The sequence below is a fragment of the Solwaraspora sp. WMMB335 genome, assembly GCF_049179075.1.
Taxonomy (GTDB): domain Bacteria; phylum Actinomycetota; class Actinomycetes; order Mycobacteriales; family Micromonosporaceae; genus Micromonospora_E.
On record NZ_JBMHMF010000001.1, the window covers coordinates 1,837,939 to 1,894,706 of the forward strand.

The 56,768-nt window shown below is 70.5% G+C and carries 49 protein-coding genes and 6 pseudogenes (1 of these 55 running past the window's edge); 22 read left to right on the forward strand and 33 right to left on the reverse strand.

Annotated features, from left to right (window positions below):
* Positions 1-23: 23 nt before the first annotated feature.
* Positions 24-989 carry a helix-turn-helix domain-containing protein gene (locus tag ACN27F_RS07625; protein WP_421431930.1) on the reverse strand — a complete coding sequence of 322 codons (966 nt, stop codon included), beginning with the start codon at positions 987-989 and terminating at the stop codon, positions 24-26.
* 67 nt (positions 990-1,056) lie between these two features.
* On the opposite strand from ACN27F_RS07625, the gene ACN27F_RS07630 reads away from it, so the two are divergent.
* The 4 genes from ACN27F_RS07630 (at position 1,057) to ACN27F_RS07645 (ending at position 3,642) form a co-directional block, all read left to right on the forward strand.
* Positions 1,057-1,305: a hypothetical protein gene (locus tag ACN27F_RS07630; protein ID WP_421431931.1), complete on the forward strand. Its 249-nt coding sequence runs from the start codon at positions 1,057-1,059 to the stop codon at positions 1,303-1,305.
* Complete coding sequence (locus tag ACN27F_RS07635; protein ID WP_421431932.1) at positions 1,302-1,616, forward strand: type II toxin-antitoxin system PemK/MazF family toxin; 315 nt, start codon at positions 1,302-1,304, stop codon at positions 1,614-1,616. The genes ACN27F_RS07630 and ACN27F_RS07635 overlap by 4 nt, the downstream gene beginning before the upstream one ends.
* 1 nt (position 1,617) lies before the next feature.
* A complete protein-coding gene (locus tag ACN27F_RS07640; RefSeq protein WP_421431933.1) occupies positions 1,618-2,319 on the forward strand; it encodes a hypothetical protein in 702 nt (233 codons plus the stop codon).
* A gap of 99 nt (positions 2,320-2,418) precedes the next feature.
* Positions 2,419-3,642, forward strand: a complete 1,224-nt coding sequence (locus ACN27F_RS07645; protein WP_421431934.1) for an MFS transporter — start codon at positions 2,419-2,421, stop codon at positions 3,640-3,642.
* Between the two features lie 75 nt (positions 3,643-3,717).
* On the opposite strand, the gene ACN27F_RS07650 is transcribed toward ACN27F_RS07645, so the two are convergent.
* The gene (locus tag ACN27F_RS07650; RefSeq protein ID WP_421431936.1) at positions 3,718-4,317 is read right to left on the reverse strand and encodes an erythromycin esterase family protein; all 600 of its coding nucleotides are present in this window, start codon (positions 4,315-4,317) and stop codon (positions 3,718-3,720) included.
* Positions 4,318-4,427: 110 nt separating this feature from the next.
* On the opposite strand from ACN27F_RS07650, the pseudogene ACN27F_RS07655 reads away from it, so the two are divergent.
* Together ACN27F_RS07655 and ACN27F_RS07660 are read left to right on the forward strand one after the other, a co-directional pair.
* Positions 4,428-4,574: pseudogene (locus ACN27F_RS07655) on the forward strand (MerR family DNA-binding transcriptional regulator); the annotation flags it as partial.
* A 211-nt stretch (positions 4,575-4,785) separates the two neighbouring features.
* Positions 4,786-5,610 carry a class I SAM-dependent methyltransferase gene (locus ACN27F_RS07660; protein ID WP_421431938.1) on the forward strand — a complete coding sequence of 275 codons (825 nt, stop codon included), beginning with the start codon at positions 4,786-4,788 and terminating at the stop codon, positions 5,608-5,610.
* Between the two features lie 62 nt (positions 5,611-5,672).
* On the opposite strand, the gene ACN27F_RS07665 is transcribed toward ACN27F_RS07660, so the two are convergent.
* Complete coding sequence (locus ACN27F_RS07665; RefSeq protein ID WP_421431939.1) at positions 5,673-6,158, reverse strand: SRPBCC family protein; 486 nt, start codon at positions 6,156-6,158, stop codon at positions 5,673-5,675.
* Positions 6,159-6,161: 3 nt separating this feature from the next.
* A complete protein-coding gene (locus ACN27F_RS07670) occupies positions 6,162-6,509 on the reverse strand; it encodes an ArsR/SmtB family transcription factor (RefSeq protein WP_421431941.1) in 348 nt (115 codons plus the stop codon).
* Between the two features lie 161 nt (positions 6,510-6,670).
* Between ACN27F_RS07670 and ACN27F_RS07675 the strand changes: the two genes are divergently transcribed.
* Positions 6,671-7,216 (forward strand): hypothetical protein, encoded by a 546-nt coding sequence (locus tag ACN27F_RS07675; protein WP_421431942.1) that lies wholly within the window; start codon positions 6,671-6,673, stop codon positions 7,214-7,216.
* Positions 7,217-7,413: 197 nt separating this feature from the next.
* On the forward strand, positions 7,414-7,782 hold the full coding sequence (locus ACN27F_RS07680) for a hypothetical protein (RefSeq protein WP_421431944.1): 369 nt from the start codon (positions 7,414-7,416) through the stop codon (positions 7,780-7,782).
* Here the strand turns inward: ACN27F_RS07680 and ACN27F_RS07685 are convergent.
* The 5 genes and pseudogenes from ACN27F_RS07685 to nrdR form a co-directional block, all read right to left on the reverse strand.
* Positions 7,783-8,010 (reverse strand): annotated as a pseudogene (locus tag ACN27F_RS07685) (SDR family oxidoreductase); the annotation flags it as partial.
* A gap of 391 nt (positions 8,011-8,401) precedes the next feature.
* A pseudogene (locus tag ACN27F_RS07690) lies at positions 8,402-9,655 on the reverse strand (vitamin B12-dependent ribonucleotide reductase); the annotation flags it as partial.
* 3 nt (positions 9,656-9,658) lie between these two features.
* Positions 9,659-10,819, reverse strand: a pseudogene (locus tag ACN27F_RS07695) (LAGLIDADG family homing endonuclease); the annotation flags it as partial.
* Positions 10,820-10,831: 12 nt separating this feature from the next.
* Positions 10,832-12,571 (reverse strand): annotated as a pseudogene (locus tag ACN27F_RS07700) (vitamin B12-dependent ribonucleotide reductase); the annotation flags it as partial.
* Positions 12,572-12,707: 136 nt separating this feature from the next.
* A complete protein-coding gene (gene nrdR / locus ACN27F_RS07705) occupies positions 12,708-13,244 on the reverse strand; it encodes a transcriptional regulator NrdR (RefSeq protein ID WP_421431946.1) in 537 nt (178 codons plus the stop codon).
* 477 nt (positions 13,245-13,721) lie between these two features.
* Here nrdR and lexA point away from each other — a divergent pair, with 477 nt between their 5' ends.
* The gene (gene lexA, locus ACN27F_RS07710; protein ID WP_421431947.1) at positions 13,722-14,516 is read left to right on the forward strand and encodes a transcriptional repressor LexA; all 795 of its coding nucleotides are present in this window, start codon (positions 13,722-13,724) and stop codon (positions 14,514-14,516) included.
* Here lexA and ACN27F_RS07715 read toward each other — a convergent pair whose 3' ends face one another.
* Both ACN27F_RS07715 and hflX read right to left on the reverse strand, forming a co-directional pair.
* Positions 14,517-16,169 carry a hypothetical protein gene (locus ACN27F_RS07715; protein WP_421431948.1) on the reverse strand — a complete coding sequence of 551 codons (1,653 nt, stop codon included), beginning with the start codon at positions 16,167-16,169 and terminating at the stop codon, positions 14,517-14,519.
* Positions 16,170-16,243: 74 nt separating this feature from the next.
* Positions 16,244-17,674, reverse strand: coding sequence for a GTPase HflX (hflX, locus tag ACN27F_RS07720; protein ID WP_421440039.1), 1,431 nt, complete (start codon positions 17,672-17,674; stop codon positions 16,244-16,246).
* Between the two features lie 240 nt (positions 17,675-17,914).
* On the opposite strand from hflX, the gene ACN27F_RS07725 reads away from it, so the two are divergent.
* Positions 17,915-19,393, forward strand: coding sequence for an NAD-dependent malic enzyme (locus ACN27F_RS07725; RefSeq protein ID WP_421431949.1), 1,479 nt, complete (start codon positions 17,915-17,917; stop codon positions 19,391-19,393).
* Between the two features lie 44 nt (positions 19,394-19,437).
* Here the strand turns inward: ACN27F_RS07725 and miaA are convergent, their stop codons facing one another.
* Entirely contained in the window at positions 19,438-20,406 is a 969-nt protein-coding gene (gene miaA, locus ACN27F_RS07730) for a tRNA (adenosine(37)-N6)-dimethylallyltransferase MiaA (protein WP_421431951.1), read from the reverse strand.
* A 38-nt stretch (positions 20,407-20,444) separates the two neighbouring features.
* On the reverse strand, positions 20,445-21,200 hold the full coding sequence (locus ACN27F_RS07735; protein WP_421431953.1) for a hypothetical protein: 756 nt from the start codon (positions 21,198-21,200) through the stop codon (positions 20,445-20,447).
* 266 nt (positions 21,201-21,466) lie between these two features.
* Between ACN27F_RS07735 and ACN27F_RS07740 the strand changes: the two genes are divergently transcribed.
* Positions 21,467-22,675, forward strand: coding sequence for a DUF349 domain-containing protein (locus ACN27F_RS07740; RefSeq protein ID WP_421431955.1), 1,209 nt, complete (start codon positions 21,467-21,469; stop codon positions 22,673-22,675).
* Between the two features lie 91 nt (positions 22,676-22,766).
* Here ACN27F_RS07740 and miaB read toward each other — a convergent pair whose 3' ends face one another.
* Together miaB and ACN27F_RS07750 are read right to left on the reverse strand one after the other, a co-directional pair.
* Positions 22,767-24,266, reverse strand: a complete 1,500-nt coding sequence (gene miaB, locus ACN27F_RS07745; RefSeq protein WP_421431957.1) for a tRNA (N6-isopentenyl adenosine(37)-C2)-methylthiotransferase MiaB — start codon at positions 24,264-24,266, stop codon at positions 22,767-22,769.
* Positions 24,267-24,357: 91 nt separating this feature from the next.
* Positions 24,358-24,858, reverse strand: a complete 501-nt coding sequence (locus tag ACN27F_RS07750; protein ID WP_421431958.1) for a hypothetical protein — start codon at positions 24,856-24,858, stop codon at positions 24,358-24,360.
* A gap of 162 nt (positions 24,859-25,020) precedes the next feature.
* On the opposite strand from ACN27F_RS07750, the gene ACN27F_RS07755 reads away from it, so the two are divergent.
* From ACN27F_RS07755 to ACN27F_RS07770, 4 genes are all read left to right on the forward strand, one after another.
* The gene (locus tag ACN27F_RS07755) at positions 25,021-25,773 is read left to right on the forward strand and encodes an amino acid ABC transporter ATP-binding protein (protein WP_421431960.1); all 753 of its coding nucleotides are present in this window, start codon (positions 25,021-25,023) and stop codon (positions 25,771-25,773) included.
* An 87-nt stretch (positions 25,774-25,860) separates the two neighbouring features.
* Positions 25,861-26,751 carry a glutamate ABC transporter substrate-binding protein gene (locus ACN27F_RS07760; RefSeq protein WP_421431961.1) on the forward strand — a complete coding sequence of 297 codons (891 nt, stop codon included), beginning with the start codon at positions 25,861-25,863 and terminating at the stop codon, positions 26,749-26,751.
* A gap of 127 nt (positions 26,752-26,878) precedes the next feature.
* Positions 26,879-27,580, forward strand: a complete 702-nt coding sequence (locus ACN27F_RS07765) for an amino acid ABC transporter permease (RefSeq protein WP_421440040.1) — start codon at positions 26,879-26,881, stop codon at positions 27,578-27,580.
* On the forward strand, positions 27,577-28,599 hold the full coding sequence (locus tag ACN27F_RS07770; RefSeq protein WP_421431963.1) for an amino acid ABC transporter permease: 1,023 nt from the start codon (positions 27,577-27,579) through the stop codon (positions 28,597-28,599). Before ACN27F_RS07765 ends, ACN27F_RS07770 begins: the two co-directional genes overlap by 4 nt.
* A gap of 90 nt (positions 28,600-28,689) precedes the next feature.
* Here ACN27F_RS07770 and rny read toward each other — a convergent pair whose 3' ends face one another.
* The 7 genes from rny to ACN27F_RS07805 form a co-directional block, all read right to left on the reverse strand.
* The gene (gene rny / locus ACN27F_RS07775; protein WP_421431965.1) at positions 28,690-30,471 is read right to left on the reverse strand and encodes a ribonuclease Y; all 1,782 of its coding nucleotides are present in this window, start codon (positions 30,469-30,471) and stop codon (positions 28,690-28,692) included.
* A gap of 495 nt (positions 30,472-30,966) precedes the next feature.
* Positions 30,967-31,698, reverse strand: a complete 732-nt coding sequence (locus tag ACN27F_RS07780; protein ID WP_421431967.1) for a regulatory protein RecX — start codon at positions 31,696-31,698, stop codon at positions 30,967-30,969.
* A 17-nt stretch (positions 31,699-31,715) separates the two neighbouring features.
* A complete protein-coding gene (gene recA / locus ACN27F_RS07785; protein WP_421431968.1) occupies positions 31,716-32,762 on the reverse strand; it encodes a recombinase RecA in 1,047 nt (348 codons plus the stop codon).
* Between the two features lie 296 nt (positions 32,763-33,058).
* On the reverse strand, positions 33,059-33,259 hold the full coding sequence (locus ACN27F_RS07790) for a DUF3046 domain-containing protein (protein ID WP_421431970.1): 201 nt from the start codon (positions 33,257-33,259) through the stop codon (positions 33,059-33,061).
* A gap of 34 nt (positions 33,260-33,293) precedes the next feature.
* The gene (locus tag ACN27F_RS07795; protein WP_421431972.1) at positions 33,294-34,676 is read right to left on the reverse strand and encodes an MFS transporter; all 1,383 of its coding nucleotides are present in this window, start codon (positions 34,674-34,676) and stop codon (positions 33,294-33,296) included.
* A 34-nt stretch (positions 34,677-34,710) separates the two neighbouring features.
* Positions 34,711-35,370: a UdgX family uracil-DNA binding protein gene (locus tag ACN27F_RS07800; RefSeq protein ID WP_421431974.1), complete on the reverse strand. Its 660-nt coding sequence runs from the start codon at positions 35,368-35,370 to the stop codon at positions 34,711-34,713.
* 68 nt (positions 35,371-35,438) lie between these two features.
* Entirely contained in the window at positions 35,439-36,788 is a 1,350-nt protein-coding gene (locus ACN27F_RS07805; protein ID WP_421431976.1) for an aminotransferase class I/II-fold pyridoxal phosphate-dependent enzyme, read from the reverse strand.
* 38 nt (positions 36,789-36,826) lie between these two features.
* Between ACN27F_RS07805 and ACN27F_RS07810 the strand changes: the two genes are divergently transcribed.
* Positions 36,827-37,534, forward strand: coding sequence for a pyridoxamine 5'-phosphate oxidase family protein (locus ACN27F_RS07810; protein ID WP_421431978.1), 708 nt, complete (start codon positions 36,827-36,829; stop codon positions 37,532-37,534).
* Positions 37,535-37,589: 55 nt separating this feature from the next.
* Complete coding sequence (gene leuE, locus ACN27F_RS07815; protein WP_421431980.1) at positions 37,590-38,264, forward strand: leucine efflux protein LeuE; 675 nt, start codon at positions 37,590-37,592, stop codon at positions 38,262-38,264.
* Positions 38,265-38,324: 60 nt separating this feature from the next.
* Here the strand turns inward: leuE and ACN27F_RS07820 are convergent, their stop codons facing one another.
* The 10 genes from ACN27F_RS07820 to ACN27F_RS07865 all read right to left on the reverse strand — a co-directional run bounded on the left by ACN27F_RS07820 (position 38,325) and on the right by ACN27F_RS07865 (position 48,301).
* Positions 38,325-39,425 carry a hemolysin family protein gene (locus ACN27F_RS07820; protein ID WP_421431982.1) on the reverse strand — a complete coding sequence of 367 codons (1,101 nt, stop codon included), beginning with the start codon at positions 39,423-39,425 and terminating at the stop codon, positions 38,325-38,327.
* Positions 39,422-40,762, reverse strand: coding sequence for a hemolysin family protein (locus ACN27F_RS07825; protein ID WP_421431983.1), 1,341 nt, complete (start codon positions 40,760-40,762; stop codon positions 39,422-39,424). Before ACN27F_RS07825 ends, ACN27F_RS07820 begins: the two co-directional genes overlap by 4 nt.
* Positions 40,763-40,944: 182 nt before the next feature.
* On the reverse strand, positions 40,945-41,301 hold the full coding sequence (gene mnhG / locus ACN27F_RS07830; protein WP_421431985.1) for a monovalent cation/H(+) antiporter subunit G: 357 nt from the start codon (positions 41,299-41,301) through the stop codon (positions 40,945-40,947).
* Complete coding sequence (locus tag ACN27F_RS07835) at positions 41,298-41,600, reverse strand: monovalent cation/H+ antiporter complex subunit F (protein WP_421431987.1); 303 nt, start codon at positions 41,598-41,600, stop codon at positions 41,298-41,300. The genes mnhG and ACN27F_RS07835 overlap by 4 nt, the downstream gene beginning before the upstream one ends.
* Positions 41,597-42,178 (reverse strand): Na+/H+ antiporter subunit E, encoded by a 582-nt coding sequence (locus ACN27F_RS07840; RefSeq protein WP_421431989.1) that lies wholly within the window; start codon positions 42,176-42,178, stop codon positions 41,597-41,599. Before ACN27F_RS07840 ends, ACN27F_RS07835 begins: the two co-directional genes overlap by 4 nt.
* Positions 42,175-43,839 carry a Na+/H+ antiporter subunit D gene (locus ACN27F_RS07845; RefSeq protein WP_421431991.1) on the reverse strand — a complete coding sequence of 555 codons (1,665 nt, stop codon included), beginning with the start codon at positions 43,837-43,839 and terminating at the stop codon, positions 42,175-42,177. Before ACN27F_RS07845 ends, ACN27F_RS07840 begins: the two co-directional genes overlap by 4 nt.
* A complete protein-coding gene (locus ACN27F_RS07850; protein WP_421431992.1) occupies positions 43,836-44,267 on the reverse strand; it encodes a Na(+)/H(+) antiporter subunit C in 432 nt (143 codons plus the stop codon). Before ACN27F_RS07850 ends, ACN27F_RS07845 begins: the two co-directional genes overlap by 4 nt.
* Before the next feature lies 1 nt (position 44,268).
* Positions 44,269-47,268, reverse strand: coding sequence for a Na+/H+ antiporter subunit A (locus ACN27F_RS07855; protein ID WP_421440042.1), 3,000 nt, complete (start codon positions 47,266-47,268; stop codon positions 44,269-44,271).
* A 209-nt stretch (positions 47,269-47,477) separates the two neighbouring features.
* Positions 47,478-47,900: a hypothetical protein gene (locus ACN27F_RS07860; protein ID WP_421431994.1), complete on the reverse strand. Its 423-nt coding sequence runs from the start codon at positions 47,898-47,900 to the stop codon at positions 47,478-47,480.
* Between the two features lie 71 nt (positions 47,901-47,971).
* Positions 47,972-48,301, reverse strand: a complete 330-nt coding sequence (locus ACN27F_RS07865; RefSeq protein ID WP_421431996.1) for a hypothetical protein — start codon at positions 48,299-48,301, stop codon at positions 47,972-47,974.
* 183 nt (positions 48,302-48,484) lie between these two features.
* Here ACN27F_RS07865 and ACN27F_RS07870 point away from each other — a divergent pair, with 183 nt between their 5' ends.
* The 5 genes and pseudogenes from ACN27F_RS07870 to ACN27F_RS07890 all read left to right on the forward strand — a co-directional run.
* Entirely contained in the window at positions 48,485-53,125 is a 4,641-nt protein-coding gene (locus ACN27F_RS07870) for an ATP-dependent helicase (RefSeq protein ID WP_421431998.1), read from the forward strand.
* Positions 53,126-53,166: 41 nt separating this feature from the next.
* Positions 53,167-53,964 (forward strand): SAM hydrolase/SAM-dependent halogenase family protein, encoded by a 798-nt coding sequence (locus ACN27F_RS07875; RefSeq protein WP_421431999.1) that lies wholly within the window; start codon positions 53,167-53,169, stop codon positions 53,962-53,964.
* Between the two features lie 23 nt (positions 53,965-53,987).
* Complete coding sequence (locus ACN27F_RS07880) at positions 53,988-54,251, forward strand: CPCC family cysteine-rich protein (protein WP_421432001.1); 264 nt, start codon at positions 53,988-53,990, stop codon at positions 54,249-54,251.
* A 390-nt stretch (positions 54,252-54,641) separates the two neighbouring features.
* Positions 54,642-55,373: a DUF4142 domain-containing protein gene (locus ACN27F_RS07885; RefSeq protein WP_421432003.1), complete on the forward strand. Its 732-nt coding sequence runs from the start codon at positions 54,642-54,644 to the stop codon at positions 55,371-55,373.
* An 84-nt stretch (positions 55,374-55,457) separates the two neighbouring features.
* Positions 55,458-56,243 (forward strand): annotated as a pseudogene (locus tag ACN27F_RS07890) (DNA-formamidopyrimidine glycosylase family protein); the annotation flags it as partial.
* On the opposite strand, the gene pspM reads toward ACN27F_RS07890, so the two are convergent.
* Positions 56,203-56,768: the 3' portion of a phage shock envelope stress response protein PspM gene (gene pspM / locus ACN27F_RS07895; protein ID WP_421432004.1), read on the reverse strand. 220 nt of this gene lie beyond the right edge of the window; only the last 566 of its 786 coding nucleotides appear in the window; the start codon falls outside the window, past its right edge; it ends in the stop codon at positions 56,203-56,205. The pseudogene ACN27F_RS07890 and the gene pspM sit on opposite strands and share 41 nt — an antisense overlap.

Consider the following 56,768-nt stretch of genomic DNA (forward strand, 5'->3'; position numbering starts at 1 on the left):
CCGGTGTTGCCCACAGTGCACGATCAGGGCGGGGCCGTCTCCTCGGCGGAGCGGCGCCACTCCCCTGGCGAGATGCCGTAGCGTGCCTTGAACCTGCGGGCGAAGTGGGTCGGGTCCCGGAACCCCCAGCGGTGGGCGATCACCGCGACCGGCCGGTGCCGGTTCTCCGGGCGGCGCAGGTCGTGCCACGCGTTCTGCAGCCGTTCGCTGATGATCCACTGTTCGAGGCTGATGTCGGCCTGCGCGCACACCTTGTACAGGTGCCGTAGCGAGACGTTGTGCTCGGCGGCGATGCGCCGGGCGGTGAGGTCCGGGTCGGCCAGGTGCTGCCGGACGTACGTGCGGACGCGGGTGAGCAGCGTCTCGGCGAGCACCTGGCTGGTCAGCCGGTCGGCGTGGGCAGCCGAGGCGAGCAGCGCCCGGGCCAGTTCGATGCTGGCCGTGGTGACCGACGCCGCCGCCGGATCCGCCGTTATCCGTGCCGGATCCCGGACGAGGTTCGCGATGTGGTCGGTGACCATGTCGTACAGCGGGCTGGCCCGCAGCCGGTGGATGGCCCGCCGGATGATGTCGATCGGCAGGCCGAGCTGGTCACTCGGGATCTGGATGCAGCCGGCCGCGCCGTCACCGGACCACGAATAGTCGTACGGGCCGGACAGGTCGACGGCGAGCAACTCGCCCGGCGGCACGATCTGCAGATGCCGGTGCTGCTCAAGGTGGCCGTGGGCCTGCCGCTGGACGGACAGCGCGACGACCGGCATCGCGTCCTGCCTGGCCTGTTTGGCGGTACGCAGCAGCCGAATCCCGGAGGATCGGCTGATGAAGATGTTGGCGCCGCCCAGGTCCCACAGCTCCATCCGGCAGTGGATGTCTCCGTCGGGGTCCTCGTGGATGACGTGGCACGGTGCCGAGGCGTACATCATCGCCAGGTAGACGGCTTCGATGCGGTCCGGGGGCGAAACATCCGTGGTGTCGAGAACGTACGGCATCGAAGTCCGCTTCTACTGTCTGCGTGCCTGCCCCGAATATAGGCCGACGGGCGAGTAGGATGAAAGTATGACCGTCAAGCTGAGTATCAGCGTCCCAGACGAGGTGGCCGCCTATCTTCAGCAGCAGGGCAACGTGTCCGCCGCCGTGACCGAGGCCGTCCGCCGGGTGCTGCCCGAGGCCCGACGTGCCCGTCAGCGCGCGGCCGCCCAGGCGTACGGCGAGTACCTACGGCAACGGACCGCCCCGCAGGTCGCCGACGAGCGGAGCCTGATCGAGGCCAGCAACGACGTCGCACTCCGCGACTCGCAGTGGTGAAACGCGGACAGATCTGGACACTTCTGCGCGGCGGCAGCCAGCATCGCGTACTGGTCATCAGCAACGACGAGTACAACGCCGTCGAGGAGCTGGCGGTCTGGGCACTCGTCGTCGTGCGCGACGTGCCACACCCCAACCACCTGGCGGTACGCCTGGACGACGGTGACCCCCTCAGTGGCGCGTTCGTCCGGATCCACAGTGTCGTACAGATCCTCGACCGCAGCGCGTTGCGCGACAACCACGGGTTCGTGTCGCACGCCACGATGCTCGCCGTGGAGGATGCGGTCCGGGAGTTCCTGGAGCTGCCCTGACGTGGCAGAGATCGAGCAGTCAGCGATGCGGGGCGCGGCGGCCCGCGACAACGCCGCCTGGTGCAGTGCCCGCCGGACACCGCCGTACTGCCCCGACGCGGTCACGCTACGCCCCGACGCGACACCCGCCGACATCCTCGCCCGGATCGACACCACGTCGCCGGGGTGCTCGGTCAAGGACAGCTTCGCCTCGCTCGACCTCGGCCCGCACGGCTTCGTCGAGCTGTTCACCGCCGAATGGATCCACCGGCCGGCGGGACTCCCCGCACCGGCAGCGCAAGCTCTGACGGTCCTGACGGTCCGGCAGGTCGCCACCGCCGCCGAGCTGTACGAGTGGCAGGCCGCCTGGCACGGCGAGGACACACCGGTCGACGTTTTCCGACCGGCGCTCCTGCGCGAGCCGTCGGTACGGATCCTCACGGTGCACGCCGACGGCGACACCGTTGTCGGCGGTGTCGTCCTGACCTGCGACAGCGATGTCGTCGGCCTGTCCAACGTGTTCGCCACCGACAGCCGCCACCGGTTCGGTGTCTGGGCAGCCGCCATCGACGAGGCAGCCGCCCACTTCCCAGGGCTGCCCATGGTCGGCTACGAGCAGGGCGACGACCTCGCCCTCGCCCGCGCACACGGCTTCGTCCCGATCGGCGCCCTGCGGGTCTGGCTGCACCAGTCGCGACCACCGTCGCACGGCGATCAGCCATGATCACTTGACGAAAAACCGGCCGACACGCCGATGTGGTCCCAGCAGAGCGTTAAATGATCTTGTTTGTGCCTTGCGTCGGGTGATTGCCAGACTGGTCCCGTGCCGGTCCCCCTCTGGCGAAACCGTGACTTCCTCCTGCTGTGGAGTGGCCAGGTCGTATCGACGCTCGGCACCCGGATCAGCGGCCTCGCGTACCCGCTGCTGGTGCTGGCCGTCACCGGCTCACCGGCGCAGGCCGGCCTGGTGGCAGCCGCGCAGGCCACCCCGTTCCTGATCTGGTTCCTGCCGGCGGGCGCCCTGGTCGACCGGTGGCCCCGCAAACGGATCATGCTCGTCGCCGACGCCGGCCGGGCGGTGGCCCTGGCATCGGTCGCAGTGGCCGTCGCGCTCGGACGGATCACGATCGGTCACCTCATGATCGTGGCCTTCGTCGAAGGGACGCTGTACGTCTTCTTCCTGCTCGCCGAGACCGCCGCCCTGCCGCACGTGGTGCCGAAACCCCAACTGCCGGCGGCGATCGCCCAGAACCAGGCCCGCGACCAGGGTGCCGACCTGGCCGGCCAGCCGCTGGGCGGCTTCCTGTTCGGGCTGGGCCACGCGGTGCCGTTCGCCGCCGACGCGGTGTCGTACCTGATCGGCCTCGCCCTGGTCGCCCCGATCCGGCGGACCCTGGAGGAGAAGCGGACAGCGCAGCGTCGCCACCTGCTGGCGGAAATCGCCGAGGGCGTCCGCTGGCTGTGGCGCCAGCACCTCCTGCGTGCCCTCGTGGCGATCGCGTCGGCCGGCAACCTGGCCTTCAGCGCCCTCAGCCTGGCCGTCATCGTGCGCGCCACCGACCTCGGCGCGTCCTCGACCGGCGTCGGTGTCCTCCTCGGACTCTTCGGTGTGGGTGCGATCGCCGGTGCCCTGGTGGCCCCGCCGGTACAACGCCTCGTCTCCCCGAACGTGATCATGATCGGCGCGCTGTGGTGGTGGGTCGCGCAAATGGCGGCGTTGGCCCTGGTCCCGACCGTGTTCGCGCTGGGGGCGGTCTACACGGTCGGCGCGCTGATGGGCCCGATCTTCAACACCACCAACGCCGCCTACCGCTACGCCCTGACCCCCGACCGTCTCCAGGGCCGGGTCAACGGCGCCTCCCGGATGATCGGCTGGGGTGCCCGCCCCGTCGGCGCCCTCCTCGGCGGCATCGCGCTGGAGACCCTGGGGGCGGTGCCGACCTTCGCCGCCCTGGCGACGTGGCTGGCCATCGTCGCGGCGGCATCGACGTCGAGCCGGCAGATCAGGCGGGCCCCGAGGCCGGAGAGCCTCACCGAACGACCCTGAGGGCGTCGCCAGGTGGATCATCCCTTGCCCGAGCGTCGGGTCGGGGCGGAACGGCACAATCCGCAGTGGAGCGGGCTACCAGTACTGCTGACGTTTCCCGTCGGTGTCGGCGACGAAGATGACCGCGTCGGCTCCGTCCAGGTCGGCCGGGTTGACCGGAATGTGACCGGGCACGATCGGTCCACCGGTGCCGATGGCCGCGGGCAGCGCGGCGCGCAGGGCCGGTGCCGGAAACAACGTCCGCCGGCTCGTCGCCTCGGCCAGTACGCGTTGAAGCGTGTCCGGTTCGCTGTCCGGGCTCGCGTCGGTCGCCACGAACACATACCGCTCACCGAGGGTGAGCCCGACGAGGGCACCCGCGCTCGCCCAGCTCGCTTCGCCGTCGTCGCCGCCGATGGACATGTGGGATCGCGTCCGCTGCAGGTGCACGTTGTGCGCGAAGACCAGACTCGGGCCGCGCCGCTGCTCGTCGGCCAGGATCGCGAGGAGATTCTCGGCCATCATGTCCGCGCGCAGGCTGAGCATGGTCGCGATCCGGTCGGGTGCGGGGCTGGCCATGGCCGCGTGGTAGCGCAGCAGACCCAGGGCCGTGCGCGCGTACGCGAGGGCCTGGTCGTAGCCGGTCGGATCGTCGGCACGGCGGCCGATGGCCCGCACCGTTGCGGCAGTGGACATGAGAACACCTCTTTACGGACGGCGACACCTTTGACCGTATCGTTGAAGAATCGAGTGAAACTCTGCGTGACTCCTGCCTCGGCACCGGTGGGTCAAAGCCTCGATCGAAGATGTCAGTACGACCCATCGATCTCGCCCGGGAACACGGGTTGTCCGCACAGGCGGTCCGGAACTCCGACGCCGGTGGTGTCCTCCCGCCGACCGACCGCAGCCCGACCGGCTACCGGCGCTACACCCCGCTGCCCGCGCAGGCGCTGCGCGGGGCGGGCGGGGCGGACGCGTTGACCGTTTTCCTCGATTCCTGGCAGGACAGGCTGACCACCCGCAGCCGCAATCTCCTTGCCGGCACGGCTCAGCTCGACACCTATCCAGCGGTCCTGTCGACGAAATGTTCGTCCGGATCCGCCGGGCCTTGACCGTGCGCAGTTCGAGTTGCGGGACGCGCCGGGCGTTCGGCACGCTGGCCGAATGCCCGCTCACGATACCGACGAATCGCCCCATCACTGTGGCTGGTCCTGGGATCCGTCGCTGTATGCCGGAAGCGCCGCTCACTACGTCGCCGGCCGGATGGCCTACCCGTCGGAGCTCGCCACCGTCCTGATCACGGAGCTCGGCCTTGCTGGCACGAGCACGTTGCTCGACGTCGGCTGCGGGCCCGGATCGCTGACTCTCCTCCTCGCGCCGAGCTTCGCGCGGGTGATCGGCGTCGACGCCGACCAGGAGATGGTCGACCAAGCCACCAGACAGGCGGCCGCACATCACGTGGACAACGCGTCCTGGCGGTGTATGCGTGCCGAGGACCTACCGGCCGACCTGCCATCTGTCGACGTCATCACATTCGCGCAGTCGTTCCACTGGATGGACCGACCACGGGTCGCCGCTGCGGCACGCCGTCTCCTGGCGCTCGGCGGCGCGCTGGTACATGTGAGCGCGACGACCCACCGAGGCATCGCCAGCGGCGAACAGGACCCGCCTTGGGACGCCATCACCGACCTGGTCGAAACGTACCTGGGTCCGAAGCGGGCCGTCCCGGGCGACTCACCTGGCAACGAGGACGAGATCTATCGGGCAGCCGGGTTCGACGGTCCCCGCGATGTCGAGTTACCCAGCCGGATCGTGCACCGGTCGGCAGACGACATTGTCGCCTCGGTCTATTCCCTGTCGAGCTCCACGCCGCGCCTGTTCGGCGACCGGTTGCCCGCCTTCGACCGAGAGCTCCGCACGCTCTTGCGGGACGCTGGCGGCGAGTTCGTCGAACTGACCCGTCCGATCGTCCTGCATGTCTGGCGATGAGTCGACGTGACTTCGACCATCGTCGGGAGGCCGGGACCGCCGCCGCCCCGGCCTCCCGACGATCAGGAGACGAGCAGGTCGTCAATTTGATCGATCGCCGTTGTGGCCCCCTCCACCATGCCCATGTCCAGCACCTGTTGCAGCGCCTCGATCGACTCGTATCTACTCACGTAGGTCGCTCGGGTGCCGCCGTCGCGCTCGGCGAAGCCGAAGGTGTTCCTGGAGACCGGTAGTTCCGGCTTCGGATTGAAGTCCAGGTCGGCGAAGCCGTCGTCGAAGGAGAAGCATGCTGGCTCGTCCACGGCGGTGACCAGCCAGTATCCGGCGTGTTTGTCGCCTTGCGGTCCGGTCATGTAGTAGGTCACACGACCGCCGGGCGTGAGGTCGTGGTCGACCACGGTCGCCGGGTAGGTCGGCGGTCCCCACACCTTCTCCAGCTGGCGAGGGTCGGCGTAGACCTGCCAGATCCGCTCCACCGGGGCGGCGAAGTCGGCGGTGATGGTCAGGGTCAGGTTGTCAATGTCCTGCTGGACGTCGGTCACGGGCATTGCTCAGTCCTCCTGATGATGATGGGAGTCGGATGCGACGAGTGCGTCGATGCGTGCGATATGGCCACGCCAGACCTGTTCGAGCTCGGCGAGCATGGACGCCACCGAGCGCACGGCCGCCACGTCGCCGCTGGCCAACTGCTCACGACCGCTGCGTCGCTTGGTCAGCAGACCGGCCTTCTCCAGCACGGCGACGTGTTTCTGCACGGCGGCGAAGCTCATGTCGTACTTGGCGGCGAGCGCGGAGACGGAGTGCTCCCCGGCCAGCACCCGGCGCAGGATGTCACGCCGGGTCCGGTCAGCGAGCGCGTGGAACATGGCGTCCGCCCGGTCTGCGCCCTCCTCGATCACCCGGCCAATATACAACCAGATAGTTGTACGTTGTCACCATCGTCGCCTGACGCGGTGGGGTCGGGTCGGGGCATCGGCTCCAGACGTCGGTGTGGCAAGGCACTACTCGCCCGGGACCTTTGGCCCATCCCGGGCCGATGTCGTGCGGCCGATGCTGAGGTATGCGCTCATCCATCGAGCCCATCGAGCCCATCGAGCCCGCCGGACCGGTCACGGTCTCCCCGTGGACGGTGAAGGTGGCGGCCGGCTCGCTGTTCTTCCTCGGCGTCACGGCCGTCGGCGGGGGTGCGGAGATGTGGCTGTATCCGCACGGCAACGACTTTGTGCCCGGCGAGTGGCTCCACGACCTGCCGCTGATCGACACCTGGCGCCTACCCGGGCTGGTGCTGGGGGTCGGTCTCGGGCTCGGCTCACTGATCACGGCGTTCGGGCTTCTGCGTCGGCCCCGGTGGCGCCGGCTCGCGCCGGTGGAGCGGCTGACCGGCCGGCACTGGTCGTGGGCTGCCACCGGATTGTCGGGGATCGCGCTCGGTGGATGGATTCTGCTGGAGGTCGTCCTGCTGCCTCAGCGATCGATGATCGAGGTACTCTACGGCGCTCTGGCGGCCGGGCTCGTAGGGCTGTGCTCGACCGCGTCGTTGCGGCGTTCGCTGGCGTTGCCGTCGGACCGGGACGTCGTGTCCGATCCGCCGGCCCGTGGGCGGTAGCGATGTCCGCGGCACCATCCGCAGCCCGCCGCCCCGCCAGTGCACGGGCGGGCCGGATATGGGCCGTGTTGGCTGCGTCGAGCCTGGTCCGGTTGATCCGCCGAGCGTGGCAACGAGCGGCGGGACCCGGCCGTCGCAGGTCCACACCGGAGCTTGGACTTTCGAACCGGGAGCGGAGTCTCATCGGACTCGAGGAGATGCTGGCTATCAGCGCGATAGGTGGTTCTCTCGGGCTGATAACCGGTGGTTTCGACCTCGGGCCCGCCACCAGTGACCTACCGTTCGCCTCCCCGGTCCTGGCCGGCGCAGCTTTGGCGGTGGTCAACGGCGTCCTGCCCGGTGTCGTGGTGATCGCGGCGATCAACCGACGGTCGTGGGCACCGGTCGGTCACCTCGTCGTCGGAGCCGCCCTGGTTATGTGGATCATCGTCCAGGTCGCGTTCATCGGTCTGGTCTCCTGGCTCCAGCCCGTCTTCTTCGTGTACGGGCAGGTCGTCCTCGGCCTTGCGCTCAACCCGTTCCTACGTCCTCCAGACAAACTGGGTACGTTCACCGACCATGAATGATCATCTCGTGGTGTGGGCCCCTCCGTTGACGTGCACGGTCTGTCCGGTGGTGTGGCGTGCGCCGTCGGAGGCCAGGAAGTAGGTGGTCGCAGCGATGTCGCTGGGCTGCCCCGGTCGCTTGTTGTGTGTCGCGTCGACCAGGGCGGTTCGCCGTTGCTCGCTGAGTTTGCCCCGGAAGAAGTCGGTTTCAGCGATATATCCGGGACCGATGAGGTTGACGGTAACGCCGTTGGCGCCAAGTACGCCTCCACCTCCTACGGCGCAGCCAAGGCGGCCCTGGCCGCATGGACTGCCGGACTATCGTCGACGGTGGGCGCCGATTCCCGCCGAACTGCTGGCCAGGGCGGTCCTCGCCGACGAACTCGCCGCACCCACCGCCGAATCGGCGGTACGGATGCGGCTGACCCAGGCACTCGCCGAGATGCCCCCAACCATCGCGCTGGACACCGTACGGCGACCCGGTGACACCCGATCGGGCCACGACGGTCGAAAACCGCCAGCGGGCCCGTCGAACAGCCATACGACGTGCCACCACCCGGGTCGAGACCCGACGGGGGAGCCGTACGAGGCCGACGGGGGAACCGGATCGCCTCCGGCTCCCCCCTCGCAACGCGTCGGCTCAGCTGCAGCCGGAGGTGGAGCCGCAGCCCTCACAGACGTAGCAGCTACCAGCCGGACGCATCTTCGTACCGCAGGTGAAGCAGAGCGGGGCGTCCGCCGCCTTGCCGATCACCGCCTCCAGCAACTCCGTCGACGAGTGCGCCGACGGCGGTGCCGGCGTGGCGGCGGCCGGCACGGACGCCGTACCCACGGCGAGGTCGGCCGTTGACGCGGCCTTGCCCTCCGGATGCTTCGGCTCGACCGGCGCGGAGGCCGCCATCACGGACAGGTCCACCGTCGTCTCGCTGTCGCCCTCGGCTTCGGCCCGCAGCTGTGCGGTCCGCTCGGCGGCGGTGAAGATGCCCAGTTCGGCCCGGCGTTCGTACGGCAGGAAGTCCAACGCCAGGCGGCGGAAGATGTAGTCCATCACCGACGAGGCCATCCGTACGTCCGAGTCGTCGGTCATGCCGGCCGGCTCGAACCGCATGTTGGTGAACTTTGCGACGAAGGTCTCCAGCGGCACGCCGTACTGCAGGCCGATCGAGATGGCCACCGAGAAGGCGTCCATCACCCCGGCCAGGGTCGACCCCTGCTTCGACATCTTCAGGAAGACCTCGCCGAGCCCGTCGTCCGGGTACGACGATGCGGTCAGGTAGCCCTCGGCCCCACCGACCGAGAACGACACCGTCTCCGACGGACGCTTCTTCGGCAGCCGCTTACGCACCGGGCGGTACTCGACGACCTTCTCGACGACCTTCTCCACCACCTTGGCCTGCTCGGCGGCGGTGGCCTGGGCGGCCTTGTCGGACTTGGCCGCCGACAGCGGCTGGCCCACCTTGCAGTTGTCCCGGTAGATCGCCAGCGCCTTGAGGCCCAGCTTCCAACCCTCGAAGTAGATCCGCTCGACCTCGGCGACGGTCGCCGACTCTGGCATGTTGACCGTCTTGGAGATCGCTCCGGAGATGAACGGCTGCACCGCCGCCATCATTCGCACGTGCCCCATCGGCGCGATCGACCGCTCCCCCATCGCGCAGTCGAACACCGGGTAGTGCTCGGTCCGCAGGCTCGGCGCGTCGACCACGTGCCCGTGGTCGGCGATGTGCTCGACGATTGCCTCGACCTGCTCCTCCGGGTAGCCGAGGCTGCGCAGCGCGCGCGGCACCGTCTGGTTGACGATCTGCATCGAACCGCCGCCGACCAGTTTCTTGAACTTGACCAGCGCCAGATCAGGCTCCACCCCGGTGGTGTCGCAGTCCATCATCAGGCCGATGGTGTTGTGACTGACGAACCCTGCGGCGACGTAGGTGACGTTGGCCGGCACCGACAGGTCGTACGTCGGCTGCACGCCACCGTCCTCGTTCGCCGCCACCGTCTCGTACAGGTAGCCGAGCGCGTGCCCGAGGCGGTCGTCGCGCACCTCGCCGTGGATCTCGCCGGCCAGCGTCCGCGACACGCCGGTCTGCTGCGGCGCGGTGACAATCTGCTCCGCCTTGCGGGCGCCGATGAAGCCGATCGTCTCCTCGTACCGGATCGCATGGTCGGTGTCGCGCAGCCGCACCTGCCAGATGTCGCTGCCCATGCCGCTGCGGGTCTGCCGGGTGGTGGTCGCCATCCCGAGGGCCAGCAGCAGGGTACGGATCTCCGCGCCGAACGACTCGGTGGACGTCGACACCGAGGGCATCCCCTCGATCACCGTCCCGTCGGCCTCGAACAGGCCACGCAGGAACGCGGTGTAGACGGTGACGTCGTTGGTCTCCAGGATCGCCGACGGCACCCGGGGCGACCAGCCCTTGCCGGTGTGTTCCGGGTGCGGCAGCGTCTTGGCGAACCCGGCCGCCTGCCACCAGCGGGCCAGCCGCACCGAGGAGAAGACGACCTCCTGGTAGCCGGTGCGCGCCGCGACCTCCGGTTCCAGCCCGAACAGGCCCTTGCCGAGCACCCGCAGCCGTTCCACCACGTCGAGGTCGGTGTCGGCGACGGCGAACCGCAGCCCTTTGGCGTGCAGGCTGCCGTCACCCATGAAGTAGCCGACCAGTTCGGCCAGCTCGGCGTCGACCGCGTCCGGCACGTACAGTCGCCGGTCGCTGGCGTGGTACGCCTGGTCGAGCACCGGCAGCGGCACCCGACGTGGTTCGCCGACCAGCGTGCCGAGCTGCACCGGGACCACATCGCCGGGGGCGACCTCGGCCATCCGCTTCCAGACCCATTCGCCGGTCACCGGTTCCACCACCTTGATCCGGTGGGCCAGGGTGCCCTGGATCTGGTAGCCGCCGTCGGTGACCACCCGGCGGGTGGGCTCCTCGCCGTTGACGAAGAACTTCGTCGCCTGGCGGGCTCCCTCGTCGGTCGACACCATCATGTCGAGGTCCTGCCAGCGGTCGCCGTAGACGTCGCCGATCTCACCGAGTCGCATCAGCCCACGGTCGGTGGTCACCATCGTGTCCGGGGTGAGGCAACCGGTCGGCGCGAGTACGCTTGCCTGGGAATTGCGCCAGCCGTTCTTTTCGCCGATTTTGTTGCCCATTTCCCATTGCCGGGCGGCTTCGCGGGCCAGGGCGGTGGCGGTCGGGCCGGTCGGGCGGATCTCGTCGCTGGCGGCGGCGTGCTTGCGCATCACCCGCTGGTGGCCTTCGGCGTTGCGGGCGTAGCCGTCGTAGGCGCCGACCACACCGGCCAGTTCGGCGGAGCGGCGGTACGCCGTACCGGTCATCACCGAGGTGATGGCGGCGGCGTAGGAGCGGCCGGCTTCCGAGTCGTACGGCAGGCCGGAGGCCATCAGCAGGGCACCGAGGTTGGCGTAGCCGATGCCGAGCTGCCGGTACGCCCGGGTGGTCTCGCCGATCTTCTGCGTCGGGAAGTCGGCGAAGCAGATGGAGATGTCCATCGCGGTGATGACGAACTCGACGGAGCGGACGAACCTCTCCACCTCGAAGCCGCCGTCGGCCCGTAGGAATTTCATCAAATTCAGCGACGCAAGATTGCACGACGAATTATCCAAATGCAAGTATTCCGAGCAGGGATTAGACGCGGTGATGCGTCCACTCTCCGGGCAGGTGTGCCAGTCGTTGATCGTGTCGTCGTACTGCAGACCCGGGTCGGCGCATTCCCAGGCGGCCTGCGCGATGGTGCCGAACAGCTTCTTGGCGTCGACGGTGTCGATCATCGAGCCGTCGAGCCGGGCACGCAGGTCGAAGCTGCCGCCGTCCTCGTACGCCCGCATGAACTCGTCGGAGACCCGGACCGAGTTGTTGGCGTTCTGGTACTGGACGCTGACGATGTCGGCACCGCCGAGGTCCATGTCGAACCCGGCGTCGCGCAGCGCCCGGATCTTGTCCTCCTCGCGGGCCTTGGTCTGCACGAACTCCTCGATGTCGGGGTGGTCGACGTCGAGGATGACCATCTTGGCGGCACGGCGGGTGGCGCCGCCGGACTTGATGGTGCCGGCCGAGGCGTCGGCGCCGCGCATGAAGCTGACCGGGCCGGAGGCGGTGCCGCCGCTGGACAGCAGCTCCTTGGAGGAGCGGATCCGGGACAGGTTGACCCCGGACCCGGAGCCGCCCTTGAAGATCAGCCCTTCCTCTTTGTACCAATCGAGGATGGAATCCATCGAATCATCCACAGAAAGGATGAAACAGGCTGATACCTGTTGCGGTGAGGCGGTGCCGACGTTGAACCAGACCGGCGAGTTGAAGCTGAACACCTGGTGCAGCAGCATCCAGGTCAGCTCGTGCTCGAAGATCTCGGCGTCGCCCGGGGTGGCGAAGTAGCCGTGCCGCTCCCCCGCCGCCCGGTAGGTCTTGACCACCCGGTCGATCAACTGCTTGAGCGACCATTCCCGCTGCGGGGTCCCCACCGCCCCCCGGAAGTACTTGGTGGTGACGATGTTGGCCGCGTTGACGCTCCACGACTCCGGGAACTCCACGCCGCGCTGCTCGAAGTTGACCGTACCGTCGCGCCAGTTGGTCATCACCACGTCGCGGCGCTGCCAGCTCACCTCGTCGTACGGGTGCACGCCCTCGCTGGTCCACACCCGCTCGACGGTCAGGCCGCCCGCGCCGGCCCTGGCCCGCACCCGCCCGTTGGCGCCCGGCTTACCGTTGCCACCCGCCTTGCCGTTGGCCTTGGCTGTGCCGCTACCGCCGCTACCGCCGGTGCCGCCTGTCTTCGCGGTCGCACCTTCCCCCGCCATCTGATCGCCCCCTCAGGCTTGCGCGCAGCACCCCGCCACGCTGTTGCTCTACGTCTGTGATGTTTCGCGCTTTCTGGCCGGCGTACGGCTGGACGCGCGACACGCGCGTCGGCCGCCGACCCGGCCGGGTCGGCGATCAGCCGGGTGCCGTCCCGGCCGCCACCGGGTCGGTACCGGCCGCCACCCGGTCGGCGTCAGCGGCCAGGGCCGCCCCGGCGGTCCGCGCCGCCGCCACGGCCCGCAACGTATCGATTTCCCGCTCGAAGTCGTCGAGCGAGTCGAACGAGCGGTAGACGCTGGCGAAGCGCAGGTAGGCCACCTCGTCCAGGTCGCGCAGTGGGCCGAGGATCGCCAAGCCGACGTCGTGGCTGGGGAGTTCGGCCGCGCCCTTGGCGCGTACGGTCTCTTCGACCTTCTGCGCCAGCAGGGCGATGGCGTCGTCGTCCACCGGGCGGCCCTGGCAGGCCTTGCGCACCCCACCGACGATCTTGGCACGGCTGAACGGTTCGGTGACGCCACTACGCTTGACCACGGCGAGGACGGCCTCCTCGACGGTGGTGAACCGCTTGCCGCATTCCGGGCACGACCGGCGGCGGCGGATGAGCTGGCCGTCGTCGGCTTCCCGGGAATCGACCACGCGAGAGTCGGCGTGCCGGCAGTACGGGCAGCGCATGCCGAAGCTCCTTCCGTCAGCCGCGTGGATCGGGCAGGCGCGAGTGCCGTACCCGCACCCGACCTACCGGGTGCGTACGGTCAGCCTCCAGGCCGGTAGACCCAACCTGTGGACAACTTACGCCTCTGTAACTACTAGATGTTGGGGTCGACGGTAGGCCGCGACCGAGTCTCGGTCAAGTTGAACGGCCCGATCCGGCGCGTCGTCACTGTCCCAACATCGCGATCTGGCCGAGGGTTACCACCACCAGGTCGAACCTTTTACAATCGAACACTAGTACGATCAGACGACGTCGGTCTCGTGGGCACCCGGCCGGGTGGTTTCCACCGGATCGGACCGGCGCGATTCGACGCGACACGCCGGAGCCACATCTCGTACAGATGTTTGAACCTGGCCAACTCTGCGGATACGGTCATGGTCAAACACCGACGGTGAGCCGATCCAGCCGGCGGCTGGCGGCCCGGGGAAAGGACGGACGTGTCGACCGACGACAAGGCAGGCCGGCCCCAACAGGCGACCGGGAGCGGCACCGCGGCGACGGCGAACGCCGGCGTGTCGGTGCGGGGGCGGCGCACCAGCCGGTCGGGCGAGCCGCGGTTGCGCGCCGTCACGCCGGTGGTGAGTGCCTTCCCGGATCCGGTCACCAGCGAGCTGACCGCCCGACAGCGACGGATTCTGGAGTTCATCCGCACCTGGGTGGATCGGCACGGCTATCCGCCCAGCGTGCGCGAGATCGGTGAGGCGGTCGGCCTGGTGTCGCCGTCGAGCGTGGCGTACCAGCTCAAGGAGTTGGAGCGGAAGGGATTTCTGCGCCGCGACCCGAACCGGCCACGCGCGGTCGACGTCCGGCCGCCGACCGAGGCGGTGGACGACGAAGCGGAACGCGCGCTGCGGCCCACTCCGGCGTACGTGCCGATGCTGGGGCGCATCGCTGCGGGTGGCCCGATCCTGGCCGAGCAGGCCGTCGAGGACGTCTTTCCGCTGCCCCGCGAGCTGGTGGGTGAGGGCGAGGTCTTCATGCTCCAGGTCAAGGGTGACTCGATGATCGACGCGGCGATCTGTGACGGTGACTGGGTGGTGGTCCGCCAGCAGCCCACCGCCGACTCGGGCGAGATAGTGGCGGCGATGATCGACGGCGAGGCAACGGTCAAGACCTACCGACGGCGAGACGGGCATGTGTGGCTGATGCCGCAGAATGCGGCGTTTGACCCGATCCCGGGTGACGAGGCCACGATCATGGGCCGCGTGGTGGCGGTGCTCCGCCGGGTCTGATCAGCGGGGTTCGTCGGGTGGAACGGCGGTGGAACGGCCGTACACCCCGGCCGATCCTCTGGTGCGCCCGCCGGGCCGCGGCGCGGCGGCGCCCCCACCGCTAACGGATTCCTCGCCCCGGTAGTCGTCGTAGCGGTCGGCCGGATACCCACCGGCGGGATAGTCGCCGCCGACGTCGGCCCCGCCGGGGTATCCGCCGCCACCGCCGTATACCCCACCACCCGATTGGCGGGTCGGCGGCCCGGGTTTGGCCGAACCGTACACTGCGCCGGAGCCGTAGACAGCGCCAGAGCCTGCCGGCTTGGCCGCTCCGTACCCGCCACCGGCCGGTTGGGCCGCTGCCGGGTATCCGGTGCCGACAGGTCGACCGGTGCCGTATCCCCCGCTGCCGAGCCGGTCGCTGGCGTACCGATCGCCGCCGGGCCGGTCACCACCGGGCCGGTCGCCACCGAGCCCGGCGGCGGCGGCATCGGCCGAGCGGTCGGTCCGCGCACCGGCAGGAACCCGCCGTGCGGTACGTCGAGCCCGGACGATGCCGTAGATCCCGACGCCCACCAGGGCCGCGCCGAGCAGTCCGACGGCGGCGATCAGGTAGTTGATGTCCTGCAGCGTGATCCGGTTGACCCAGGAGGGACCGTCGCTGCCGCCGCCCGCGTCGGCGGCGTCTTGGGTGGCGACTTCGGTGCTCGGCGTGTAGCGCAGGATCTCGACCGGAGTCTCCTCGTCGAGCGTGGCCACGTCCGAGGCGGTGAGGAAGCGGGTGCCGTCCGGGGTGTACGCGATCGCCTCACCGAACGGGTCGGCCAGTGGGGTGACCCGGGGCAGGTCGTCGCCGGTCAGCGCCGCCACGATGTCGCCCTCGGCCGGCACGTCCCACTCGAAGGCGTCGGCATAGGTCCGCACGACCACTCGGGCGCCGTCGGGCGACCGGGCGGCTCCGGTGATGGTGAGCCGGCCCGCGGCGGCGAACAGGTTCGGGGTGTCGGTACGGGGCAGCGTGAGCTCGCCGACCTTCTCCATCGGCACGGGATCGTCATTGTTGCTGCGCAGCGGCTCCACCGGGCGGTAGAGGCCGGCCGGACCGGTTTCCTTGGTGAGGATCAGCGGCATGCCGTCGTTGCCGATGAGCAGTGCCTCGGCGTCGTGCGGTCCGTCCGGGTAGCTGACCCGGTGGATCTGCGGCTGGGCGGAACCGTCCACCGGCATGGACCACAGGGCGACCCGTTCCCGTCGTTCGTCGTTGGTCGGGTTGTCGCCGACGTCGGCGATCCACAGCGTCTGCCCGTCCGGGGAGACGGTGAGGTCCTCCGGGTCCAGCGGCGGTGTCGGGTATTCCACGGCCTGCTGGACCTCGCAGGAGGTGTCGAGGAAGAACACCCGTTCGTTCTGCTCGATCTCGGTGCCGTCGTTGACGACGATGTAGCCACCGGTGGTGCCCACCAGGCCGGAGATTTCCTGCAGGCGCTCGTCGGTGACTCGGCAGACCGGCTCTCCCGCCGCCGCCTGCTGTTGGGCGGCCTGCGTCGTCGGATCCTGGGCGGGCAGCCCAACCGGACCCTGCGCGGGGAGCGCGACGGCAGGTCCAGCCGCCACGGCCAGGTGGACCGCGAGCAGTCCGGTGACGATCGCGATCGGGGTCAGGAACCGACGCATCCGACGAGTGTCGCATGCCGCCCTGGGTGCGAGTGTTACGCACTGATCAATCACTTGACGTACGCGCTACACCACTAGGAGTGGTATTCGAAAGGTGCAAGCTCTGCGGCGAGTGCCTCGTCGACCCGGGCGTGCAACTCGGTCCCGAGACCGGTGTGCCTGGTATCGATCACCTCGCCACGGTGGTGCACCCGGGAGACGAGATCACCCCGGTGGTACGGCAGCACGACCCGTACCTGCACGGCCGGACGGGGCAGCCGGGCCTCGATCGCCAGGCGCAGGTCGTCGATGCCGATGGCCCGCCGCGCCGACACGAACACGGCGTCCGGCCAGAGCCGCTTGAGCCGCAGCAGTTCCTCCTCGCTCGCCGCATCGACCTTGTTGACGACGAGCAGTTCGGGCCGGCGGTCCGCGCCGACCTCGGCGAGCACCTCCCGTACCGCCCGGACCTGCTCCTCGGGATCGGGGTGGGAGCCGTCGACGACGTGCACCACGAGGTCCGCCTCGGCGACCTCTTCCAGGGTCGACCGGAACGCTTCGACGATCTGGTGGGGCAGGTGCCGGACGAAGCCGACGGTGTCCGACAGCGTGTAGGCCCGGCCGTCCGCCGTGTGGGCCCGCCGCGTGGTCGGGTCCAGCGTGGCGAACAGCGCGTCCTCCACCAGCACCCCGGCTCCGGTGATCCGGTTCAGCAGGCTCGACTTGCCGGCGTTGGTGTAGCCGGCGATGGCCACCGCCGGCACCGCGTTACGGGTACGTCGGGCACGCTTGGTCTGCCGTACCGTGCGCATGCCCTTGATCTCCCGGCGCAGGCGGGAGATACGGGTCCGGATCCGACGCCGATCGGTCTCCAGCTTCGTCTCGCCCGGGCCGCGCAGCCCCACGCCGCCGCCGGCACCACCGCCCCGGCCGCTACCGCCGGTCTGCCGTGACAGCGCCTCACCCCAGCCGCGCAGCCGGGGCAGCAGGTACTCCAGCTGGGCCAGCTCGACCTGGGCCTTGCCCTCCTTGCTCTTGGCGTGCTGGGCGAAGATGTCCAGGATCAGCGCCGTCCGGTCGATGACCTTGACCTTGACGGACTGTTCCAGATTGCGCAGTTGGGACGGGGACAGCTCGCCGTCGCAGATCACCGTGTCCGCGCCGGAGCTGAGGACGACGTCGCCCAGCTCACCGACCTTGCCGCGACCCACGTAGGTGGCCGGGTCCGGCCGGTCACGACGCTGGATCAGGCCTTCGAGCACGTGCGAACCGGCGGTTTCGGCGAGCGCGGCGAGCTCGGTCAGCGAGTTCTCCGCGTCGGTCACCGTGCCACTGTCCCAGACTCCCACCAGCACCACCCGTTCCAGCCGCAGCTGGCGGTATTCGACCTCGGTGATGTCGGCGAGCTCGGTGGACAGGCCGGCGACGCGGCGCAACGCGTGCCGGTCGGCCAGCTCCAACTCGCCGGCCGTCGCCGCGTCGTCGGGCCCTGCCCCGTCTCCGGTGGTCGCGGTCGGGGCGACGATCGCCTGGTCGAACGGCGTCTGGACCGGATCGTCGGCGTGATATGTACGCAAAAGCTGCCTCCTCAGGCCTCGATCGTGACACGCCAGACGCCGGTTCGCACCTGAAAATCGTGCCGTTGCACCCGGAAATCGCCCGCCCGAACCGCCGGTGCGTAGGCCGGGGCGGGTCCGTGACAGATCACGCGCAAGAATGGTCATCGCGGCCTGATCCGGCCGCCCCCACCAACGACGGAGGGACCCGTGGCCACCACGCGCCTGCCCAGCGCCGGCTTTTCCATCACCATCCGGATCAGCATCCCCGCCGACGCGTCGGCGATCGGTCGGCTGACGACCTGTGTCGGCGAGGCCGGCGCCATCGTTACCGCGCTGGACGTGGTCGATTCCGACCCGGTGAGCGTGGTGGTCGACCTGACCTGCGACACCGCCGACTCGACGCACGCCGACGACGTGGTCAAGGAGGTGGAGGCCCTCGACGGCGTCGAGGTCCGCAAGGTGTCCGACCGGACCTTCCTGCTGCATCTCGGTGGCAAGATCGAGGTGTCGCCGAAGGTGTCGCTGCGCAACCGCGACGAGCTCTCCCGGGCGTACACCCCGGGGGTCGCCCGGGTCTGCCTGGCTATCGCCGAGAATCCGGCGGACGCGCGCCGGCTGACGATCAAGCGCAACACGGTGGCGGTGGTGACCGACGGATCGGCGGTGCTCGGGCTCGGCAATCTGGGTCCGGCGGCCGCGCTGCCGGTGATGGAGGGCAAGGCGGCCCTGTTCAAGCGGTTCGGTGACGTCGACGCCTGGCCGGTGGTGCTGGACACCCAGGACCCGGACGAGATCGTGTCGATCGTGCGGGCGATCGCCCCCGGCTACGGCGGGATCAACCTGGAGGACATCGCCGCCCCCCGCTGCTTCGAGATCGAGTCGAAGTTGCGCGACCTGCTGGACATCCCGGTGTTCCACGACGACCAGCACGGTACGGCGATCTGCGTACTCGCCGCGCTGACCAATGCCCTGCGGGTGGTGGGCAAGCAGCTCGGTGACGTCCGGGTGGTGGTCTCCGGCGCCGGAGCGGCCGGCACCGCGATCATCAAGCTGCTGCTGCGCCAGGGGGTCGGTGACGTCATCGCGTACGACCGCCCAGGTGCGCTGCACCGTGGCCTGTCCGGATTGAATCCGACCTGGCAGTGGCTGGCCGACAACACCAACGCGACCGGTTACGCCGGAGACCTGCCCGGCGCGGTCCGGGGGGCCGACGTGTTCATCGGGGTCAGCGCGCCCAATCTGCTCACCGGCGACGACATCGCCGCGATGGCGCCCGACGCGATCGTCTTCGCGCTGGCCAATCCCGATCCGGAGGTGGACCCTCGCGAGGCGCGCCGGCACGCCGCCGTGGTCGCGACCGGTCGTTCCGACCAGCCGAACCAGATCAACAACGTGTTGGCCTTCCCCGGCGTGTTCCGGGGAATGCTGGATGCGCACGCGGAGACGTTCACCGACGACATGGCCCTGGCGGCGGCGCAGGCGATCGCCGACGTGGTGGGCGAGGACCGGATCAACCCGACGGTGATCGTGCCGAGCGTGTTCGACTCCCGGGTGGCACCGGCGGTGGCCGCCGCCGTCCGGGCGGCCGCGCAGACACGTACCGCGGTCGGTGGCACCGCCGCCGTCGCCCAGGCCGGGCCGGCAGCTGTCGAGCAACGCCCGGCCGCCGCGCCCAGCCCCGCCTGAGGCTGGCGGCCCGCTGCGGTGGGCCGGCCTTCGGCAGGGCCGGTTCAGCGGCGCAGCAACGCCGAACGCGCGGCCGTGACCAGATCGGCCCGGTCGGCGTCGAGCCAGCGCACCCGGTCGTCGCGACGGAACCAGGAACGCTGGCGACGGACGAAGCGGCGGGTCGCCCGTACGGTGTCGGACCGCGCCTCCGGCTCGCCGCACCCGCCGTCGATCATCCGCAGCACCTGCTGGTAGCCAAGCGCGCGGCTCGCCGTACGACCGTCGCGCAGCCCGCGTCCGATCAGTGTGCGGGTCTCGGCGACCAGGCCCGCCGCCCACATCCGGTCGACCCGGTCCGCGATCCGTTCGTCGAGCTGGTCGGTCGGCAGGTCGACACCGAGCTGTACGGCGTCGTAGTGCGGCACCGGGTCGGGCAACGCGGTGGTGAACGGCCGACCGGTCAGCTCGATCACTTCCAACGCCCGGACGATGCGCCGGCCGTTGCCGGGCAGGATGGCGGCCGCGGCGGACGGATCGACCGCGGCCAGGCGCGCGTGCAACGACGCCGGCCCGACCTGGGCGAGCTCGGCTTCGAGGCGGTCCCGCAGCGCCGGGTCGGTGCCGGGAAACTCGAATCTCTCCAGGACGGCGCGCACGTACAGCCCGGATCCGCCGACCAGCAGCGGCACCCGCCCCCGGCGCAGGACGTCGTCGATCGCGGCCCGGGCGAGCCGCTGGTACTCGGCGACGCTGGCGGTGGTGGTGACCGGCCAGATGTCGAGCAGGTGATGCGGTACGCCGGCGCGCTCGTCGACGGTGAGTTTGGCGGTGCCGATGTCGAGGCCCTGGTAGAGCTGCATCGAGTCGGCGTTGACGATCTCGGCCCCGAGCTGTTGGGCCAGCGTGACGCTGAGCGCGGACTTGCCCGCCGCGGTGGGCCCGACGATCGCCACCACCCGGTCCGGCCGGACCGTCGCCGCCGACGCGGCCACGACCGGCGACGCGCCAGCCACCGGCGACGCGCCAGCCACCGGCGAAGACGTTCCTGTCGGCGGAGTCAGGTCGTTCGTCACGTGCGGTCCCACGATGCGACAAAATACGCCACCCCGTACGGGGCCGCGTAGTAGCTGAGGTCGCCACCGAAGGTGCCGCCGGTGCCGGCCGCCGCGCCGGCGAGCACCTGCCAGGGCGCCCGGCCGGCGACCCGCAGCTCGGTCGCGAGGTCGGCGGGCAGGGCCGCCAGCCGGCGATGGTCGGCGGCGGCCAGCGCGGTGGCGACCGCGTCGTCGAAGGGCTCGGCCCGATCGTCGTGGTATCCCGGCGATGTCGGTCCTCGGCAGGCGGAGCCGTCGCCCATCACCAGTGCCACCCATGGCGTGGTCGCGGCGGCGAGTCGCTGCCCCCAACGCTGGCAGGCAGCGGCCGGCAGGGCGGCCGGCACGGCGACCGTGGTCACCTCGCGGGCGCCGAGGTCGACACCGCTGCCGGCCAGCAGCCAGGCGGCGACGGTCAAACTCAGTGGCAGTGCTGACACCTGCGCCGCGACCGGACCGCCGGCTGGGCCGGGCACACCCAGTCGTACGTCGACCGGAGCGCCCCAGCGACGGAAGCTGGCATACGTCGCGAGGCCCGCCGTTCGGGTGTCCGGCTGGCCGGCGTCGGCCGCCCCGATCACGACGATCCGGCTCGCCGGGTGTGCGAGCAGAGCGCGAACCGCCGCGGCGGCAGCGGCGCGCAGCGCGTCGAGCTCCGCCGCCGCCCGGCCGGCGATCTCGGGAACGATGACCGGCGGGTGCGGACAGACAACAGCGTGGAGCAACGACACCCGACAACGGTATCCGGATCCGTTTGGTGCCTTTAGGCAACTACCCAGTGACCGACAGTACGGCTCCCTGGCCGGATCTGCGGCGGCACATGGGTCAACTGGCGACAAGGACACCGTATGGTCACGGTCGGCGACAGGCGCTCGACGCAGGCAGGGTTGGACCTGTGACAATGCCCGGGGGAAACTTACCTGCAATCTAACTGTGCCGTGGCGGCGCCCATCGGGATACCTCGATCCAGCGGCGCCGGGAGAACAAGGATGGACACATGAGCGACTGGACGTCCTTCGGACGGGTCGATGCGGACGGCACCGTCTACGTCAAGACGGCCGATGGGGAGCGCGCGATCGGCTCCTGGCAGGCGGGAGCCCCAGAGGAAGGCTTGGCGCACTTCGCCCGCCGGTTCGCCGACCTGGTGACGGAGGTCGATCTGGCCGAGGCCCGGTTGCAGTCCGGCGCCGCGGACGCCACGCATTCACTGGCTACGATCCGACGGCTGCGCGCCTCACTGGCCGACGCCCACGTGGTGGGCGATCTGGACTCTCTCGCCGCGCGGTTGGACAAGCTCGCCGGCGTGGCTGAGCAGAAGGCGACCGAGGCGAAGGCGGCCCGCGAGACCGCCCGCGCCGAGGCGCTGGCCCGCAAGACGGCGCTCGTCGAGGAGGCCGAGAAGCTCGCGGCCGAGTCCACCGGCTGGAAGACCGCCGGCGATCGTCTCAAGGAGATCCTCGACGAGTGGAAGGCGATCCGCGGGGTCGACAAGAAGACCGACGGAGAGTTGTGGAAACGGTTCGCGGCCGCGCGCGACGGTTTCACCCGCCGACGCGGCGCCCACTTCGCCACTCTCGACGCCCAGCGCAAGCAGGCCCAGGCGGCAAAGAACGACCTCGTCGCCGAGGCGGAAACGCTGGCCGAATCGACCGACTGGGCGGCCACCGCCGCACGGCTCAAGGACCTGATGAACGACTGGAAGGCCGCGCCGCGTGCCTCGAAGGAGGCGGAGCAGAAGCTCTGGGAACGGTTCCGGGCGGCACAGGACCGGTTCTTCACCCGGCGCAGCGAAGTCTTCTCCGCCCGGGATGCCGAACAACGCGACAATCTGGAGCGTAAGCAGGCGTTGCTGACCGAACTCGAAACGACCGATGTCGATACGAATCCGCGCCAGGCGCAGGCCAAGCTACGCGAGGTGCAGGGCCAGTGGCATGACATCGGGCGGGTTCCGCGCGATGCCGCCGCTGGCCTCGACCGTCGGTTGCGGGCAGTCGAAGACCGGGTACGCGAGGCCATGGATTCGGCCTGGCGACGCACCGAACCGTCGGCGAACCCGCTGCTGACCCAGATGCGCGACCAGGTCGCCGAGGCCGAGCAGCGACTGGCCCGAGCCCAGGCCGCCGGTGACACCAAGCGGATCCGGGAGGCGGAGAAGGCGCTCGCCACCAAGCGCCAGTTCCTCGAACTCGCGGAAAAGGCCGGGTAGCCGCCGGATCCGACAGGCGACCAGTCGATCATCCGCTTCTCGATCACCCGCCTCCCGACCGCCGTGACCCGGTCGGGAGGCGCGAGCGCGGTCAGCGGTCGCAGGCCGAGGCGGCGGGTGCGGGCGCCGGCGGCGCACCGATCGTCGGCAAACCGAGCATCACCCCGGCGGTACGCGGTGAGCGCCCCGCCTCGAAGGCGTCGCCGGCCCGGGTCCGCCGGTGCGCCAGCGGCTCGCCGTCGGCGTTCAGATGGTGCGGGGCGGCGTAACTGACCACGGTGTCGACGATGTCGCCGGGACGGATCCGCCCGGTGAGCGCGCCGGCCGCGAAGTGCACCAGGCGCCCGTCACGGGCCCGTCCGGACAGCCGGCCGGTCCGGTCGTCCTTGCGGCCCTCGCCGACCGCGGCGAGGACCTCCACCCGCTGGCCGAGCAGTCGGCGGTTCTCCGCCCAGGTGATCTCCTCCAGGCAGGCGATGAGCCGGTCGTAGCGTTCCCGCACCACCGCCTTGGGCACCTGGCCCGGCATGTCGGCGGCCGGGGTGCCCGGACGCTTGGAGTACTGGAAGGTGAACGCCGAGGAGAACCGGGCCGCCCGCACGACGTCCAGGGTCCGCTCGAAGTCGGCGTCGGTCTCACCGGGGAACCCGACGATGATGTCGGTGGTGATCGCGGCGTCCGGCATCGCGTCGCGAACCTTGTCGATGATGCCGAGGTAGCGGTCCGCACGGTACGAACGGCGCATCGCCCGTAACACCGCGTCGGAGCCGGACTGCAACGGCATGTGCAGCGAGTGGCAGACGTTCGGCGTCTGGGCCATCGCCGCGATGACGTCGTCGGTGAAATCCTTGGGGTGCGGGCTGGTGAACCGGACCCGTTCCAGCCCGTCGACCTCCCCGCAGGCGCGCAGCAGCTTGCCGAAGGCGAACCGGTCGCCGAATTCCACGCCGTACGAGTTGACGTTCTGCCCGAGCAGCGTCACCTCCAGCACGCCCTCGGCCACCAGGGCCCGCACCTCGGCGAGGACGTCGCCCGGCCGGCGGTCCTTCTCCCGGCCCCGCAGCGAGGGGACGATGCAGAAGGTGCAGGTGTTGTTGCAGCCTACGGAGATCGACACCCAGCCGGCGTAGGTGGATTCCCGCCGGGCGGGCAGCGTGGAGGGGAACACCTCCAACGATTCGAGGATCTCCACCTCGGCGGCGGCGTTGTGCCGGGCCCGGTCGAGCAGCACCGGCAGCGAGCCGATGTTGTGCGTGCCGAAGACGACGTCGACCCACGGCGCGCGGCGCACGATCTCACCGCGGTCCTTCTGGGCGAGACACCCCCCGACCGCGATCTGCATCCCGGGCCGTTTCTCCTTGACCGGCCGCAGGTGGCCGAGGTTGCCGTACAGCCGGTTGTCGGCGTTCTCCCGCACGGCGCAGGTGTTGAACACGACGACGTCGGGATCGTCGGACTCGCCGGCCCGGACGTAGCCGGCAGACTCCAGCAGACCGGAGATCCGTTCGGAGTCGTGCACGTTCATCTGGCAGCCGTAGGTGCGCACCTGATAGGTACGCGGGTGGCGGGCGTGTGCTGCGCTAGTAGTCATGACACCTGACAGGGTAACCGGCGGGATCCGGACCCCGTCAGGCTCAGTGCCACCGGCCGGATCGGCATGGCCACCGGCCGGATCGGCGGGTTCAGGCGGCGGGTCGGGCCGGCGCCACCGAGTCCGGCTGCCACCGCGACTGGCCGCATCGCGGATCGTGGCGGCAGGCGGGGTCGGTACGGCTGCACAGCCGCAGGTTGCTGCGCCGCTCGCCGTAGCTGGTGGGTTCCAGATCGAAGTGCACCGGCCGCAACGTCGCGTCCGGAGAAACCAGCAGATAACGGCCGGGGTCGAGAGTGTCGTCCGGCAGCAGGCAGCGACGCTTGACCCGGCGGGCGAAGGTGGCGAGCACCAAGGTCTCGGACAGTTCCTCGGGAACGGCATAGCAGTCGACGGTCACCGGGAACTCGCCCGCTCCCTGCCAGACGTCGCAGAGAACCACCCCTTCTGGCAGCTCTCCGTCGATCCCGGGGCCGAGCGCCACGACCGGGCGGTCGAGGATCGCCGCGAGCGTCGCTCGGATCTTGCCGGCGGCGAGCGGCCCGTCGAGGGACCAGTTCCACAGCGCCGTGCAGAACGGTGCAATCGCCATACGATCATGTTGACGCCGCGCACGCATCCGCGCGGCCTGTGTTATCGCTCCGTGACCATTTGAGTTGCGTTCTGACACACCGCCCCGCCTAAAGTGGCGGGACACGCGAGGTGACCTCGGCTGATCGTTGATGCAGGGACGGTGCATGGACAGGGACGGTGCATGACGGTGACGACGAGTAAGCCTCTCATCGTGCTCGACCGGGTCAACAAATGGTTCGGTCCGCTGCATGTGCTCGACGACGTCGACCTGCAGGTCGACCGGGGCGAAGTGGTGGTGGTGATCGGTCCGTCCGGCTCGGGCAAGTCCACTCTGTGTCGTGCGATCAACCGGTTGGAGCCGATCAACTCCGGCACGATTCTCTTCGACGGCCAGCCGCTGCCGGCGGAGGGCCGGGCCCTGGCCCGGCTGCGCAGCGAAGTCGGCATGGTGTTCCAGTCGTTCAACCTGTTCGCGCACAAGACGATCCTGGACAACGTGACGCTCGGTCCGGTGAAGGTGCGCCGGGAGAAGGCGTCGGTGGTGCGAGAGCGCGCCATGCAACTGCTCGACCGGGTCGGCATCGCCAACCAGGCCGAGAAGTTCCCCGCCCAGCTGTCCGGCGGGCAGCAGCAGCGGGCGGCGATCGCCCGGGCGCTGGCGATGCAGCCCAAGGCGATGCTGTTCGACGAGCCGACCAGCGCGCTCGACCCGGAGATGGTCGGCGAGGTGCTCGACGTGATGACCTCGCTGGCCCGCGACGGGATGACCATGGTCGTGGTCACCCACGAGATGGGTTTCGCCCGGCACGCCGCCAACCGGGTCATCTTCATGGCCGACGGCCAGCTCGTCGAGGACGCCCCGCCCGCGGAGTTCTTCGGTAACCCGCGCAGCGACCGGGCCAAGGACTTCCTGTCGAAGATCCTCACCCACTGATATTGCCTCCAGACGCACCAACGCCCATCCATCGTGGAGTCGGTCGTGACCCGGCGGACTTCCCATCGCAAAGGAGAACACCGAGCAATGCGTATCTCACGCGTGGCAGCGGTTGCCGCGGCAGCCGTGTTGGCGCTGTCCGTGGCGGCCTGTGGCGACAATGGGGACGGCGGCGACGGCGGTGAGAACCCCGACGTGGCGAGCCCGAGCTTCGAGGCCGGCACCACCATGGCCCGGCTCAACGAGGAGCAGAAGATCGTCGTCGGCACCAAGTTCGACCAGCCGGGCTTCGGCCTGCAGGGGCTCGACGGCAAGCCGGCCGGGTTCGACGTGGAGATCGCCAAGCTGATCGCGGCGGAGCTGGGCATCCCGGCGGACAACATCGAGTACGTCGAGACCCCGTCGTCGGTCCGCGAGGAGGTCCTCGAGCAGGGCCGGGTGGACATCGTGGTGGCCACCTACACGATCAACGACACCCGCAAGGAGCGGATCGACTTCGCCGGGCCGTACTACGTGGCCGGCCAGCACATCATGGTGCGTGCCGACGACGACTCGATCACCGGCCCGGAGTCGTTCGAGGCCGGCGACAAGAAGGTCTGCTCGGTGCAGGGCTCGACGCCGGCGGAGAACATCCAGCAGTACCTGGCCAACCAGGCCGAGCAGCTGGTCCTGTTCGACATCTACGAGAAGTGCGTGGAGGCGCTGCGCGGCGGCCAGGTGGACGCGGTCACCACGGACAACGTGATCCTGCTGGGCTTCATCGCCGAGAACGAGGGCGAGTTCAAGCTCGCCGGCGAGCAGTTCACCGACGAGCCGTACGGCATCGGGGTGGCCAAGGGTGACGACGCGTTCCGCGACTTCATCAACGACACCCTGGAGAAGATCTACGAGGACGGTTCGTACGCCGCCGCGTGGGAGGCCACCGCGGGCGCGTTCGACGACAACACCCCGACCGGTCCCCCGGTCGACCGCTACTGAGCCGTCCGGTCACGATTGATCATCCGGCCGGTCCGGGCCGATCAGGGCCCGGACCGGCCGCTATCGGCCCCGAAACCCGCACGGTCGCGCCCGCAGGTCGGTATCGGAGAAAGGTCTCCGCGTGAGAGTGCTCGTCGAGTACTTCGACGTCTTCGTCGGAGGTTTCTGGCTCACCCTTCAGCTGTGTGTGCTGTCCGCGACGGGCGCGCTGCTGATCGGCACGGTCATCGCGATCCTGCGGATCTCGCCGGTGCCGCCGCTGCGTTGGCTCGGTACGGCCTACGTGACGGTCTTCCGCAACGTGCCGTTGACCATCGTGATGTTCTTCTCGGCCTTCGGGCTGCCGGCGCTCGGGTCGAACGCGGACTTCCTCCGGATTCCCGGCCTGAGTACGATCTTCTCCCGGCTCGGCATCGACCTGCCGTACTTCCGGTTCGCGATCATCGCGCTCAGCGTCTACACCGGCGCGTTCGTCTGCGAGGCGCTGCGCAGTGGGATCAACGCGGTGCCGCCCGGTCAGGCCGAGGCCGCCCGGGCGATCGGGCTGACCTTCACCCAGAACCTGCGGCACGTGGTGCTGCCGCAGGCGTGGAAGGCGGCGATCGTCCCGCTGGGCAGCGTCATCATCGCGATGATCAAGAACTCGGCGCTGGCCGGCTTCTTCGGCGTCGTCGGCGACCTGTCCAACTCGGCGCAGAACCTGACCAGCGCCCTCGGTGAACCGATCATCCCCGTGTTCATCGGCATCTCGATCGGATTCCTGATCATGACCGTACCGCTGGGCATGCTGCTCGACCGGATCGAGGCGCGCCGGGCGGTGGCCCGATGAGCCAGCAGACCGTCCTGTACGACGCCCCCGGCCCCCGGGCCCGGTTGGTCACCCTGATCGCGAGCGTGCTGTCGGTGGTCGCGGCGGCGGTGGCCGGCTACTTCCTCATCTACCGGCCGCTGGCCGCCCGCGACCAGTTCACGATGGACAAGTGGGGTCCGCTGATCGACCCCGGCAACGAGGTCTTCGCCCAGGTGTGGCGGCTCATCGGGGACGGCTTCACCGCCACGCTGACCGCGGCCGGCCTGGCGATCGTGCTCTCCCTGCTGCTCGGCACCGCGCTGGCCGTGCTGCGCATCCAGCTGAAGGCGCTGATGCGCCGGCGGTTCACCGGTCTCGCCACGCCGCTGGCGCTGGCCCTGCGAGCGGCCAGCTGGCTGCTCAACGCGGTGAGCCGGTTCTTCGTCGAGGTGTTCCGCGGCCTGCCGGTGGTCATCACCATCTTCTTCGTGGCGCGCGGGCTGCCCGAGCTCGGCCTGGAGATCAGTCTGCCGTTCGGCCACGAGATGCTGCCGTACCTGGTGCTGGGCCTGACCATCTACAACATGGTGGTGATCGGCGAGATCCTGCGTTCCGGCATGGAAGGACTCCCGTCCGGGCAGGGGGAAGCCGCTTCGGCGATCGGCCTGACGTCGTTCCAGACCACCAGGATGATCCTGCTGCCCCAGGCGTACCGGATCATGCTCCCGTCGTTGATCAGCCAGCTGATCGTGGTGCTCAAGGACACGTCGCTGGGCTTTATCATCGGCTACCAGGAGACGCTGCTGGTCGGTCGGACGATCATCCAGAACCTGCGAAACCCGATCCAGGTCTACATCGTGATCGGGGTGCTGTTCATCGCGGTGAACTACCTGTTGTCCAAGCTGGCCGAGTCGGTGCAGCGGACCTTGGCACGTGGACGCCGTACCGCGCAGGTCCGGCCGGTCGCGCCGCCGCCGTCCACGTTGGCCGGTCAGCAGGCCGGCACCGGGCCCGCCGGCACCGCCGGTGGCCCGCCGGCGGCAGGCGGCACCAGCTGACCGCATCCCCCGGCGGTCCTGGACTGATCGTCGGACAAGCACGAGACAAATCGTCGCGGCGAGTCCAGGATCGCCGGGGGTTGGCGTCGGTCAGCGGGCGATCTCGGTGACCCGGGACTCGCGGACCACGGTCACCCGGATCTGGCCCGGGTAGGTCAGTTCCTCCTCGATCTGCTTGGCCACGTCGCGGGCCAGCACCGCGGCACCGATGTCGTCCACGTCGTCCGGCTTGACCATGACCCTGATCTCCCGGCCGGCCTGCATCGCGAAGACCTTTTCGACACCGAGCTTGCCGGCGGCGATCTCCTCGATACGTTCCAGCCGCTTGACGTACGCTTCGAGGCTTTCCCGCCGCGCCCCGGGCCGGCCCCCGGAGCACGCGTCCGACGCCTGGGTCAGCACCGCCTCGATCGTCTGCGGCGCCACCTCGTTGTGATGGGCTTCGATGGCGTGCACGACGTCCTCGGTCTCGCCGTACTTGCGGGCCAGATCCGCGCCGATCAGCGCATGACTGCCCTCCACCTCGTGGGTGAGCGCCTTGCCGATGTCGTGCAGGAACGCGCATCGCTTGATCAACGGAATGTCCAGGCGCAGCTCGGCGGCCATCACACCGGCGATGTGCGCGGTCTCCACCAGGTGCTTGAGCACGTTCTGCCCGTACGAGGTCCGGTAGCGCAACCGGCCGAGCAGGGTGACCAGCTCGGGGTGGATCTCGGTGATCCCGACGTCGACCAACGCGTCCTCGGCGGCCCGCTGGCACAACAGCTCGACCTCCTGTTTCGCCGACTCGAAGACCTCCTCGATGCGGTGCGGGTGGATACGCCCGTCCAGCACCAGCTTCTCCAGGGTAAGTCGTCCGATTTCCCGGCGTACCGGATCGAAACAGGACAGCAGCACTGCTTCCGGAGTGTCGTCGATGATCAGGTTGACCCCGGTGACGGACTCGAAGGCCCGGATGTTGCGGCCTTCCCGGCCGATGATGCGGCCCTTCATCTCGTCGCCGGGCAGGTGCAGCACACTGACCACGCTTTCGGCCGTCTGCTCGCTGGCCACCCGTTGGATGGCGTCGACCACGATGTGCCGCGCCCGTTGGTCGGCGGTGTTGCGAGCCTCGGCCTCGATGTCGCGGACCAGGATCGCGGCCTCCCGCTTGGCCTGGTTCTCGATCGCCTCCACGAGTTCGCCGCGAGCGGCCTCGGCGGTCAGGCCGGCGACCCGCTCCAGCTCGCGTTGCCAGCGCTGCTCGGCGGCGGCCAGATCCGTCTCGCGGGCAGCCAGCGCGCTCTTGCGTCCGGCGAGCTCGGCGGCGGTCGCAGTGAGCCGCCGGTCCCGTTCGGCGACCCGGTCGGCCTCTTCGGCGTGCAGCCGTTCCCGTTCGTCCATCCGCTGGCTGCGCCGGTCCAGTTCGACGGACTGTTCCTTGACGGTCCGGGAGAGCATGGCGATCTCCCGCTCGCCACCGCGGCGGGCGGCGGCGCGTACCTGCTCGGCTTCGGCCTCGGCCTGCCGGTGGGCACGCTCCAGGATGGTGTCGGCCTCGGCCCGGGCCGCGTCGAGCACCCGGCGGGCCTCGGCCCGGGCGGCGACGGCTTCGGCCTTGGCGGCAGCCGCATCGGTACGGGCCGTGGCGGCTGCGGTCTTGGCCTGTTCCACAGCGGCGGCGGCCTCGTCGGCGGCGGTTTGCAGCGCGGCCAGCGACCGTTCCTGGCGATCCCGGGCGGCGACGAAGGCCGGGTCGTCCTCGGCCGGCGGTGGCTGCGGATTGGGTAGGGCGAGCCGGCGTAAGGCCCGCGCGCCGAGAACCAGACCCGCCAGCACTAGTCCGGCGAGTGCCGCGACGACGGCCAGTAGCCCCCACTCCAGCCCGGTCATTCCGACACTCCGGGCATGTCTCCGCCAGCGTGTCCCGCCGGCTTCCTGCGCTGCGCCACGACCGCCTCCAGTCCGCCGCTGTCCGCCCGGAGTCCCTCGCTCCGGACGGCCACGGCTGTCGGAACACCGACCGTGGCGGACTCACCGTCGACCGCGCACGGCACCTCGCGGTGCCTAGCGGGCAGCGGCCGAGGGCCACTGTGGCATGCCATGATTACCGGACCGGCCCGCCCGGTGACGAGATATCTGGCTGCTGAGCTGCTGCGAAGTGATGCCGTACTGTTATGCGATCTATGTTGCGCGGTTTGCCTACGACGGATCGGTTGTTCGTCTGTAACGCGAGGCTAGGTCGCGAGGGGCCGTTCGGTCAAGAACTCATGATCGGACCGACACCGGAACGTAGGGCATCGGAACGCTTACAGCCAGCTTATCGCGCTCAGGATGCGACGGGATGAGTCGGAAATTTGGCACATCCTGCGATGGACCCTCGTCCCGTCAGATGGACCAACCCTGTCCAGTATCCGGGTCCAGTGCCTCGCCGATCAGCGCGTCGGCGTCCACCGCGGCGGTGAAGTCGGCCGCCTCGGCGGACCGGGCGGCGAGCGCCTCCTGGACCACGGGGACGGCGATGCCCGCCGGATAGCCCTTGCGGGCCAGCATCCCGACCAGTCTGCGGAACAGCACGTCGGGCGCCCCGCTGGCCGTCCGCAACTTCCGGTCGACCAACAGCCGGGCGGTGTCCCACTCGGTGGCGTCGTCGAGCCCGTCGAGGGCGTCTCGGGCGGTCTCCGGATCCACCCCGCGTTGGCGCAGCTCAGCGGCAAGGTTACGGCGGGCAAGCCCGCGGCCGTGATGGCGGCTGGTGACCCAGGCCTGGGCGAACGCCGCGTCGTCGATCATCCCGACCTCGTCGTATCGGTCGAGAACCGAGCTGGCGGTGGCCTCGGAGATCCCTTGGCGGTGCAGCACGGCCGCGAGCTCCGCTCTGGTCCGCGGGCGTGCCGCCAACTGTCGCAGACAGATGTCCCGGGCCCGCTGCGCCTCGTCCGTGGGCTGGGCGGCCCCGCTACCGGTGCTACCGCTACCGGTGCTACCGCCGCTCGCACCGGTGCCGACATGAGCGCCCGCACCCGCACCGAGCTGGTGCCCTGTCCCACGAGGAGTGCGTGGACGGGACGGAGCCGCGTCCCAGCCCCGTCCCGTCCGCGCGCCTCGTCGTCGCGCCATGTGGATCGCCGGCCTGCTCAGAAGTCGACCGGCGGCAGCTCGGGCCCGCTGGCCTCGTCGGCACCGAGCATGCCGACGCCGAGCTTCTCCAGGATCTTCTTCTCGATCTCGGCGGCCACATCGGGGTTCTCCCGCAGGAACTCCCGGGCCTTTTCCTTGCCCTGGCCGAGCTGGTCGCCGTCGTAGGTGTACCAGGCGCCGGACTTACGGATGATCGACTGCTCGACACCGACATCGATCAGCGAGCCCTCCCGCGAGATGCCTTTGCCGTACATGATGTCGAACTCGGCCTGCTTGAACGGTGCGGAGACCTTGTTCTTGACGACCTTGACCCGGGTCCGGTTACCGACCACGTCGGTGCCGTCCTTGAGGCTCTCGATCCGGCGGACGTCGAGCCGCACCGACGCGTAGAACTTCAACGCCCGCCCACCCGTGGTGGTCTCCGGTGAGCCGAACATCACACCGATCTTCTCCCGGAGCTGGTTGATGAAGATCGCGGTGGTCCCGGTGCTGTTCAGCACACCGGTGATCTTCCGCAGCGCCTGGCTCATCAACCGGGCCTGCAGCCCGACGTGGCTGTCACCCATCTCGCCCTCGATCTCGGCCCGCGGCACCAGCGCCGCGACCGAGTCGATCACGATGATGTCCAGCGCACCGGACCGGATCAGCATGTCGGCGATCTCCAGCGCCTGCTCACCGGTGTCGGGCTGGGAGACCAGCATCGCATCGGTGTCCACACCGAGCGCCTTGGCGTAGTCCGGGTCGAGCGCGTGTTCGGCGTCGATGAACGCGGCGATGCCGCCGGACCGCTGCGCGTTGGCCACCGCGTGCAACGCGACCGTGGTCTTACCGCTGCTCTCCGGGCCGTAGATCTCCACCACCCGGCCGCGCGGCAGGCCACCCACGCCGAGCGCCACGTCGAGGGCGATGGACCCGGTCGGGATCACCGCAGTCTGGATCACCGGCCGCTCGCCCAGCCGCATCACCGATCCCTTGCCGAACTGCTTGTCGATCTGCGCGAGCGCCAGATCGAGCGCCTTTTCCCTATCGGGCACTGCCGCCATTGCTGCCACCCCTACGTTCGCCGACTTACCGGGCGTCTTGGCCGAGCTTCTCGTCACCTGGGTCACGCTAGGCGCTAGGTCCGACAGAAAACAGCCGACCGGCCGTTGCCTGTGGATGAGCACCTTGCTGTGGACGATAGCCGAACAGGTGTACGACTGGGGTGGTCGACACGCCAGAAACTTCCACTGCTCAGCGCAGTCGGAAGAATGCACAGAGTTCGATTCACAAGGAGTCACTGAAATAGAACCTAAAGTCAGCGGCACTCGCGTGGTCACCCGTACGAATGAACCGACCATCAGTGCAACCGGGACGGCACCCGGTCCGGATAGGCGGCGCACACGGCTCGCCACACCGACGCCGTTTCCTCCCCCGCCGCCAGGGCCTGGGCGATCGTGCGCCCACCCAGCTGGGCCAGCACCTGATCGGCGGCGATACTTCGGGCGTACGCCGGGCCGAAGGCCTCTTCCAGCCGCGTCCAGAAATCCGTCAACCGCATTCCGGCTCCTCCTGCCAGCGAGCCACCGTCCGCGTCACCCGCCGGCCGGTACGTCGTCGTCGGCCGCCGCCCGGGGCACCGCGCCGGCCGGCGGACCGGACAGCGGTTCCGGCACCGGCCGCAACGCCAGCCCCAGCAGCGGCACCGTGGCCAGGGCGGCCAGCATGGTGAGCACGCCGTAGCCGGCCAGCCCCACGATGACGCCGCTGACAGCGCCGGCACCCGCGCCACCCAACCCCATCAACAGATCGGACAGGCCCTGCGCCGACGGCCGGACGTCCGCCGGCACCGACTCCGACAGCAACGTCGACCCGGCCACCATGGTGCCCGACCAGCCCAGCCCGAGCAGCACCAGACCGACCACCAGCCGTACGGTGTCGTGGCCGGCGGTGCCCGCGACGGCGCAGGCGGCGAGCAGCAACACGATGCCACCCAGAATGACCGCCCGCCGGCCGGCCCGGTCGGTGAGCCAGCCGACGACCGGGGCGAACGCGTACATCCCGGCGATGTGCAGGCTGAGCACCAGCCCGACGACCGGCAGCACGTCGCCACCGGAGTGAGTCTTGTCGATATGTACCGGCGTCATGGCCATCACGCCCACCATGACGAGGTGCCCGACGGCCACGGCGGCGATGCCGAGCCGGGCGGCCGGACTGCCGCTGATCACCGCGAAGGCGAGCCGCAGGCTGCGGTCGGGGCGCCCACCGGCGGACGACGACCTGCCCGGTGCCGGATCTGCCCCCTCGGCGGCACCGGCGCGGGCCGCGGTTTCCCGGGCTACCAGCAGTGGGTCTGGCCGCAGCAGGATCAGCAGGACCACCGCGGCGGTCAGAAACGCCACGGTGCTGAACACGAAGGGCCCGGACAGCGACGGCAGCCCGACCCCGCTGACCGTACGGCCGGCCCACGACGCCAGGTTCGGAGCGGTCACCGCGCCGATGGTGGTCGCCCAGACGACCAGCGACAGTTGGCGTCCACGGCGTCGCGGCTCGGCCAGATCGACCGCGGTGTACCGGGCTTGCAGACCGGCGGTGGTGGCACCGCCGAACAGCAGCATTCCACCGAGCAGCAAGGGCACCCAGCCCAGCACCGCGGCGACCACCACCACTACGCTGCCGGTCGCCCCGACCAGGTACGCCAGAACCAGACCGGGGCGACGGCCGTACTCGTTCATGATCCGCACGACGGGTACGGCGAGCAGCGCGCCGCCGACCACCGAGGCGCTCTGCGCCAGGCCGGAGATGGTGACCCCGCCGAGGCGGGCGGCGAGCAGCCCGCCGACCGAGATCCCGATGGTGACGCCGATGCCGCCGATCACCTGGGTCGTCGCCAGCAGCCGGAGGGTACGCCGCTGAATCCGGGCGGTGTCGACGGCGTCGTCCGACGGCGATGGCGACGATGTGGCGATGGCGGTCATCAGCGCCCCAGGGGTAGGCGAGGTCGGGCCAAGGTCATCCGGCGAGCAGCTCGCCCGCCACCGTGAGATCGGCTACCAGGCCACGGTAGGCGGTCTCACGGTCGTCGGCGCGCAGCACGGCGGAGGGATGGATGGTAGCCACCACCTGGGCGGGGCCGACAGGGAAGTCCTGCACCCGTTGCGCCGAGTCCGGCCACGGCAGTGCCCGACCGCGCGACTGGGTGACCCGGAACGACGGCCCCAGCAGGGCTCGCGCCGCGGTCGCCCCCAACACCACGACGACCTCCGGGCGCAGCAGTGCGAACTCCGCGACCAGCCAGGGCCGGCAGGCGACGATGTGCACCCGGTCCGGTGTCTGGTGGATGCGGCGACCGCCGCGCTGCTGGAAACGGAAGTGCTTGACCGCGTTGGTCAGATAAATCTGATCGACCGGGAGCCGGGCGTCGTCCACCGCCCGGCGCAGCAGATGCCCGGCCGGGCCCACGAACGGCAGTCCCTTGCGGTCCTCGACGTCACCGGGCTGTTCACCGACCATCACCACCCGGGCGTCGGCGTCGCCCCGGCCGAACACCACCTGGCTGGCGTCGCGGTACAGCTCGCAGCCCTGGCAGTCGGGCGCGGCGGCACGCAGGTCGGCCAGGCTACGGGCGTCGGTGGGGACGTACTGGTCGGCTCCGGCGGTGGTCTCGTTCACGGTCACGGGTCCTTTTTACCCGGTGGCGGATTGCCCGGTGCGTCCGGATGCACGCGCCGGCCGGCGTCTCACCGGCCGATGCCGGTGGACCGCGCGGGGCGCAGCGCGTCGCGCACCGCTACGGCCAGTTCGTCGACCCGGTCCTCGGCAAGACGGCTGACGGTGATTCTGATGCCCGGCGCGCTCCGCAGCCGGTAGCGGGCCCCGGGCGAGACGGTGAATCCGGCTGTCTGCAGCGCGGTCACCGCGTGGACCTCGTCCACTACCGGCACCCAGACGTTGATCCCGCTGCCGCCGTGACTGGTCACCCCGTGACCGGCGAGTGCGGCGCGCAACACGTCCCGGCGGCGCTGGTAGGCGATGCCGGCCTCGGCCACCATGGCGGTGACCGAGGGATCGCACCACAGCTGCCCGAGCAGCCGCTGCAGCACCGTGGAGACCCAGCCCGACCCGATGCGCATCCGACCGGCCACCCGGCTGACCGTGGTCTCGTCGCCGGCCAGCAGGGCGACCCGCAGATCCGGCCCGTACGGTTTGCTGGCGGAGCGGACGAACGCCCACCGCGGTGTCGCGCCGGCCAGCGCCTGTGGCGGTCCGCCGGAGAGTTCGGCGGCGTGATCGTCCTCGATGAGCAGGACATCGCGCCGCTCGCGCAGCGGTCGCCGCAGCGCGTCGGCCCGTGCCGCGTCCAGGGCGGCGCCGGTCGGATTCTGCGCCCGGGTGGTGATCACGACGGCCGACACGCCCGCGGACAGCGCCGCCCGCAGGCCGGCTTCGGTCGGGCCGTGCTCGTCCACCGGCATCGGCACCGGGGTGAGGCCCAGCGCTGCGATCAGGTCAAGCAGGTTGGCCCAGCCGGGGTCCTCCACCGCGACCCGGTCACCGGGGCGCAGATGGCCGGTGAGTAGGCGTTCGATCCCGTCCAGCGCGCCGCTGGTGACGGTCAGGGTGGCCGGGGGCAGGCCGTCGTCGGCCAACCGGACCGCAGCGCACGCGGCGAGATCGGGCAGCAGGCCGGCGTCGGCATAGCCCTGGCCGGACGGGGCGGCGGCCAGCTGCCGGGCGACCGCGGCGAGGTGCTCCGCCAGCGGCGGCAGCAGCAGCGGATCCGGCTCGCCGGTGGACAGGTCGAGGCTGCCCGGCGGGGTCGGTGCGGCCGGACCGGTACGGGCCACGGCGACCGGCGGGCGAGGGCGGACCCGGGTGCCGCGCCGGCCGTCGGTGTCGACGATGCCGCGCTGGCGCAGCGTCTGGTAGGCCTTCGCGACGGTGGCCGGACTGATTCCGAGGGCACCGGCGAGCGTACGCACCGCCGGCAGCGGCGCGCCCGGCACCAGCGCACCGGTACGGACACCGGTCTCGACACTGGCCGAGATCTCGGTCGCGGTCGTACCGGTTGGCTGATATTGTTCTGCCACAATCACTGAATTGTACTAGAACAAAACTGGGAGGTCGAGTGTATCCCGCCACCACCCGGACCACCGCCGCACGCGACCGCGGCCGGGTCAGCTACCGACGCGCCGAAGCGCACCGCATCCTCGACGAGGCGTACCACTGCTGCCTGGCCTTCGTCGTCGACGGCGCACCGCGGGCGCTGCCCACCCTGCACGTACGCATCGACGAAACCCTGTACCTGCACGGCTCCACCGCGAGCACCCCGTTGTTGGCCGCCCGCGATCGGCACGGACTCGCTGTCTGCGTGGCCGTCACCATCCTCGACGGCCTGGTCTACGCCCGCGCCCAGGCCCATCACAGCGCCAACTACCGGTCGGTCGTCGTGCACGGCACGGCCCGGCTGGTCGGTGACCCGGCCGACAAGCGGCGGGTACTCGACGCGCTGATCGACAAGGCGGCACCGGGCCGGGCCCCGGACAGCCGCCCAGCGACGGGCCGGGAGCTCGCGCAGACGGCGGTACTCGCCGTCGCCCTCGACGAGGTGTCGGTCAAGACCCGCGCCGGTGACCCGAGCGACGACGAGGCAGACCTGGCACTGCCGTACTGGGCCGGGGTCCTGCCGTTGCGCACCGTCGCCGACCCACCACAGCCCGCTGCCGGGGTGACCGTCCCGACGCCGGGCTACCTCACCGCCTCGGCGCCGGTGGCGGCGACCGCACCGGTGCGCTCGGCCCGGCCCCACACCGACGTAGCTGAGGCGGTGCCGTGACACACACCTCGAACGGCGAGAATCCGCTCGCCAGCCGGCTGACGGCCGGGTGAGGATGAGCGCCATGCTCGGTATCACCGACCTGTGGACGTACGTCCTGGGCACCGTGGCCATCGTCCTGCTACCCGGGCCGAACTCGCTGTTCGTGCTCTCCACCGCCGCCCGGCGTGGCGTGCGGCGCGGCTACCAGGCCGCCTGCGGCGTCTTCCTCGGCGACACCGTGCTGATGGTGCTCGCCGCCGCCGGGGTGGCGTCGCTGCTCAGGACCCATCCGGTGCTGTTCACGATGATCAAGTACGCGGGCGCGGCCTACCTGGGCCTTGTCGGTCTCACCATGCTGCGCTCGGCCTGGCGGCGCTGGCGGCGCCGGGACGACCCGGACGCGCCGCGGCTGGTCGACGCCGCCGAACCGGCCGCGGTCCGCCACCCGTTCCGTCGGGCTGCGGTGATCAGCCTGCTGAATCCGAAGGCGATCCTGTTCTTCGTGTCGTTCTTCATCCAGTTCGTCGATCCGGGATACTCGCATCCGGCCCTGTCGTTCCTGCTGCTCGGTTCGATCGCGCAGCTCTGCAGCCTGGTCTACCTGACCACGTTGATCCTCACCGGGACGTACCTGGCGTCGCAGTTCCGCCGGCGCCGCCGGCTCGCCGCCACGGCGACCAGCGGGGCCGGAGCGATCTTCGTCGGATTCGGCGTCAAGCTGGCCACCGCGAGTGCCGGTGCCGTCTGACCGCTCCCGGCCCGGCCGTTGATCGCATTCCGTCCGGCCCTGCCATCGCATCCGGCCCGTTCATCGCATCCGGCGGCCCCGGGCGACGGTGTCGGTCTCGTCGTCGAATTCTCCGATGACCTCCTCCAACAGGTCCTCCAGGGCGACGAAGCCGACCGGTCGGCCGGCGCCGGCACCGTTGGTGACCAGCGCCAGTTGGGCCTGATCGGCACGCATGGCGGCCACCGCCTCGGTGACGGTGGCCGTCGCCGGCAGGGTGAACGGGCGGCTCATCAGCGATTCGGCCGTCAGGAGCCCGTCGCGGCGGTGCGTCTGCGCCCCGCCACCGGCGTTGTCACCGGCGTTCGCGCGCACCGCGTCGCGGACGTGCACGATGCCGATCAACGCGCCGTCGTCGCCGGAGACCACCAGACGGGAACGGCCGGTACCCCGGGACAGTTCCTCGATGCGGTCCGCGCTGTCGGTGCGGTCGACCGCCACGATCTGCTCCACCGGTTGCATCACGTCCGCGACCGTGGTCCGCTCCAGCTGGAGCATCTTGGCCAGCAGTTCGTGCTGGTCGGCCGGCAGCAGCCCGTGCTCGCGGGACTGTTCCAGCAGCATCCGCAGCTCCTCCGGGCCGTGCACCTGGGCGAGCTGGTCCTGCGGCTCGACCCGGAACAACCGCAGCACCGCGTTGGCGATCGCGTTCAGCCCGGACAGGATCGGACGCGACACCCAGGCGAACGCCCTGAACGGCAGCGCGAGCAGCATCGCCGAGCGTTCCGGGTGGGTGATGGCCCACGACTTCGGCGCCATCTCCCCCACCACCAGGTGCAGGAACACCACGAGCGCCAGGGCGAACAGGAACGCCACCACGTGGCTGGCGGCAGATGGCAGGCCGACCGCTTCCAGGCCCGGTGCGACCAGCCGCTCCACCGCCGGTTCGGCGAGCGCGCCCAGCCCCAGCGTGCAGACGGTGATCCCGAGCTGCGCCCCGGCGAGCATCAGCGACAGCTCCCGGGAGCCGTCCAGCGCCGCCTGGGCCGCGCGGCTGCCCGCACCGGCTGCCTGCTCCAGGCGGTAGCGCTTGCTGGCGACCAACGCGAACTCGGCGGCCACGAAGAAGCCGTTCAACGCGAGCAGCACCACCGAGGTGAGGAGCGCCCAACCCGCGCTCACACCACCACCTCCATGCGGACCGAGTCGGCCACGTGCCGGTCCACCGACAGCACGTGCAGCACGGCCCGGCGTCCCCCGTCGCCGCCACCGCCTGCCGTCGCGGCGTCGTCGAGACTGATCGAGACGCTGTCGCCCACCTGGGGCACCCGACCCAGTTCCCGCATGACGAGGCCGGAAACAGTGTCGTACTCCGGTGCCGCCGGCAACTCGACCCCGGTGGTGTCGGCCACCTCGTCGATCCGCCAGCGCGCCGGGACCAGCCACGAACCGTCCGGTTGCCGAGCCGGCGCGGGTTCCGGCGGATCGTCCTCGTCACGGATCGGTCCGACCAGTTCCTCGGCGATGTCCTCCAGGCTGATCACGCCGGCAAAGCCGCCGTACTCGTCCACCACGCAGGCCAACTGGCGATGGCCCTTGCGTAACCGGTCCAGCACCGCCGGCAGCGGCAAGGTCTCCGGCACCAGCAGCGGCGGGATCATCACGGCCGCGACCGTCGTCGCGGGCCGCCGCGCCGGCGGCACGGTCAGCACGTCGGCGATGCTGGCGATCCCGACCACGTCGTCGACGCCCTCGGCGCCGTGGACGGGAAAGCGGGAGTGCCCGGTCTCCAGTAGTTCGACCAGTTCGGTGACGGGTGCGTCGACCCGGACCACGTGTACGTCGACCCGGGGCACCATCGCCTCGCCAGCGGTCAACTGGCGAAAGTGCAGTCCCCGGTCGAGCAGCATGGACATGGCCGAGTCCAGGTGACCTTCCTGCCGTGACTCGGCGATGATCTGGCCCAGATCCTCCGCGGTGGCACCGCTGGGCAGTTCCTCGATGGGCTCGATGCCCACTCGGCGCAGCAGGCGGTTCGCGGCCAGGTCGAACAGCCGGATCACCGGGCCAGCCACCGCCAGGTAGAGCAACGTCGATCGACTCAGCGCCCGGGCGAGCGGCACGGCCCGGGCGATGGCCAGGTTCTTCGGGGCGAGTTCACCCAGCACCATCTGCACCACGGTCGAGATGATCAGGGCGAGGGCGACGGAGACGGTCAGGCTGGCCGAGGGCGGTACGCCGGCACCGCCGAGCAGGCCGGACAGACCGGCCCCGAGGTACGGCTCGGCCACGTAGCCAACCAGCAGCGCGGTCACCGTGATGCCCAACTGGGCGCCGGAGAGCATGAACGACAGCCGACCGGTCACCTGCAACGCCCGGGCGGCGGCCTGGTCGCCCCGCTCGGCCAAGGTGCGCAACCGACCGCGGTCCACCGCGACGTAACCGAACTCCTGGGCGACGAAGTAACCGGTCGCGATCGTCAGAACAATGATGAGAAATAGGCCGAAGGCGATCAGCACGGGCGGCTCAGCGCTCCGACCGGCTGCTGCGGCGGAAAGTACGGAAGCCGGGTCCCACCCGGCTGGCTACTACTGCCCTCCGGGGCAGAAGCATCGGTCATGGCCCGGATTATATAGCGGTTTTCGCCGGCAACGCCGCTGCGTACGGTGCCGTCCGGCGGGCGCGGCCGATCGCCGCCCGGCTACCTGTCCTCGGCGAGGTCGTCATCGTTCATCGCGACCGCCTCGTCGGTGACGAGCAGATCGCGACGGACCAGATCGGCCCGGTACGCGGCCCGACCGATCATGTGCGCGGCGACCGGTGCCGTCGTCATCTGGAAGACCGCGATGAGCGACAACGTCGCCAGCTCGGTTCCGCTGTCCAGCCGCAACGCGACCCCGCTGAGAATCAGTAGCAGTCCCAGCACCTGCGGTTTGGTGGCAGCGTGCATCCGCGAGGGCACGTCCGGGAACCGCAGCAGCCCGATACTGGCGGCGACGCTCAACAGCGCCCCGCCGATCAGCAACCCGCCAGCCGCCACGTCGGTCAGTCCGGTCACCGTCGTTCCCCCTGCCGCCGCTCCACCTGCCGCCCGGCCGGCGCCGACCGGGCCGCGACGAACCGCACGATGCTGACCGATCCCACGAAGCCGAGCAGCGACAGCACCACCAGCACCGGCAGTGTGGTGGCATGCCGGTTGACCGCGGCCTCGGCACCGAGGCCGCCGAGAATGACCGCGATCAGCACCTCGGCCGCGACGACCCGGTCCAGCAGGGACGGACCGCGGACCATCCTCCCCACGGTCAGCAGCGCGGCCACGCCGAGCGCGACCGCGACGATGACGGCGACGATGGTCATCCGGTACCTCCTGTCGTCGGCGCTGACGGATCCAGCTCGTGTCGATCCAGCAGGCGCACCTCGTCAACCGAGCCGACCGCACGCACGATCCTCGCCTCCAACTCGAGCACCTTCTGCCGCGCGCGTTCGACGTCCCGTTCGTCGGCCACATCGAGCACGTGGACGTAGAGAACGGCGCGGGTGGCGTCGGCCTCCACGATCAGACTGCCCGGGATCAGCGACAGCGCCTCCGCGGTGAGCGTCAGGTTCAGATCCGTACCGACCCGTAACCGGACCGCGATCACCGCGCTGCGCGGAACGTGCCACCACCGCACCGCCGTCCAGGCCACCTGTGCGCTCGCCACGAACAGGTCGGTCAGGAAGCGGACCAGGAAGTGAAGCATCGCCAGCGGCCGGACCCGGCCGTCGAACGCCACCGGCGGCAGCGGGAACGCCGTCACCACCGCCGCCGCGACGAGCGCGCCGCCGACCACGTTGCCGATCGTGAACTCGCCGTAGAACAGGTTCCACAACACCACCAGCACCACGATCGCGGTCACCTGGTTGCGCCACCGGGAGCCCTTCGAGACCGGACTCATCGCGCACCTGCCACCGGCCGCAGCACAGCTTCGACGTACGGGGTCCGCTCCACCAGGTTCGCCGCCGATTCCGAACTGACCCCGAAGATCGGCCCGGCGAGCAGGGTCAGCGTCAGGCCGAGTACGACCAGCGCGGCGGTCGCGCCGACCAGCAGCGGCGGCATCGGCTCCACGGCGACCGGCCCGCCGGCGGCCGACGGGATGGAGGCCGAATCGGCCGGCGGTACCCCGGGGGACGCTCCGCGGGCAGACGGCACGCCGGACAGCCTCCCGGTGCCCCACAGCCTCCCGGTGCCGGACAGGCCAAGCGGCTTGGCGGGTTCGGCGCCGCCGACAGCGATGCTCGGCGCGGGCTGGCGCCAGAAGGCGAGGTTCCACACCCGGGTCATCGCGTACAGGGTGAGCAGGCTGGTCAGCGCGCCACCGGCGACCACCAGCCAGGCCAACGGCGTGCCGTCGGCGACGCCGGCCTGCAGCAGGCCGAGCTTGCCGAGGAAACCGGAGAACGGAGGGATGCCGGCGAGGTTGAGCGCGGGCAGAAAGAAGAGTACGGCGAGCGACGGAGCGCGGGCCAAGCCGCCGAGACGTTCCAGATTGGTACTGCCACCGCGGCGTTCAACCAGACCGGTGGCCAGGAACAGCGTGGTCTGGATGGTGATGTGGTGCACCACGTAGAAGATCGCGCTGGCCAGTCCGGCGACCGAGCCGAGGGCGATGCCGAACAGCATGTATCCGATGTGGCTGACCAGGGTGAACGACAGCAACCGCTTGATGTCCGACTGGGCGACCGCGCCCAGGATGCCGACCACCATGGTGAGCAGGGCGACCACCAGTAGCAGGTCACCGGTACGCCCGCCCGGAAACAGCAACGTTTCGGTGCGGATGATCGCGTACACACCGACCTTGGTCAGCAGCCCGGCGAAGACGGCGGTGACCGGGGCCGGGGCCGTCGGATAGCTGTCCGGCAACCAGGCCGACAGCGGGAAGACCGCCGCCTTGATGCCAAAGGCGAGCAGCAGCATCAGCTGCAGCACCAGGCGCAGATCGTCCGGCAGCGCGTCGAGCCGCCCGGCCAGTTGGGCGAGGTTGACCGTACCGGTGGCCGCGTACACCAACCCGATCGCGGTCAGGAAGATCACCGAAGACAGGATGCTGACCACGACGTACGTCGTTCCGGCCCGGATCCGCACCTCGGTGCCGCCGAGGGTGAGCAGCACGTAGCTGGCACCGAGCAGGACCTCGAAGCCGACGTAGAGGTTGAACAGATCACCGGAGAGAAACGCGTTGGTCACCCCGGCGGTCAGAATCAGGTAGGTCGGGTGGTAGATCGCCACCGGTGTGCTCTCCCGACCGTCGGCGCGCCCCTCACCGATGGAGTAGAGCAGCACGCACAGCGTCACCGCGGTCGAGACCACCAGCATCAGCGTGGCCAGCTGGTCGGCGACCAGCACGATGCCCAGCGGTACCGGCCAGCCGCCGACGCGCACCACCTGGGGCCCGTCCATGTGCGCGGTGACCAGCAGCGCGAGTGCGACACCGAAGGTTGCGGTGAGCGCGGTCACGCTGGTGATCCGCTGGGCCCGCGGGCGCCGGGCCAGGACCAGGGTGACGCCCGCCCCGAGCAGCGGCAGGATCACCGGCAACGGCACGAGACCGGTCATCGGCCCGCATCCCCGGTCGCACCGACATCGTCGGCATCCTCGGCGACGTCCTCGGCGTTCGGCCCCTGGTCCGCGACGGCACGGCGCACGATCAACCGGTCCTCCAGATCGTCCTGGACCTCGTCATGACCGAACAACAGCCAACTGCGGTAGGCCATCGCCAGCAGGAAGGCGCTGAGGCCGAGGGTGATCACGATCGCGGTGAGGATCAGCGCCTGCGGCAGCGGGTCACTCATCCGTTCCGGCGGAGTGACCTCGGAGATCGGTGCCCGGCCGGCCCGGCCGCCGAGCAGAATCAGCAGGTTGGCGCCGTTGCCGAGCAGGATGACCCCGAGCACGACCCGGGTGAGGCTGCGTTCCAGCAGCAACGTCACCCCACCGCCGAAGAGCACCCCGACGAGCAGGACGAGGATCAGACTGGGCGCCATGTCAGCTCCTTGGCCGGACCGGATCGATTCCGGCCCGCGCCGGATCGGGTGGCTGGTCGTCGCTGTCGTGATGGCGGCCGGTTCCGCCGGCGGGCGTGTCGTCCACCTCGACGTCCGGTTCGGCCGAGCGGGCGATCTGCCGGTCGACCTCGGCGCCGAGGCTGCGGAGGATGTCCAGGACCAGCCCGATCACGATGAGGTACACACCGACGTCGAAGAAGAGCGACGTCACCAGGTGCACGTGGCCGACCAGCGGCAGGCGCAGGTCCACGATCGCGCTCTGCAGCGCCTGCCCACCAGCCAGCACCGGACTCAGGCCGGCGCCGACGGCGAGGAACAAGCCGGCCCCGAGTACCAACCCGGCGTCGACCGGCGCCGCCTCGTTCAGCTCGTGGCGGCCACCCGCCAGGTAGCGGACGGTCAGGGCAAGTCCGGCGACCAGTCCACCGGCAAAACCCCCGCCGGGGGCGTTGTGCCCGGAGAACAGCAAGAAGATCGAGTAGACGAGGATCGTGTGGAACAGCAGCCGGGTCACGACCTCGAAGATGATCGATCGATGACGGGCCGGCTGGGTGGCTCCACCACGCAGCCAGACCCGTTCCCGTCGCGGTCGCATCGGCTGTCGGAGCGCACCGGTCCGATCACCGGCCGTCGGATCCGCCGGCTTGTCCAGCGCCGTCGACCCGGCCGGCACGGCGGAGGCGGTGGGGGCGGCGAGGGCGGGCCGGCGGGGACCCGGCCCGGTACGCGGGCGCAGGAACACCAGGCTGGCGACCCCGGTGGCGGCTACCACCAGCACCGAGATCTCCCCCATGGTGTCCCAGGCACGGATGTCGACGAGGGTCACGTTGACCACGTTGCGCCCGCCGCCGTACTCGGCCGCCTGTGGCGGGAACGCGTCGGACACCGGTGCCGCCTCGCGCCCACCGACCGCCGTCGATGCCATGCCGGCCACTACCGTGCCGACCACGATGCCGAGCGCGATCCGGGCGTACCGGCTGGAGCGCAGGGGCCGCTCCGAGAAGTACGTCGGCAGGCGGCGCAGCACCAGCACGAAGACGACGATGGTGATCGTCTCTACCAGGAACTGGGTCAGCGCCAGGTCCGGAGCGCCGTGCAGGACGAAGATCAGGGCTGTGCCGTATCCGGTGACCCCGGCGAGGATGACGGCCTTCAGCCTGCGCTGTGCCCGTACCGTGGCGATCGTCGCCACCACCAGCACGGCGGCGACGGCCAGCTGGGCCGGCGTGTCGTACCACCGCCACTGCCCGGCCCAGGGCCGGGTGGCCAGCAACGCGCCGCCCGGGCCGACCACCAGAACCAGCAGGATGATGCCGAGGTACTGGGGCAACGAGCCGCGCTGGGTCGCCCCGGTCACCTCGACCGAGATCCGGTCCAGCCCGTGGGTGACCCGCGCGTAGAGCGCGGCGCCATCGAACCGGGCGGGCAACCGGCGGTGCAGGACCTCGACCGGAGCACGGGCCAGGAACAGCCCGGCACCACAGACCAGGGCGAGTACGGACATGCCCAGCGCCGGGGTGAACCCGTGCCAGAGTCCCAGATGGTAGTCACCGGGTCCGAACAGCTCCGCGTACGGCGTGAGTACCTGGTCGACCGCCGCGGCGAACGGTCCGAGCAGCAGCCCGGCCCCGGCCAGTGCGGCGACCGGCGCGGTGATCAGGGCACCGGCGGGCCGGCTTGCGGTCGGCTCCCGGCCGGGTTTGTCGGCGAAGGCACCCCACACGAAGCGGACGCCGTAGGCCGTGGTGAGCGCTGAACCCAGCACGATCAGGGCGAGCAACGCCGGTTCCGGGGCGAATGCCGTCAGCACCGCCTCTTTGGCGACGAAGCCGAGCAGTGGCGGAACGCCGGCCATCGACGCGGCGGCGAGCACCGCGCCGGCCGCGACCACCGGCATCCGCCGGCCGAGCCCGCTGAGCCGGGTCAGCTCGCGGGTGCCGGCACATCGGTCGACGATACCGACCACCAGGAACAGGGCCGCCTTGGACAGGGCATGGGCGAGCAGCATCGTCACCGCGGCCAGCGCCGCCTGCCGGCTGCCGGCACCGGCCACCACCATCAGCAGGCCGAGTTGGCTGACGGTGCCGTACGCCAGCAACAGCTTGAGGTCCGTCTGCCGCAGGGCGGTCCACCCGCCGATCAGCATCGTCGCCGTGCCGGTCGTCACGATCAGCCAGTGCCATCCCGGATTGCCGGCGTACACCGGGGTGAACAGAGCGACCAGATAGACGCCGGCCTTGACCATGGCGGCCGCGTGCAGGTATGCGCTGACCGGGGTCGGCGCCGCCATCGCCGCCGGCAGCCAGAAGCTGAACGGGAAAATGGCTGACTTGGTCGAAGCGCCGAGCAGGACCAGGATCAGCGCGGTAGCCAGGTACACGGCCGAGGCCGGCGGCGACTGTGCGAGTTGCGACCAACGGTAGGTGCCCGCTGCCTCGCCGAGCATGACGAAGCCGACCAGCATCGCCAGCCCGCCGAGCGTGGTCACGATCAGCGCTTGGGCGGCGGCGCGCCGGCTGGCCCGCCGTTCCGGATGATGCCCGATGAGCAGATAGGAGAAGACGGTGGTCAGCTCCCAGAAGACGTAGAGCAGGATCAGGTCGTCGGCGATGACGAGTCCGAGCATCGCGCCGGCGAAGCCGACGAACACGGCGGCGAAGCGGGCGAGGCCTGGTTCGCCGGGCGTGAAGTAGCGGGCGCAGTAGCACAGCACCAGCGCGCCGATGCCAGAGACCAGCAGCACCATCAGCCAGGACAGGGTGCCGGCCCGTAGCGCCAGGGACAGGCCGAGGTGCGGCACCCAGGGATGTGTCTGTTCGACGGCCGCGCCGTCGCGAATCACCGAGGTGTGTGCCAGTGCCCAGCCGAAGGCCGCGCCTGGTGCGGCGGCGAGCAGGTAGCAGGCGCTTGGACCCCACCATCGGACCAGTACGGGGGCGGCCAGCGCCGTCACGAGATGGACAATCAGCAGGACCAGCACGCACGGCTCCAGGTAGGTGTGATCGCCGGCCGGCACGACCCGGTTCCGGTGACCGGCTCATCCGCCGCTGGTGGTGGACGGCTCGCAAGTGCCCGCCCCGCCGGAGGCGGCGGCGAGTTGGCAGACGGTGTGCCGCCGACCATTACGGTTGCGGCCGGGCCGACGGGCAACCGGAGCGGCGGCGACGGGTACGACCGATCCTCGTCGGCTCAGCTGTCGGACAACGCGGTGCGGGGCCGGTACGGCGGACCACGACTGCCGTTGGTGCGCACGTCGGTCCGGAGCGGACAACGATCCGCTGGTCGGCGCAACCGGTGGCAGGCGGTCGACCGCATCGCGGTCCAGCCGGCGGCGACGACGATCGGCAGGCAGTCGGGGTCGCCGGGCGGGCAGTGCGGTGTCTCGACACGCCGGCGCTCGCCGGCATCCGCGTCACCGGCGTCGGCGCTGCCCCGGGCGCCGGGCGCGATCGATTGATGGAGCAGCGCGGCACCGATCGAGGCCGGGCCGGCGGCGTGGGCGACCGATGGCACGGCGACCGACGCGGCTCCGTGCACGGCGGTGGTGGCGAGCAGGAAGAGCAGTGCGGCGGCGGACCAGCGGTGGACCGGGTCGCGGAGCGCGCGCAACATCCGTACCCCCTCTCCGCAGTCCCGCGGTAGCTACCCTACCGGCGGGCGGGTCGGCGTCGCACCACCGACGTTTAGTCCATGGTGGACTGGACGGGGTCCGGCACCGGTGTGGTCCCGCCGGCCCCGGCTGGCGTCCGCGGACCAACGCCGGCCAGGCCCGGCAGCAATCCACGGCGACCCGCCATCAGCATGTAGTAGTGCACGGTGGCACGCACCCGGGCACGCTCGGCGGCACTCGCCTCGCCGCTACCGATGACGAGCGCCCGCAGCGCGGACGCGAACTGTTCCACCGCGACGGGATCGATCCGGTGATGACGCAGACGCAACAGTGCCACCAGTCCGTCGACCCGGCGCAGGAGCACCTGCGTGTCATGGTGCAGACCGGACTCGACGCCGGGCATGGAGGTACTCCTCGGAAGATCGGATGATGACGGCAAGTTACTCTATAACCAACAAGTCGGGCAAGCATGACTTGCGTTTTTAGCGCTAAAGACGGTATCTCCCGGTCAGCGCATCCCCGGCCCCACGGCGGTGACTCGGCGGTCGAGGCCGGCCCGACGAGGCCGGCCCGACGAGGCCGGCCGATGCCTCGCGACGTCGCACCCGACAGGACGGGCGATGTCGCACCCGGCAGGCAGTATGGTGGCGTGAGCACGGTGCTGGACCGGTTCGGGGATGCCACCCGCGAGTGGTTCACCTCGGCGTTCGCCGCAGCCACCGCAGCCCAGGCAGGCGCGTGGGAGGCGATCAGCGAGGGCGACCACGCGCTGATCGTCGCGCCAACCGGGTCCGGCAAGACCCTCGCCGCGTTCCTGTGGTCACTGGACCGGCTCACCCGTTCACCCGCACCGGCAGATCCTCGGCACCGGTGCCGGGTGCTGTACCTGAGCCCGCTCAAGGCACTCGCCGTCGACGTCGATCGCAACCTGCGTACCCCGCTGGTCGGGATCCGCCAGACAGCCGCCCGGCTCGGCCTGGCGGTGCCGGACGTCACTGTCGCAGTGCGTACCGGCGACACTCCGGCCGAGCAGCGGCGGGCCTTCGGCCGGCAGCCGCCGGACATCCTCATCACCACTCCCGAGTCGCTGTTTCTGCTGCTGACGTCGGCCGCCCGGGAGGCATTGCGGGGCGTCGAGACGATCATCGTCGACGAGGTCCACGCGGTGGCCGGCACCAAGCGCGGCGCTCATCTGGCGCTGTCGCTGGAACGACTGGACGCGCTGCTGCCGCGCCCGGCGCAACGAATCGGCTTGTCCGCGACGGTGCGACCGGTCGAGGAGACCGCGCACTTCCTCGGCGGCCGCCACCCGGTCCGGGTGGTGGCACCGCCGGTGGCCAAGTTCATCGACATCAGCGTGCAGGTGCCGGTCGCCGACCTGACCCGGCTGGATGAGGACGAAGAGGATGACAGCCAGCACGGCGGCACGGACGCGGAGTCCCGTCGACCGGCCCGGTCGATCTGGCCCGCCGTGGAGGAACGCGTCTTCGAGTTGATCGGCAAACACCGGTCGACCATCGTGTTCACCAACTCGCGGCGCTCGGCGGAGCGGCTCTGCGCCCGGCTGAACGAACTCGCCGTCGACCGCGGGACCGCCGAATCGCGGCCGCGTCCGCAGGGCACCCGGATGCCGGCTGAGATCATGGCACAGTCCGATGCCACCCGGGGCGTACCCGCGGTGATCGCCAGGGCACACCACGGCAGCGTCTCCCGCTCGGAGCGCCAGCAGATCGAAGAAGCCCTCAAGTCGGGGCGGCTACCCGCCGTGATCGCCACGTCCAGCCTGGAGCTGGGGATCGACATGGGTGCGGTCGACCTCGTGGTGCAGATCGAGGCGCCGCCGAGCGTGGCCGCCGGTCTGCAGCGCATCGGCCGGGCCGGGCACCAGGTCGGCGCCCGGTCCCAGGGCGTGATCCTGCCGAAACACCGCGGGGACCTGCTGGCCTGTGCCGTCGTCACCGAACGGATGTCGCAGGGCGCGATCGAGCAGCTGCGCTTTCCGCGCAACCCGTTGGACGTGCTCGCCCAGCAGATCGTGGCGATGGTGGCGCTCGAGCCTTGGCCGCTCGACGAGTTGGCCGCAGTGGTACGTCGGGCCGCGTCCTATGCCGAACTGCCCGATTCGGCGTTGCACGCCGTGCTCGACATGCTCTCCGGCCGCTACCCGTCGACGGCCTTCGCGGAGCTACGTCCCAGGCTGGTCTGGGACCGCTACGCCGACGTCCTCACCGCGCGTCCTGGCAGCCAGCGGCTGGCGGTCACCAGCGGCGGCACGATCCCGGACCGCGGGCTGTTCGGCGTGTTCCTGGCCGGCGTGCGACACACCACCCGGGTGGGTGAGCTGGACGAGGAGATGGTCTACGAGTCACGTGTCGGCGACGTCTTCCTGCTCGGTGCGACCTCATGGCGGATCGAGGAGATCACCCCCGACCGGGTGATGGTCACCCCGGCACCTGGCCAACCGGCCCGGATGCCGTTCTGGAAAGGCGACCAACCGGGCCGGCCGATCGAGCTGGGTCGGGCGCTCGGCGCCCGGCTACGGGCGATCGGCCGGGCGGCGCCCGAGTCGACCCGCGCCGCGCTACGCGCCGGTGGGCTGGACGACTGGGCAGCCGACAACCTGATGCACTACGTCGATGATCAGCGGGCGGCGACCCGCACCCTGCCGGACGACCGGACCGTCGTCGTCGAACGCTTTCACGACGAGTTGGGTGACTGGCGGCTGGTGGTGCACAGCGTCTTCGGCGCCCAGGTCAACGCGCCCTGGGCGCTGGCGATCGGCCGTCGGCTGACCGATCGCTACGGTGTCGACGCGCAGGTGCTGCCCGCCGACGACGGCATCGTGATCCGCCTGCCGGAGATGGTGGACGCACCGCCCGACGCGCAGCTGGTCGCGTTCGACGCCGACGAGATCGGCCACCTCGTCGAGGAGTCGATCGGTGGATCCGCCCTGTTCGCTGCCAGGTTCCGCGAATGCGCCGCGCGGGCGCTGTTGCTGCCGCGCAGGGATCCCCGCCGCCGGCAGCCGCTGTGGCAGCAGCGTCAGCGGGCCGCCCAGCTGCTCGACGTGGCCCGTGAGTTCGCCGACTTTCCGATCACGCTGGAGGCGGCCCGGGAGTGTCTGCGCGACGTGTTCGACGTGCCGGCCCTGGTCGGCCTGATGCAGGACCTGAGCACGCGGCGGCTGAGGCTGGTGGAGGTCGAGACGGTCCGACCGTCGCCCTTCGCCCGGTCGTTGCTGTTCGGCTATGTGGGAGCGTTCCTCTACGAGGCGGACATGCCGCTGGCCGAACGACGCGCGGCCGCGCTGGCCCTCGACTCGACTCTGCTCGGCGAGTTACTCGGCCGGGTCGAGTTGCGGGAGTTGCTCGACCCGGCCGTCCTGGCCGAGAGCAGCCGACAGCTGCAGTGGCTCGGCACCCATCGCCGCCCCCGCGACGCCGAGGACGTCGCGGAGATGCTGCGCGTTCTCGGCGACCTGACCGACCCGGAGCTGGTCGACCGGCAGGTGGACCCCCGCTGGCTGGACGAGTTGGCGCGCACCCGGCGGGTGTTGCGGGTACGCATCGCCAGGCAACAACGCTGGGTGGTGGTCGAGGACGCCGCCCGGCTGCGTGACGCGCTCGGGGTGGCTCTTCCGGTCGGCATCGCAGATGCACATCTGGCTGCCGTGGTCGACCCGCTTGCCGATCTCGTCGCCAGATACGCCCGCACCAGAGGACCGTTCGCCACGGCGGACTGCGCAGCCCGGTTCGGGCTCGGCGTGGCCGTGGTGGAGCAGACGTTGCGCCGGCTGGCCGCGACCGGTCGGGTGGTCGCGGGTGAGTTCACCCCGACCCGGGCCGGCGTCGAATGGTGCGACGCCGAGGTGCTGCGACTGCTGCGCCGCCGGTCGTTGGCCGCGCTGCGTCGTGAGATCGAGCCCGTGCCGGCGGCAGCGCTGGCCGCCTTCCTACCTCGTTGGCAGCAGGTGACCGGGACCGGTGGCGCTGCCCTCCGGGGCATCGACGGGGTCGCCAACGCTGTCGAACAGTTGCAGGCCGTAGCCGTTCCGGCGTCCGCGTTGGAGCGGCTGGTGCTGCCGGCCAGAGTCGGCGACTACTCTCCTGCCCAGCTGGACGAGCTGTGCGCCACCGGTGAAGTGATCTGGGCCGGGGCGGGTGCGATCGGCGGCCACGACGGCTGGATTCAGCTGGCCTTTGCGGACACCGCCCCACTGCTGCTGCCACCGCCGGATTCGGCGTTGTCGCTGGCTCCGGTGCACCAGGCGGTCCTCGACGCACTCGCCGACGGGCAGGCCCTGTTCTTCCGGCAGCTCAGCGATCGGATCAGCGAACTCGCCGTGACGGTCGAGACCGAGATGGGCGGGATCGAGTCCGCGATCTGGGACCTGGTGTGGGCCGGTTGGCTGACCAACGACACCTTGGCCCCGCTACGTGCGGTCCTCGCCGCCGGTGGCGGCACCCACCGGACGCGCGGTGCCGCGACCCCACGGGCCCGGCAGCATCGCATCGGGCGGGCGACACCCGCGGTACGCGCCGCCCCGACCCTGGCCGGCCGCTGGTCCCGGTTGCCGGCCCGCGACCCGGATCCGACCCGGCGCCTCGCGGCGCTTGCCGACGTGCTGCTCGAACGGCACGGTGTGGTGACCCGCGGCGCGGTCGCCGTGCAGGGCCAGCCCGGTGGATTCGCGGCGGTGTACCCGGTGCTGGCCGCGATGGAGGAGCGTGGCACCGTTCGCCGCGGATACTTCGTCGACGGGCTCGGCGCGGCCCAGTTCGCCGTACCGGGCGCGGTGGAGCGGCTGCGCGAACTCGCCGACATCGACCGCCGGGCCCGGCCGGATGCCCTGGTGCTGGCCGCGACCGATCCGGCGAACCCGTACGGCGCGGCGCTACCGTGGCCGGACCGCGCGGTGGACTCCGCCGGCGGGCCGGCCGGCGGTCACCGGCCCGGCCGCAAGGCTGGCGCCCTGGTCGTGCTGGTCGCCGGCGAACTGGCCATCTACCTCGAGCGCGGCGGCCGTAGCCTGCTCTGCTTCACGCGCGACGAGGACCGGCTGGGCGAGGCAGCGCGAGCCTTGGCCGCCAAGGTGACCTCCGGGGCACTCGGTGTGTTGTCGGTCGAGCGCGCCGACGGCGAACCGGTGCGTGACTCCCCGTTGCGCGCGGCGCTGGCCGCCGCCGGATTCCGCACGACGGTACGCGGGTTGCGACTGCGTGGTTGAGTGACTGCGGGGTCGAGCGGCGACACCGATAGCGTCACGACATGGCCGATTACCAGTGGATCACGTTCACCACGGATTACGGGCTCAGCGACGGATTCGTCGCCGCGTGTCATGGCGTGATAGCACGGGTGAACCCGACGGTACGGGTTATCGACGTCACCCATCAGATTCCGCCGTACGACATCCGCCGTGGCGCGGCGGTGCTCGCGCAAACAATGCCGTACCTGCCACCGGCGGTGCACGTGGCGGTGGTGGATCCCGGTGTGGGCACCACCCGCCGGGCCGTCGCCGTCGGCACCGCCGGGGGGATCTGCGTCGGTCCGGACAACGGACTGCTGTGCTGGGCGGTGGACGCGCTCGGCGGTGCGCGGGAGGTGGCCGTGCTGGCCGCGAGACGGTCGACCGGGGCCGCTCGCACCTTCGACGGCCGGGACGTCTTCGCTCCGGTCGCGGCCCACCTGGCCGACGGAACGGCGTTGCGGGACGTCGGCGAGCTGGTGGATCCCACCACCTTGGTCCGCCTGCCGGACCCGGTGGTGAGCACAGCCGACGGCGGGTTGACCGCCGAGGTGCTGACCATCGACCGGTTCGGCAACGTGCAACTGGCCGCCGCCGGGAGCCTACTCGATCGATGTGGACGTACGCTGCTGGTCGACCAGTCACCGGCGGTACGTGGGCGTGCCTTCGGCGACGTGGCCGCGGGTGAGCTCGTGGTGTACGTGGACTCGGCCGGGCAGGCGGCGGTAGCGGTCAACGGTGGGCACGCCGCCACCGTCCTCGGCCTCGCTCCTGGCGATCTGGTCCGGCTCAGCTGGAGTCGGCACGACGCCGTGGAGTAGGGGACCTCCGGCACACGGGCGAAATGTTGTTATGGAAGGCTTGTCGGGTGGGCCCGTACTCCGTCGACAGATGTCCTTGCTGTGGTTACCGGACCGGATGCGCTACCTGCCCTGTCTGCTTCTGGACCAACGATGGCCAGAGCGATCACGATGCCGGGGTCGTGCGGGGCGGACCGAACGGTGACTTGAGCCTGTCCCATGCCCGGCTCAACTTCGCCATCTACGGCGCCAGCCACCGGCGGTACGCCGACATGGTCCGACCGCCGCGACCCGACGAGTCCCCGTAGACCGGTGGCCGCCACCCCCGGTAGCCGCCACCCGTAGCACCCGGGCCGGCCGAAGATCCGGTCTTTTACCGGGTCAAGAATAGACCGGCTTTCTGTTACCGTGTCAAAATCCGGTTACCTCGCCGCAACACCGCAGGTAGCACCGGGTAGGGGACGACATGCTGAATTTGCAGCCGGGAAGCAACGTCCTGACCTGGACCTTGAACCGGTGGCATCGGCCGTTCGGCCGATGCCACCGAGTTCAGTCAGATTAGCCACAGCAACGCATTAAATGTGTCTCAAGTTTCCGCTATCTCCAGGCCTGGGGCATTGACGGAGGAGAGGTATTCCACCTAACGTTTCAGTCTGATCCGACAGACCCGCTATGCCCTACTCGGAGGTTGAGACACTATGGCCCGGGCACGATCTGCGGCACGCACCCCACGCTGGCTGACTGCGGTCCTGGTGGGGCTCGTCGCCGGGCTGCTCGCGCTTCCCGGTGCCGCGCTGGCCCAGCCCTCCGGCGCGACCCAGCTCGGCGCAGCCGACATCACACTGCTCAACGGCGTACGACTGGCCGGCCTGTGGGAGATCCCGGCCGGTCAGATGGCCGCGGAGAAGGGCAGCGCCCAACGGGTCCGTGAAGTCGGTGCGGCGATCGCCGAACAGCATGTCGAACTGGACCTGCTGGTGGTCGACGCGGCCAACAAGCTCGGTGTGGAACTGCCGACCGACCCGACCCCGACGCAGCAGGGCTGGGTCAACGACATGAAGTCCGCCACGGGCGCGCGGTTCGACCGGATCTTCGTCGAACGGCTGCGGGCGGCGCACGGCTCGATCTTCCCGGTGATCGGCGCGGTCCGCGCCAGCACGCGCAACGACATCGTCCGTCAGCTCGCCGAGGACGCCAACGGGTACGTCCAGACCCACATGTCACTGCTGGAGAGCACCGGACTGGTCCGTTACGGCGAGCTGCCGCCGGTGGCGCTGCCGGCACCGGCGGACGACAGTCTCTTCGCGGCGGTCCAGGCCAACGCGGAGTTGGGCAGCGGTATCAACTCGACCGCGATCTGGGTGGTGCTGGTCGGCGCGCTGGTGTTGGGCACCGGTGCCACCTTCGCGGTGTTCCGACGCAGGTATTGACCCCTGCCACAGCTGGTCCGACGGCCCGGTGACCGGCGGAGGTAACCGCCTCCGCCGGTCACCGGTCTGCGGCAGGATGGGATGGTGCCCGAAGGCGACACGGTCTGGAACACGGCCCGCGAGTTGCGGCAGGCGCTGGCCGGCCGGCAACTCACCGGTAGTGACGTCCGGGTCCCGCAGCTCGCCGCGGCCGACCTCACCGGCTGGACGGTGCTCGACTGCCTCAGCCGGGGCAAGCGTCTGTTGCTGCGGTTGTCCGCACCCGACACGACGTCCCACACACTGCACTCCCGGCTGCGGATGGACGGTAGCTGGCGCATCTTCCGGGCGGGGCAACGCTGGACCGGCGGACCGGCACATGTGATCCGAGTGGTGCTGCGTACGCCAGACACCGTCGCCGTCGGCTATCACCTGCACGAGGTGGTCCTGGTGGCCACCGAACGGGAGGCCGACCTGGTCGGTCGGCTGGGGCCGGATCCGCTCGGCCCGGACTGGAACGCGGCAGAGGCGGTCCGGCGGCTGTCGGGCCAGGGCCGCCTCGCCGTCGCCGACGCGTTGCGCGACCAACGCAATCTGGCCGGCATCGGCAACGTGTACGCGTGTGAGCTGCTGTTTCTGCGCGGCGTGCACCCCTGGACACCGGTGGACGAGGTCGCTGACCTCCCCGCGCTGGTCGGGTTGGCACACCGGCTGATGACCGCGAACCGGGGGCGCGCCCGGCGTAGCGTCACGGGTCTACCGCACGAACCGACCTATGTGTACGGCCGGTTCCAGCGGCCGTGCCGACGCTGCGGCACCGCGGTGCGCAAGGGCGAGCTGTCCGGTCGGATCATGTACTGGTGCCCGTCGTGCCAGCCGGATCGGCATGGCGGCGCAGTTCAGCCAGGCCGGCCGCGACACCCCGAAGAAGGTCGCTGGCCTCGGTCAACCGGGAGACCGACGGATGCTCGTTGACCGCCCGCCCATCTTCTGCGACGTAGCTGGCCGCCGCCGCGACCAGCCCTTCGTACGCCGCGACACCGGCGGACAGCTGTTCGGCGAGTACCCGGTGGGAGCTGGCCAGCACGGCGTCGCCAGACGCGAGTCGCAGCGCCTTCTCCACGCTGGCCACCCGGTAGGCAAGGTCACGCAACGACTGTTCGGCTGTGGCGGCCTCCAGCCGGGCCGGCTCACCCGGACCGGTGAGCCGGTCGGCCAGCCCGGCCATGGTCGTGGTGGCACGGTCCAACCGGGTCCAGGAATCGGCGGCCGCGGTGCCGCGCAGAGCGAGCATCGCCTGCTGACGGCGGATACCGCCGAGCGCGGCTCGGCCGAGCGGATTCCGCTCGACGGTCGCCACCAGCTTGAGTCGGGTCTGCTCCGCGACAAGGGCCGGATCCGGTGCCGGCGGTGGCG

Coding starts and splice junctions, on each gene's coding strand:
- ACN27F_RS07885 (WP_421432003.1), top strand. CDS start 54,642: ATGGCCCGGGCACGATCTGCGGCACGCACCCCACGCTGGCTGACTGCG.
- miaB (WP_421431957.1), bottom strand. CDS start 24,266: ATGACTACTAGCGCAGCACACGCCCGCCACCCGCGTACCTATCAGGTG.
- ACN27F_RS07795 (WP_421431972.1), bottom strand. CDS start 34,676: ATGACCGCCATCGCCACATCGTCGCCATCGCCGTCGGACGACGCCGTC.
- ACN27F_RS07845 (WP_421431991.1), bottom strand. CDS start 43,839: ATGACCGGTCTCGTGCCGTTGCCGGTGATCCTGCCGCTGCTCGGGGCG.
- ACN27F_RS07790 (WP_421431970.1), bottom strand. CDS start 33,259: ATGCGGTTGACGGATTTCTGGACGCGGCTGGAAGAGGCCTTCGGCCCG.
- ACN27F_RS07840 (WP_421431989.1), bottom strand. CDS start 42,178: ATGAGTCCGGTCTCGAAGGGCTCCCGGTGGCGCAACCAGGTGACCGCG.
- ACN27F_RS07630 (WP_421431931.1), top strand. CDS start 1,057: ATGACCGTCAAGCTGAGTATCAGCGTCCCAGACGAGGTGGCCGCCTAT.
- ACN27F_RS07625 (WP_421431930.1), bottom strand. CDS start 989: ATGCCGTACGTTCTCGACACCACGGATGTTTCGCCCCCGGACCGCATC.
- ACN27F_RS07680 (WP_421431944.1), top strand. CDS start 7,414: ATGCTGGCTATCAGCGCGATAGGTGGTTCTCTCGGGCTGATAACCGGT.
- ACN27F_RS07870 (WP_421431998.1), top strand. CDS start 48,485: ATGCCTCGCGACGTCGCACCCGACAGGACGGGCGATGTCGCACCCGGC.
- ACN27F_RS07750 (WP_421431958.1), bottom strand. CDS start 24,858: ATGGCGATTGCACCGTTCTGCACGGCGCTGTGGAACTGGTCCCTCGAC.
- ACN27F_RS07880 (WP_421432001.1), top strand. CDS start 53,988: ATGTTGTTATGGAAGGCTTGTCGGGTGGGCCCGTACTCCGTCGACAGA.
- ACN27F_RS07715 (WP_421431948.1), bottom strand. CDS start 16,169: ATGCGTCGGTTCCTGACCCCGATCGCGATCGTCACCGGACTGCTCGCG.
- ACN27F_RS07675 (WP_421431942.1), top strand. CDS start 6,671: ATGCGCTCATCCATCGAGCCCATCGAGCCCATCGAGCCCGCCGGACCG.
- ACN27F_RS07835 (WP_421431987.1), bottom strand. CDS start 41,600: ATGACCATCGTCGCCGTCATCGTCGCGGTCGCGCTCGGCGTGGCCGCG.
- recA (WP_421431968.1), bottom strand. CDS start 32,762: ATGGCGGCAGTGCCCGATAGGGAAAAGGCGCTCGATCTGGCGCTCGCG.
- rny (WP_421431965.1), bottom strand. CDS start 30,471: ATGACCGGGCTGGAGTGGGGGCTACTGGCCGTCGTCGCGGCACTCGCC.
- ACN27F_RS07850 (WP_421431992.1), bottom strand. CDS start 44,267: ATGGCGCCCAGTCTGATCCTCGTCCTGCTCGTCGGGGTGCTCTTCGGC.
- ACN27F_RS07865 (WP_421431996.1), bottom strand. CDS start 48,301: ATGCCCGGCGTCGAGTCCGGTCTGCACCATGACACGCAGGTGCTCCTG.
- ACN27F_RS07875 (WP_421431999.1), top strand. CDS start 53,167: ATGGCCGATTACCAGTGGATCACGTTCACCACGGATTACGGGCTCAGC.
- ACN27F_RS07650 (WP_421431936.1), bottom strand. CDS start 4,317: ATGTCCACTGCCGCAACGGTGCGGGCCATCGGCCGCCGTGCCGACGAT.
- ACN27F_RS07665 (WP_421431939.1), bottom strand. CDS start 6,158: ATGCCCGTGACCGACGTCCAGCAGGACATTGACAACCTGACCCTGACC.
- leuE (WP_421431980.1), top strand. CDS start 37,590: ATGAGCGCCATGCTCGGTATCACCGACCTGTGGACGTACGTCCTGGGC.
- nrdR (WP_421431946.1), bottom strand. CDS start 13,244: ATGCGCTGCCCGTACTGCCGGCACGCCGACTCTCGCGTGGTCGATTCC.
- ACN27F_RS07660 (WP_421431938.1), top strand. CDS start 4,786: ATGCCCGCTCACGATACCGACGAATCGCCCCATCACTGTGGCTGGTCC.
- ACN27F_RS07770 (WP_421431963.1), top strand. CDS start 27,577: ATGAGCCAGCAGACCGTCCTGTACGACGCCCCCGGCCCCCGGGCCCGG.
- ACN27F_RS07740 (WP_421431955.1), top strand. CDS start 21,467: ATGAGCGACTGGACGTCCTTCGGACGGGTCGATGCGGACGGCACCGTC.
- ACN27F_RS07860 (WP_421431994.1), bottom strand. CDS start 47,900: ATGTTGCGCGCGCTCCGCGACCCGGTCCACCGCTGGTCCGCCGCCGCA.
- ACN27F_RS07760 (WP_421431961.1), top strand. CDS start 25,861: ATGCGTATCTCACGCGTGGCAGCGGTTGCCGCGGCAGCCGTGTTGGCG.
- ACN27F_RS07755 (WP_421431960.1), top strand. CDS start 25,021: ATGACGGTGACGACGAGTAAGCCTCTCATCGTGCTCGACCGGGTCAAC.
- ACN27F_RS07780 (WP_421431967.1), bottom strand. CDS start 31,698: ATGGCGCGACGACGAGGCGCGCGGACGGGACGGGGCTGGGACGCGGCT.